48 protein-coding genes and 1 pseudogene (1 of these 49 running past the window's edge) are annotated in these 57671 nt (G+C 61.8%); 23 read left to right on the top strand and 26 right to left on the bottom strand.

Annotated elements, in window-relative coordinates:
• Positions 1-94: 94 nt before the first annotated feature.
• Positions 95-1873, bottom strand: a complete 1779-nt coding sequence (locus UF78_RS09950) for a PQQ-dependent methanol/ethanol family dehydrogenase (RefSeq protein ID WP_045162010.1) — start codon at positions 1871-1873, stop codon at positions 95-97.
• Between the two features lie 283 nt (positions 1874-2156).
• On the opposite strand from UF78_RS09950, the gene UF78_RS09945 reads away from it, so the two are divergent.
• Entirely contained in the window at positions 2157-3392 is a 1236-nt protein-coding gene (locus UF78_RS09945) for an ABC transporter substrate-binding protein (protein WP_045162008.1), read from the top strand.
• Between the two features lie 222 nt (positions 3393-3614).
• Positions 3615-4811, top strand: a complete 1197-nt coding sequence (locus tag UF78_RS09940) for an MFS transporter (RefSeq protein ID WP_045162006.1) — start codon at positions 3615-3617, stop codon at positions 4809-4811.
• 51 nt (positions 4812-4862) lie between these two features.
• Here the strand turns inward: UF78_RS09940 and UF78_RS09935 are convergent, their stop codons facing one another.
• From UF78_RS09935 to pedF, 8 genes are all read right to left on the bottom strand, one after another.
• The gene (locus tag UF78_RS09935) at positions 4863-5555 is read right to left on the bottom strand and encodes a response regulator (protein ID WP_045162005.1); all 693 of its coding nucleotides are present in this window, start codon (positions 5553-5555) and stop codon (positions 4863-4865) included.
• A complete protein-coding gene (locus UF78_RS09930) occupies positions 5552-8203 on the bottom strand; it encodes a sensor histidine kinase (protein ID WP_045162004.1) in 2652 nt (883 codons plus the stop codon). Before UF78_RS09930 ends, UF78_RS09935 begins: the two co-directional genes overlap by 4 nt.
• A 5-nt stretch (positions 8204-8208) precedes the next feature.
• Positions 8209-8775 carry a potassium-transporting ATPase subunit KdpC gene (kdpC, locus tag UF78_RS09925; RefSeq protein ID WP_045162003.1) on the bottom strand — a complete coding sequence of 189 codons (567 nt, stop codon included), beginning with the start codon at positions 8773-8775 and terminating at the stop codon, positions 8209-8211.
• A 41-nt stretch (positions 8776-8816) separates the two neighbouring features.
• Entirely contained in the window at positions 8817-10868 is a 2052-nt protein-coding gene (kdpB, locus tag UF78_RS09920; RefSeq protein WP_045162002.1) for a potassium-transporting ATPase subunit KdpB, read from the bottom strand.
• A gap of 11 nt (positions 10869-10879) precedes the next feature.
• Complete coding sequence (gene kdpA, locus UF78_RS09915; protein ID WP_045162001.1) at positions 10880-12580, bottom strand: potassium-transporting ATPase subunit KdpA; 1701 nt, start codon at positions 12578-12580, stop codon at positions 10880-10882.
• 8 nt (positions 12581-12588) lie between these two features.
• Complete coding sequence (locus tag UF78_RS22585) at positions 12589-12678, bottom strand: potassium-transporting ATPase subunit F (RefSeq protein WP_080890582.1); 90 nt, start codon at positions 12676-12678, stop codon at positions 12589-12591.
• A 186-nt stretch (positions 12679-12864) separates the two neighbouring features.
• The gene (locus UF78_RS09910; protein WP_155397620.1) at positions 12865-13752 is read right to left on the bottom strand and encodes a substrate-binding periplasmic protein; all 888 of its coding nucleotides are present in this window, start codon (positions 13750-13752) and stop codon (positions 12865-12867) included.
• Between the two features lie 5 nt (positions 13753-13757).
• The gene (pedF, locus tag UF78_RS09905) at positions 13758-14195 is read right to left on the bottom strand and encodes a cytochrome c-550 PedF (protein WP_045162000.1); all 438 of its coding nucleotides are present in this window, start codon (positions 14193-14195) and stop codon (positions 13758-13760) included.
• Positions 14196-14535: 340 nt separating this feature from the next.
• On the opposite strand from pedF, the gene exaA reads away from it, so the two are divergent.
• From exaA to UF78_RS09870, 7 genes are all read left to right on the top strand, one after another.
• Positions 14536-16395 (top strand): quinoprotein ethanol dehydrogenase, encoded by a 1860-nt coding sequence (gene exaA / locus UF78_RS09900; RefSeq protein WP_045161999.1) that lies wholly within the window; start codon positions 14536-14538, stop codon positions 16393-16395.
• A gap of 123 nt (positions 16396-16518) precedes the next feature.
• Positions 16519-17169, top strand: coding sequence for a pentapeptide repeat-containing protein (locus UF78_RS09895; protein ID WP_045161998.1), 651 nt, complete (start codon positions 16519-16521; stop codon positions 17167-17169).
• 161 nt (positions 17170-17330) lie between these two features.
• Positions 17331-17906: a 3'-5' exonuclease gene (locus tag UF78_RS09890; protein WP_336434155.1), complete on the top strand. Its 576-nt coding sequence runs from the start codon at positions 17331-17333 to the stop codon at positions 17904-17906.
• An 81-nt stretch (positions 17907-17987) separates the two neighbouring features.
• The gene (locus UF78_RS09885) at positions 17988-18536 is read left to right on the top strand and encodes a DUF421 domain-containing protein (protein ID WP_045161995.1); all 549 of its coding nucleotides are present in this window, start codon (positions 17988-17990) and stop codon (positions 18534-18536) included.
• Positions 18537-18563: 27 nt separating this feature from the next.
• Positions 18564-18959 carry a VOC family protein gene (locus UF78_RS09880; RefSeq protein ID WP_045161994.1) on the top strand — a complete coding sequence of 132 codons (396 nt, stop codon included), beginning with the start codon at positions 18564-18566 and terminating at the stop codon, positions 18957-18959.
• A gap of 68 nt (positions 18960-19027) precedes the next feature.
• Positions 19028-19423 carry a GFA family protein gene (locus tag UF78_RS09875; protein ID WP_045161993.1) on the top strand — a complete coding sequence of 132 codons (396 nt, stop codon included), beginning with the start codon at positions 19028-19030 and terminating at the stop codon, positions 19421-19423.
• Positions 19424-19571: 148 nt separating this feature from the next.
• Positions 19572-21236 (top strand): histidine kinase N-terminal 7TM domain-containing diguanylate cyclase, encoded by a 1665-nt coding sequence (locus UF78_RS09870; RefSeq protein WP_045162076.1) that lies wholly within the window; start codon positions 19572-19574, stop codon positions 21234-21236.
• Here UF78_RS09870 and UF78_RS09865 read toward each other — a convergent pair.
• The 4 genes from UF78_RS09865 to UF78_RS09850 form a co-directional block, all read right to left on the bottom strand.
• A complete protein-coding gene (locus UF78_RS09865) occupies positions 21230-21547 on the bottom strand; it encodes an EthD family reductase (RefSeq protein ID WP_045161992.1) in 318 nt (105 codons plus the stop codon). The two genes, UF78_RS09870 and UF78_RS09865, sit on opposite strands and share 7 nt — an antisense overlap.
• 102 nt (positions 21548-21649) lie before the next feature.
• A complete protein-coding gene (locus UF78_RS09860) occupies positions 21650-22303 on the bottom strand; it encodes a response regulator transcription factor (RefSeq protein ID WP_045161991.1) in 654 nt (217 codons plus the stop codon).
• Positions 22303-23568, bottom strand: a complete 1266-nt coding sequence (locus UF78_RS09855) for a sensor histidine kinase (RefSeq protein ID WP_045161989.1) — start codon at positions 23566-23568, stop codon at positions 22303-22305. Before UF78_RS09855 ends, UF78_RS09860 begins: the two co-directional genes overlap by 1 nt.
• Positions 23569-23607: 39 nt before the next feature.
• The gene (locus tag UF78_RS09850) at positions 23608-24045 is read right to left on the bottom strand and encodes a copper-binding protein (RefSeq protein ID WP_045161988.1); all 438 of its coding nucleotides are present in this window, start codon (positions 24043-24045) and stop codon (positions 23608-23610) included.
• 154 nt (positions 24046-24199) lie between these two features.
• Here UF78_RS09850 and UF78_RS09845 point away from each other — a divergent pair, with 154 nt between their 5' ends.
• From UF78_RS09845 to UF78_RS09820, 6 genes are all read left to right on the top strand, one after another.
• A complete protein-coding gene (locus UF78_RS09845; RefSeq protein ID WP_045161987.1) occupies positions 24200-25393 on the top strand; it encodes an ABC transporter substrate-binding protein in 1194 nt (397 codons plus the stop codon).
• 3 nt (positions 25394-25396) lie between these two features.
• Positions 25397-25882, top strand: coding sequence for a tetratricopeptide repeat protein (locus UF78_RS09840; RefSeq protein ID WP_080890581.1), 486 nt, complete (start codon positions 25397-25399; stop codon positions 25880-25882).
• A 31-nt stretch (positions 25883-25913) separates the two neighbouring features.
• The gene (locus tag UF78_RS09835; protein WP_045161986.1) at positions 25914-26885 is read left to right on the top strand and encodes a YVTN family beta-propeller repeat protein; all 972 of its coding nucleotides are present in this window, start codon (positions 25914-25916) and stop codon (positions 26883-26885) included.
• Positions 26882-27610 carry an ABC transporter ATP-binding protein gene (locus UF78_RS09830; protein WP_045161985.1) on the top strand — a complete coding sequence of 243 codons (729 nt, stop codon included), beginning with the start codon at positions 26882-26884 and terminating at the stop codon, positions 27608-27610. Before UF78_RS09835 ends, UF78_RS09830 begins: the two co-directional genes overlap by 4 nt.
• Before the next feature lie 55 nt (positions 27611-27665).
• The gene (locus tag UF78_RS09825; RefSeq protein ID WP_045161984.1) at positions 27666-28457 is read left to right on the top strand and encodes an ABC transporter permease; all 792 of its coding nucleotides are present in this window, start codon (positions 27666-27668) and stop codon (positions 28455-28457) included.
• 395 nt (positions 28458-28852) lie between these two features.
• The gene (locus UF78_RS09820) at positions 28853-29518 is read left to right on the top strand and encodes a response regulator transcription factor (protein ID WP_045161983.1); all 666 of its coding nucleotides are present in this window, start codon (positions 28853-28855) and stop codon (positions 29516-29518) included.
• A 30-nt stretch (positions 29519-29548) separates the two neighbouring features.
• On the opposite strand, the gene nahK is transcribed toward UF78_RS09820, so the two are convergent.
• The 5 genes from nahK to UF78_RS09795 form a co-directional block, all read right to left on the bottom strand.
• The gene (nahK, locus tag UF78_RS09815; protein ID WP_155397619.1) at positions 29549-32209 is read right to left on the bottom strand and encodes a hybrid sensor histidine kinase/response regulator NahK/ErcS'; all 2661 of its coding nucleotides are present in this window, start codon (positions 32207-32209) and stop codon (positions 29549-29551) included.
• Positions 32127-33266, bottom strand: coding sequence for a nitric oxide-sensing protein NosP (gene nosP / locus UF78_RS09810; protein ID WP_423831469.1), 1140 nt, complete (start codon positions 33264-33266; stop codon positions 32127-32129). Before nosP ends, nahK begins: the two co-directional genes overlap by 83 nt.
• A gap of 359 nt (positions 33267-33625) precedes the next feature.
• Complete coding sequence (locus UF78_RS09805) at positions 33626-34816, bottom strand: porin (RefSeq protein WP_045161981.1); 1191 nt, start codon at positions 34814-34816, stop codon at positions 33626-33628.
• 309 nt (positions 34817-35125) lie between these two features.
• Complete coding sequence (gene pqqF / locus UF78_RS09800; RefSeq protein ID WP_045161980.1) at positions 35126-37660, bottom strand: pyrroloquinoline quinone biosynthesis protein PqqF; 2535 nt, start codon at positions 37658-37660, stop codon at positions 35126-35128.
• Between the two features lie 125 nt (positions 37661-37785).
• The gene (locus UF78_RS09795) at positions 37786-38739 is read right to left on the bottom strand and encodes a MerR family transcriptional regulator (protein WP_045161979.1); all 954 of its coding nucleotides are present in this window, start codon (positions 38737-38739) and stop codon (positions 37786-37788) included.
• Between the two features lie 181 nt (positions 38740-38920).
• On the opposite strand from UF78_RS09795, the gene UF78_RS09790 reads away from it, so the two are divergent.
• Both UF78_RS09790 and UF78_RS09785 read left to right on the top strand, forming a co-directional pair.
• Positions 38921-39367: a PAS sensor domain-containing protein gene (locus UF78_RS09790; RefSeq protein WP_045161978.1), complete on the top strand. Its 447-nt coding sequence runs from the start codon at positions 38921-38923 to the stop codon at positions 39365-39367.
• Positions 39368-39526: 159 nt separating this feature from the next.
• Positions 39527-42163, top strand: a complete 2637-nt coding sequence (locus UF78_RS09785; RefSeq protein ID WP_045161977.1) for an EAL domain-containing protein — start codon at positions 39527-39529, stop codon at positions 42161-42163.
• A gap of 68 nt (positions 42164-42231) precedes the next feature.
• Here the strand turns inward: UF78_RS09785 and hemH are convergent, their stop codons facing one another.
• Both hemH and UF78_RS09775 read right to left on the bottom strand, forming a co-directional pair.
• Positions 42232-43257, bottom strand: a complete 1026-nt coding sequence (gene hemH, locus UF78_RS09780) for a ferrochelatase (RefSeq protein ID WP_045161976.1) — start codon at positions 43255-43257, stop codon at positions 42232-42234.
• Positions 43258-43317: 60 nt separating this feature from the next.
• Positions 43318-44229: a TIGR01777 family oxidoreductase gene (locus UF78_RS09775; protein WP_045161975.1), complete on the bottom strand. Its 912-nt coding sequence runs from the start codon at positions 44227-44229 to the stop codon at positions 43318-43320.
• Positions 44230-44553: 324 nt separating this feature from the next.
• Between UF78_RS09775 and UF78_RS09770 the strand changes: the two genes are divergently transcribed.
• The 3 genes from UF78_RS09770 to UF78_RS09760 all read left to right on the top strand — a co-directional run bounded on the left by UF78_RS09770 (position 44554) and on the right by UF78_RS09760 (position 47860).
• Positions 44554-45516, top strand: coding sequence for a YbgA family protein (locus tag UF78_RS09770; RefSeq protein ID WP_045161974.1), 963 nt, complete (start codon positions 44554-44556; stop codon positions 45514-45516).
• 23 nt (positions 45517-45539) lie between these two features.
• Positions 45540-46967 carry a deoxyribodipyrimidine photo-lyase gene (gene phrB, locus UF78_RS09765; RefSeq protein WP_045161973.1) on the top strand — a complete coding sequence of 476 codons (1428 nt, stop codon included), beginning with the start codon at positions 45540-45542 and terminating at the stop codon, positions 46965-46967.
• Positions 46968-47098: 131 nt separating this feature from the next.
• Positions 47099-47860: an SIR2 family NAD-dependent protein deacylase gene (locus tag UF78_RS09760; RefSeq protein ID WP_045161972.1), complete on the top strand. Its 762-nt coding sequence runs from the start codon at positions 47099-47101 to the stop codon at positions 47858-47860.
• Between the two features lie 6 nt (positions 47861-47866).
• On the opposite strand, the pseudogene UF78_RS22580 reads toward UF78_RS09760, so the two are convergent.
• From UF78_RS22580 to UF78_RS09750, 3 genes and pseudogenes are all read right to left on the bottom strand, one after another.
• Positions 47867-48028: pseudogene (locus UF78_RS22580) on the bottom strand (amino acid ABC transporter ATP-binding protein); the annotation flags it as partial.
• On the bottom strand, positions 48025-48336 hold the full coding sequence (locus UF78_RS09755) for a DMT family transporter (RefSeq protein ID WP_045161970.1): 312 nt from the start codon (positions 48334-48336) through the stop codon (positions 48025-48027). The pseudogene UF78_RS22580 and the gene UF78_RS09755, both read right to left, overlap by 4 nt.
• Entirely contained in the window at positions 48336-48971 is a 636-nt protein-coding gene (locus UF78_RS09750) for an FMN-dependent NADH-azoreductase (RefSeq protein WP_045161969.1), read from the bottom strand. The genes UF78_RS09755 and UF78_RS09750 overlap by 1 nt, the downstream gene beginning before the upstream one ends.
• A gap of 117 nt (positions 48972-49088) precedes the next feature.
• Here UF78_RS09750 and UF78_RS09745 point away from each other — a divergent pair, with 117 nt between their 5' ends.
• The gene (locus UF78_RS09745; RefSeq protein WP_045162073.1) at positions 49089-49973 is read left to right on the top strand and encodes a LysR substrate-binding domain-containing protein; all 885 of its coding nucleotides are present in this window, start codon (positions 49089-49091) and stop codon (positions 49971-49973) included.
• Between the two features lie 6 nt (positions 49974-49979).
• Here the strand turns inward: UF78_RS09745 and UF78_RS09740 are convergent, their stop codons facing one another.
• Complete coding sequence (locus UF78_RS09740) at positions 49980-50600, bottom strand: glutathione S-transferase (RefSeq protein ID WP_045161968.1); 621 nt, start codon at positions 50598-50600, stop codon at positions 49980-49982.
• A 104-nt stretch (positions 50601-50704) separates the two neighbouring features.
• A complete protein-coding gene (locus UF78_RS09735; RefSeq protein WP_045161967.1) occupies positions 50705-52681 on the bottom strand; it encodes an ATP-dependent helicase in 1977 nt (658 codons plus the stop codon).
• A gap of 188 nt (positions 52682-52869) precedes the next feature.
• Between UF78_RS09735 and UF78_RS09730 the strand changes: the two genes are divergently transcribed.
• Complete coding sequence (locus UF78_RS09730; RefSeq protein WP_045161965.1) at positions 52870-53946, top strand: UV damage endonuclease UvsE; 1077 nt, start codon at positions 52870-52872, stop codon at positions 53944-53946.
• A gap of 561 nt (positions 53947-54507) precedes the next feature.
• Here UF78_RS09730 and UF78_RS09720 read toward each other — a convergent pair.
• Positions 54508-55641 (bottom strand): aminotransferase class V-fold PLP-dependent enzyme, encoded by a 1134-nt coding sequence (locus UF78_RS09720; protein ID WP_045161964.1) that lies wholly within the window; start codon positions 55639-55641, stop codon positions 54508-54510.
• 584 nt (positions 55642-56225) lie between these two features.
• Between UF78_RS09720 and UF78_RS09715 the strand changes: the two genes are divergently transcribed.
• On the top strand, positions 56226-57671 hold the 5' portion of the coding sequence (locus tag UF78_RS09715) for a glycoside hydrolase family 5 protein (protein ID WP_230623595.1). Its footprint extends 297 nt past the window's final position; only the first 1446 of its 1743 coding nucleotides appear in the window; its start codon is at positions 56226-56228; the stop codon falls past the right edge of the window.

Below are 57671 nucleotides of genomic sequence, written 5' to 3'. Positions count from 1 at the left end.
TCAGGCCACTGGATTGCGCGGCGCTGTAGTTAACCGATCCGTAAAAACAAAAAGGCCGGCTGTTAGCAGCCGGCCATTCGTTTGGAGCCGAAGATCAACGCTTGGCTACGACCTGGTCCTTCGGCAATTTGAACGTCCAGACCATGCCGCCCTGGTTGAAGTCCTTGATGCGCTTGGCGACTTCACCGCCCCACAGCGGGACAGCACCACCCCAACCGGAAAGCACGGAGACGTACTGCTCGCCGTCCATTTCCCAGGTGATCGGCGAACCGATCACGCCAGAGCCGGTGTTGAACTCGTAGAGTTTCTTGCCGGTCTTGGCATCGAATGCCATCAGGTAGCCTTCCGGATTGCCGGTGAACACCAGGTTACCCTTGGTTGCCAGCACACCCCCCCAGAGCGGCGCGTAGTTCTTGTAGCGCCAGACTTCCTTGCCGGTCTTCGGGTCGATGGCGCGCAGCACACCGATGTATTCCTCGTTCAGCGGATGGATGGTGAACCCAGCGCCCAGATAGGCTGCGCCCTTCTTGTAGGCGACGCCTTCGTTCCAGATGTCCATGCCCCACTCGTTGGATGGTACGTAGAACAGCCCGGTGTCCTGGCTGTAAGCCATCGGCATCCAGTTCTTGCCGCCAAGGAATGACGGCGCGACGAACACCGACTTGCCCTTGTCCGCATCGCCTGGCGCGCCCGGACGGTTGGCATCGTCGTAAACCGGGCGACCGTCCTTATCCAGGCCCTTGGCCCAGGTGATCTTGTCGACGAACGGGAAACCACGGATGAACTTGCCGTTGGTGCGGTCGAGCACGTAGAAGAAGCCGTTACGGTCGGCGGTGCCGGCGGCCTTGATGGTCTTGCCGCCGTCCTGATAGTCGAACGAAACCAGCTCGTTCACGCCGTCGAAGTCCCAGCCGTCATGCGGCGTGGACTGAAAGTGCCACTTGATCGAGCCGTCGTTCGGGTCGAGCGCCAGACGCGAAGACGAGAAGAGATTGTCGCCCGGGCGCAGGTGCGAGTTCCACGGTGACGGGTTGCCGGTGCCGAACAGCAGCGAATCGGTATCCGGATCGTAGTAGCCGCCCAGCCAGGGCGCGGCGCCGCCGGTTTTCCACAGGTCGCCCGGCCAGGTCTTGCCGGCTTCACCGCCGGAGATGCCATTCTCGACCTTCTTGCCGTCCTTCATCACGTAGCCCATGTGCCCTTCCACGGTCGGACGGGTCCACACCAGCTCACCATTCTTGGCGTCGAACGCCTGGATCATGCCGACAACACCGAATTCGCCGCCCGCCAGGCCGGTGATGACCTTGCCCTTGACGATCATGGGCGCGGCGGAAATCGAGTAGCCCGCCTTGTAATCAGCGACGGTTTTTTTCCAGACGACCTTGCCAGTGTCCTTGTTCAACGCCACCAACTTGGCATCCAGGGTGCCGAAGATCACCAGGTCGCCATACAGCGCGACACCGCGGTTGATCACGTCACAGCAAGGCATGATGCCGTCGGGCAGGCGCGCATCGTATTGCCAGAGTTCCTTGCCGGTACGGGCATCCACGGCAAAAACACGTGAATAGGAGCCGGTCAGATACATCACACCGTCTTTGACCAGCGGCTGCGCTTCCTGCCCACGCTGCTTCTCACCGCCGAGGGAAAAGCCCCAGACCGGGCGAAGTTGGCTGACGTTTTCGGTGTTCAGTTTGTCCAGTTGACTGTAGCGCTGCCCCTGCGGGCCCAGGCCGTTGGTTACGATCTGATCGGTGGACTTGGCGTCATTGAGAATATCCTGATCAGTGACTGCCCAAGCCGACACGCTGGACATCGCCATGGCGGCGCATAGCGCGGTCAGGGCGAAGGGCTTGCGAAGACCGGTGTGCTTCATTGCGGCTACCTCTACGGGTTCATTGTTATCGTCGCCGGGAAGTTTTCCCGGTCTGCTGCCGATTCTTCGTTGCAGGCCCTTTGCCAACAATTGCACGCAGTACCCATTTTCCTCCTCCCTTGGTAGCAATACCGCCACGTAGGCCGCGCCAACTCGGCGTTGGAAGGCCCTGGCCGGGCGGGACCCGACACCGAAGTCGCAACCCAGGGGCCCAAAAAGACAATTCCTCGCGACGATCACAGTCCGTAAAAAAGTGGTTCCTCAGCTCACAAGGACATGAGCCATGTGTCGTTCCCTGTTCCTTATCTTTCTCCTGATGCTGGCCGCTGAAAGCCAGGCGGCGCCAGCGATTCGTATCGGCTTGAACTACCCGAGTACCGGCAACTACAAAAGCGAAGGTCTCGAGTTGCGTCGCGGCGCCCTGCTCGCTGTCGACGACATCAATCGCGAGGGTGGCGTGCTCGGCAGGCCGCTGGAGCTGCTCAGCCACAATTCGGCGGCACGCGATGAAAAGGCCAGTGCCAACATCGATCGCTTCGCCGCTCAGGGTGTTTCCATGGCCTTCGGAGGTGCCACCAGCGAGGAAGCCATCGCCGCAGGGCAACGGGCGCGCGAGCTGGGCCTGTTGTTCTTTCCGACGCTGGCCTACGCCAACGCCATCACCGGCCGCGATGGGCAACGCTACCTGTTCCGCGAAACCAACAGCGCCTGGATGAGCGCGCGCGTGCTAGGCGAGTACCTCAGCTGGCACCTGCCCAACCGCCGTTATCACTACATCTGCCTCGATGACAGCTGGGGCCACAGCATGGAGCAGGCGCTACGCGAAGCCACTCGCAGCCGCGATCGTGCGCGCCACGGTTTCAGCCGCATCAGCGTCAGGGGCGCGCGGCATGACGAATATCTCGCGGCCTTGAACAAGGCGGCCGCCAGCAACGCCGACGTGCTGGTCGTCGTGCTGCTCGGGCAGGACCTGGTGCAGATGATGCGTCTCGCGCACGACATGCGCCTCGATCGGCGAATGCAGATCATCGTGCCCAACCTGACTAGCAGCATCGTCGAGCAAGCCGGCCCGCAGGTCATGGAGCATGTCATCGGTACCACCGCCTGGACCTGGCAGGTGCCTGCGTTGGTCAAGAGCGCTGATGGCCAGGCCTTCGTTGACGCCTACATTGCCCAGCATCAACGCTACCCGGACAGCACCACCGCCTCGGCCTACAGCGTCGTTCGAGAGTGGGCCGCGGCCGTTCAGCGAGCCGGGAGCCTGGACAGCGAAAAGATCATCTCCGCGCTGGAGGAACACCATTACAGCCTGCTCAAGGATGACCAGTACTGGCGCGGCTTCGACCATCAGAACGTCCAGAGCATCTATGCCGTGCGGGTTCGCTCGCGCAGCGACATCATGCAGGACCGGTTCAAGCAGGACTATTTCAGTATCATCCACCGCATGGGCGGCGAGGAAGCGGCGCCCAGCCGTGACGATTGGCTGGAGGAGCGCGGCGACGATCCAATCCTGCGATAATCGTCGGCCTGTCGTGCCGGATACCCCTCAGGCTCCGCCTCTTTTCAACGTCAGCAGGCCCAGCGGGCGCTGACGCTTTTCGTTTTCGCCAGGTGATCGCTGCCGCACCGAACCGCGGTCGGGGCGGTGCCTGAGCGCAGCACCGCGCAGCGCTGTGGGTGCCATGACGAGGCGCGGGGGAGCGGTATCGGCAGGTCCCGATCATTTGCCGCAGGATGAGCAATGAAGCAACGATGGCCAGCGTTTCCCTGGGTCTGTTTCGCCATGTGTGTCGGCGTCATGGGCACCGCGCTCATTTCACCGCTGTACCCGCTCTATCAGCAGGCCTGGCAGCTGCGCACCAGCGACGTCTCGCTGATTTACGTGATCTACATGCTCGGTGCACTCGCCGGGCTGCTGTTCATGGGGCGGCTGTCCGACACGCTGGGGTTTCGCCGCGTGATGCTGGCGGGCCTGCTGCTCGGCTGGGGTGGCACCTTGCTGACGATGCTGGCGTGGAATCTGCCGAGTCTGAATATCGGTCGCTTCGCGGTAGGCCTGTCCTCGAGTTTGATCGTCACCAGCGCCTCGGTGGGCCTGGTGCAGATCTCCCGTGACGGCGCCTCGCAGCGTATTTCCACCCTCACCAGCTTCCTGCTCGCCTTCGGTTTCGGGCTCGGGCCCTTGACCGGCGGCGTTATCGGCCAGTGGATGCCGCACCCGCTGACGGTCACATACCTGCCTTCGTTAGCGCTCGGGGTGCTGGCCGTCTATGCCTTGATGCGCGTGCATTTGAAGCACCACGAGGCTAACGCGGACGCAGTGCTCGATTGGCGAGCCTTCATCCCGCGCTTGGCCTGGGCGAAGCGCAGCGATTCGCTGGCCTTCCTGCTGACCTGTGCCTGCCCGTTCTTCGCGTTCGGCGTGTTCGGGCTTTATGCATCCATGGCCCCATTGTTTCTGGAAAAGATGATTCCCTGGCACGGTCCGGTGGTGAGCGGGACGTCCATCGGGGTCATTCTGCTGGCTTCGGCCATTACGCAGCTGGCATGCGCACGGATTAGCCTGCGTTGGTGCGGCCTGCTCGGTCTGCTAGCAGTGGCACTCAGCAACGCCATGCTCGTACTCAACTTCAAGCTCGGCTCGCCAACCGTATTCATCATCGGGGTCTGCGCAACGGCAACCGGGCATGGCCTGTGCCTGCTAGCGGGCATTAGCATGGTCAACCGCATCGCCAGCTCGGCCGAGCGCTCCGGACTGATCTCGACCTATTTGGTGTGCGGCTACGTCGGCAGCATTGTGCCCCTGCTCGGCGCGGGCTGGATTGCTGATCATTACGGCCTGCCGGTGGCGGTGACAGCGCTGGGATTGGGTGTGATGGTGATCGCCACGCCGCTGGCGGTGTGGTTTTTCGTCCATCCACGAGTGCGCGATGCCTGACTGTGCAGGCCGCTGGATTCCCCGGCGCATCGGCCGCTGCCGAGGCAGCGGTCAGACCTCGGCCGTCAGCCGATAACCGACACCGGCCTCCGTGACGATGAATCGCGGCGCCGCGGGATCATCCCCAAGCTTGCGCCGCAGGTGCCCAACCACCACGCGCAAATAATGGGTATCGCCGCTGTGACTCGGCCCCCAGATATCCTTCAATAGCTGCTGTTGCGTGACCACACGGCCGAGATATCGGCCCAGCTCCGCCAGCACGGCGTACTCCTTGCGGGTCAGGCTGACCTCCTGGCCGTCGAGGCTCACCCGCCTGAAGGCAAAGTCGATGCACAAGGGGCCGGACACCACCTGGCTCAGCACCGATTCCTGGCCCGACGCCTGGCGCAACAGTGCGCGGACGCGGGCGAGAAATTCCTGAATACCGAAGGGTTTGGTGACGTAATCGTTGGCGCCACCATCGAGCGCGGTGACCTTTTCCGCTTCGCTGGCACGTACCGACAACACCAGCACCGGCACCTGGCTCCATTCACGCAGCTCGCGCAATACCTTCTGGCCATCCATGTCTGGCAGGCCCAGATCGAGCACCACCAGGTCGGGCTTCTCAAGCGCCGCACGCGCCAGGCCTTCGACACCGGTCGCGCTTTCCAGCACGCGATAGCCCTGAGAACCGAGGCTGATGCGCAGGAATTTTCTGATCTGCGGCTCGTCGTCAATGACCAACAGACTGGCTTGCTGGCTCAAGAGCGGTCCTTTTCGAATTCCGGTTGAGGTTGCAACGGCAGCTCCAGAACGACACTGGCGCCGTGACCGTCGAGGCCATCGCCGACCGAGACGCGGCCTCCATGGGCGCCGATCATGCCCTGGCAGATAGCCAGGCCAAGGCCGGTTCCCGGACCGCCCCGGTCGCCGCGCGCGGCGGTGTAGAACATGTCGAAGATTCGCACGCGCTCGGCCTCGGGCACGCCCGGCCCTTCGTCGCTGACGATGAAACGCAGGTGATCGGCATCCACCTCAACCTCCACCCGCAAGCGTCCCTGTGGCGGCGAAAAGCGCGCGGCGTTCTCCAGCACGTTGACCAGCGCCTGCTCGATCAGCGCTGGATGGACATAGAGCAACGGCAGCGAATCGGGGATCGACACCTCCAGCTTCAGCTCAGCGAGCACACGCTGAAGACGCTGCAGTGCGCTGGCGACGATATCATCCGGTGTGGTCCAGTCGCGGATCAGTTTCAGGCCGCCGTGCCCCAGGCGGGTCATATCGAGCAGATTCTGGATATAGCGATCCAGCCGCTCGGCCTCGTCCCGGGTCGCGTCCAGCAGTTCCTGCCGATCGGCTTCGCTCATGCTTCCACCCAGCGTCGCCAGGCTGTCGATGGAGCCGCGCATGGCGGTCAGCGGCGTGCGCAGATCGTGGGAGACGGAGGCCAGCAAGGCGCTGCGCAACTCCTCGGTTTGTCCATGCAAACGAGCGGCTTCCAGCTCTTCGGCCAGCATCGCGCGTTGCAATGCCTGCGCCAGCGGATGGGCGAGCGCGGCGATCAGCCGACGCGTTTGCGGTCGCCCCGCATGGGTCTGCCGGATGCCAAGCAGGCCGAGGGCGCGCGTCTCGCCATTCAGCGGCAGCCACCACCAGTGGCCGCTCGGCAACGTATCGGTGCCCTGCCCGGCGGGCTGGCCACGCCGCCAGGCCCAGTCGGCCGCCGCCTGCTCCTGCTCGGCGAGCACCTGCATGTCGCCGTTGAACAACCATTGCGCATCCTTGCCGCGCGTGACGACCACCGCCTGCACCCCGCGCAGCTGCTGCAACTGACGCACCGCCGCGACACCGACCGCCTGCACATCGGTGGCGGCACTGAGCTGGCGCGAGAGATTGAGCAAGGCTGCGGTTTCCGTCTGGGTCTGGCGCAACGCCTGATACTGCCGGCGCTGACGGCTGGCTAGGTTACCGGTCAGCACCGCCATCAGCAGGAAGAATAGCAGCGTGAGCACGTCTTCCTGCCGCGCCACGATAAAGGTGAAGGTGGGCGGGATGAACAGAAAGTCGTACAGCAGAAAGGAGGCGCCAGCACAGGCCAACGCCGGGCCAAGGCTGCTGCGCACGGCGACCACCAGTACGGCGGAGAGAAACACCAGGGACACATTCGGCAACTCGAGGTAGCGCGACAGCAGCAATGCCACAGCGGTGGCGACGCCCGTCGCCATGGCAGCGAGCAGGTAGTTGCGCCAGTCGAAGGGTACCTTGGTCGCTGCGGTGCTCATCGCATGGACCGGTTGCTGGGAAAGGACGCTGACTTCCAGCCCCTGTCCTGCCCTGATGAGCTGTTCGGCAAGGGTGCGCCTAGACCACAGGCTCCATGCCTTGCGCATACCCTGGCTGCTGCCGACCAGCATCACCGTGGCCAGCCGCTCGGTCGCATGCTCCAGCAGTGTTCGCGCGATGTGCTCGCCCCGCAACTCGACTACCTCGCCACCGAGACGTTCGGCAAGTTGCTGGGCGGACTGAAGAAAGCCCAACTGCATCTCGCCGCGACTGGTGCCATTGCTGACGTGGACTACCGACCAGGGCAGATGCCGCCGCTCCGCCACGCGGGCGGCGTGGCGCACCAGGCCTTCGGCGGATGCGTCGCCGTCGATCCCCACCAGCAAGCGGCCGCGCACGACCGGCGCCGTTTCGCCCAGGCTTCGCGAGCGCCGCAGCAGATCTGCATCCACGCGTGCCGCCGCGGTCTGCATGGCCAGCTCGCGCAGCGCGGTCAGGTTGGTCTGGGTAAAAAAGGCATCGATTGCCGCCCGCGCCTGCTCCGGCACGTAGACCTTGCCTTCGCGCAAGCGCTCAAGCAATTCACGCGGAGGCAGGTCGATCAGCAGGATTTCGTCGGCGTTGTGCAGGACCCAGTCCGGAACCGTTTCCCGCACCTGCACGCCGGTGATCGTACGGACTTGATCGTTGAGGCTTTCCAGATGCTGCACGTTGACCGTGGTGTAAACGTCGATGCCCGCCTCGAGCAACTCCAGCACGTCCTGCCAGCGCTTGCTGTGACGGCTGCCAGGGACGTTGCTGTGGGCGAGCTCATCGACCAGAACCAGACCCGGACGTATCTGTAACAACCCTTCCAGGTCCATCTCTTCCAGCGTCACTCCGCGATAGTCGCTGCGGGTCAGCGGTTGTTCCGGCACCCCCACCCGCAGCGCTTCGGTGTCAGCTCGGCCGTGCGACTCGACCACGCCGGCCAGCACCTGTCTGCCGAGGCGCAATTGTCTCTGCGCCGCCTGCAGCATGGCGTAGGTCTTGCCCACGCCGGGCGCCGCGCCGAGAAACACCTTGAGTCGGCCTTGCCCCTGGTGGGGCTGGTCATCCAGCAAGGCATCGGCGTGCGGGGCATCGCTCATTCGGCTCACTCGTCTCGTTCGGGCCAGCGATTTTCCGCCATCGCGAGGTTCAGAGCCAGCACGTTGACCACTGCCGGCCCTACCAACGGCGCTTCGAGGTTGGCCTGGATCAGCTGCTCCAGCTGTGCTGATGCCAGTCTACGGGCCGCAGCGACACGTGGCAGCTGGTAACGCGCCGCGGCCAAGGTCAAGTTCGGATCCAGACCGCTACCGGAGGTGGTGACCAGCTCCATTGGCACCGGCTGGTCGGGGGTGGCGTTCCAGCGGCTGGCGTTTGCGCGCACTTGTTCGAGCAGTTGCGGGTTACTCGGGGCCAGGTTGCTTGCGCCGCTGGCTACCGTCGCGTAGTCGGCGGCCGATGGCCGTGGCTGGAACCATTGCGGCCCATCGAATGGCTGCGCCAGTAGCGTGCTGCCTCGAATCTGGCCGGATGCGTCACGCACCAGGCTGCCGTTAGCCTGGTCGGCAAAGACCAGCTGCGCTACTGCAGTAACCGTCAAGGGATACAGGATCCCGGTAATCAGACTCATCAGTAGCAGCGCGGCGATCGCCGGACGAATGTGCTTGAGCATGTGTTATCTCCTGAGGTCGCGCCGATCCCGACGCAGCAAAGTCAGACCAGGCCGACCGAGGTGAGAAAAAGATCGATCAGCTTGATGCCCAGGAACGGGGCCACGAGGCCTCCGACACCGTAGACCAGCAGGTTGCGGCGCAGCAGGCTGGCCGAATCCGCAGCCTTGACGTTCACCCCACGCAGGGCGAGCGGAATCAGCCCGACGATGATCAGCCCGTTGAAGACGATGGCCGACAGGATCGCGCTGGCCGAGCTGTGGAGGTGCATCACGTTCAGCGCGGAGAGCTGCGGATAAACGCCGATAAACAGCGCCGGAAGGATCGCAAAGTACTTCGCCACGTCGTTGGCGATGGAAAAGGTGGTCAACGCGCCGCGGGTCACCAGCAACTGTTTACCAACCTGTACCACATCCAGCAGCTTGGTCGGGTCAGAATCCAGGTCCACCAGGTTCGCGGCCTCGCGTGCTGCCTGGGTACCATCGTTCATCGCCATGCCGACATCGGCCTGGGCCAGTGCCGGTGCGTCATTGGCGCCATCGCCGCACATGGCGACCATCTTACCTTCGGCCTGTTCCTGACGAATCCGCTGCAGCTTCTTTTCCGGCGTCGCTTCAGCGATCACGTCGTCGACCCCCGCCTCGGCCGCAATGGCGGCGGCTGTCAGCGGATTGTCGCCGGTGACCATCACGGTGCGTATGCCCAACTGGCGGAGCTCTGCGAACCGCTCGCGGATACCCGGCTTGACCACATCCTTGAGATGAATCGCGCCGAGTAAACGATCATCGGCACACACCAGCAACGGTGTGCCGCCGCTCTGGGCAATGGATTGGATTTCCCTCACCAACACCGGCGGCACCTGCTCGCGGTCGATGCCCAGATGGGCCAGCACCGCATCCACCGCGCCCTTGCGGTAGCGTCGTCCTTCGTGATCGGTGCCGGAGAGCCGGGTTTCAGCAGTGAACGGGATCGGGCTGATCTCCTCGCCTTTGGGTTCTTCCGCCGGCGACAGGGTCCGCAAGTACTCGACGATGGATTTGCCTTCGGCCGTGTCGTCAGCCAGGGATGACAATAGCGCCGCCCAGGACAGTTCGGTGGCGGTAACCCCCGGCGCCTTGACCATGGCGGTACAACGGCGGTTGCCAAAGGTGATAGTCCCGGTCTTGTCCAGCAGCAGGACCTGCACGTCGCCGGCAGCCTCGACGGCACGCCCCGACTTGGCAATGACGTTGAGCCGCACCAGGCGATCCATGCCGGCGATACCGATGGCCGAGAGCAAGCCGCCGATGGTGGTCGGAATCAGCGTGACCAGCAGCGCCACCAGATAGACCAGTGGCAGGTCGCCACCGGCAAACCGGGCGAACGGCTGCAGCGTGGCAACCACCAGCAGGAAGATCAGTGTCAACCCGACCAGCAGCACGTCCAGGGCCACCTCGTTGGGCGTCTTCTGGCGCTTCGCCCCTTCGACCAGAGCAATCATCCGATCCAGCGTGGACTCACCCGGATTGTTGGTTATCCTCACCAGTAACCAGTCCGAAACCACCCGCGTATTGCCGGTCACGGCCGAGCGATCACCGCCGGATTCGCGGATCACCGGCGCCGACTCGCCGGTGATAGCCGCTTCGTTCACCGCGGCGATGCCCTCGATGACTTCACCGTCGCCCGGGATCAGCTCACCGGCCTCGACACGTACCACGTCACCGCGGCGCAAGTGGCTGGCCGGCACGCTCTGGTAGTCTCCCGACTCGGTCCGCAACCGGGCGGCGAGACCATCGGAACCGGCCTTGAGGCTGTCGGCACGGGCCTTGCCCCGGCCTTCGGCCAGTGCTTCGGCAAAATTGGCGAACAGCACGGTGAACCACAGCCAGAGCGCGATCTGTACCGCGACACTGGTGCTCACCGCGCTGTCCGGCACCAGACACAGCGCCGTGGTCAGGATAGCGGTGAGCTCGACCACCAGCATCACCGGCGAACGTGCCAGACTGCGCGGGTTGAGCTTGACGAATGCCTGGCGCAACGCCGGTGTGCACAGCGCGGCGAACGACGTGGAGGTTGGCTGCTGGGCACTGTCGAGTGCCGTTTGATGGGTAGTCATCGTGACGATCCTCAGAGGCCTTGCAGAAGGGAGAAGTGTTCGGCGATCGGTCCCAGCGCCAGCGCGGGCAGGAAGGTCAACCCGCCGACCACCAGGATCACCAAAGTCAGCAGCACCACGAACAGCGGCCCGTGGGTGGGAAAGCTGTTGGCATCCACCGGCGCGCGGTTCTTCGCCGCTATGCTGCCGGCAATCGCCAGCACCGGCAGGATGTAGCCGAAGCGGCCAAGCAGCATGGCGAACGCGATCATCAGGTCGTGATAGGTCGTGTCGGCGCCGAACCCGGCGAAGGCCGAGCCGTTGTTGCCGGTGCCGGAGGTGTAGGCATAGAGGATCTGACTGAGGCCGTGTGGCCCCGGGTTGCCGATCGACGCTGCCGGGCCGGACAGGCTGACCCCCAGGGCGACCAGGACCAGCACGCCGACCGGCATCACCAGCAGTGTCGCCACCAGCAGCCGGACTTCCCGCACTTCGAGCTTCTTGCCCAGATATTCAGGCGTGCGGCCGATCATCAGGCCCGCCAGGAAAACTGTGATCAGGACGAACAGCAGCATGCCGTAGAGTCCCGCGCCGACGCCGCCAAAGATGATCTCGCCGAGCATCATGTTGACCAGCGGCACCATGCCGCCCAGCGGGCTGAAGCTGTCGTGCATGGCATTGACCGAGCCGTTCGAGGCCGCACTGGTGGCGGTAGCCCAGAGCGCCGACGCGGCGATACCCAGGCGGCTCTCCTTGCCCTCCAGCGAGCCACCCTGCTCGATTGCCAGGCCTGCCAGCGCCGGGTTGGGCTGATGCTCGGCCACCAGCGTGATGCCGAGCCCGAGGACGAACACCAGCAGCATGCAGCCGAGGATCGCACGGCTCTGGCGCAGATCACGCACGTAATGCCCGAACATGAACACCAGGGCCGCGGGAATCAGGATGATCGAAACCACCTCGAACAGGTTGCTCCAGGCCGTCGGGTTCTCGAAGGGATGCGCCGAGTTCACGCCGAAGAAGCCGCCGCCATTGGTGCCCATCTGCTTGATCGCGATCTGGCTCGCGGCCGGCCCCAGGGGTATGGTCCGGTCGGCGCCCTGCAGGGTCGTCACGTGGACGTAGCTAGCAAAGCTCTGTGGAACGCCCTGCCAGACCAACAACAGCGCCAGCATTAGGCTCAGCGGAAGCAAGCCGTACAGCACGGCGCGGGTCAGGTCGACCCAGAAATTGCCAACTTCCTTCGAGGAACGGCGCGTGAGCGACCGGCAGAACACCACCAGCACCGCCAGGCCGACCGCCGGGCTGATGAAATTCTGCACGCCGAGGCCGAGCATCTGGCTGAAGTAGCTCAGCTGAGCCTCGCCGCTATAGGCCTGCCAGTTGGTGTTAGTGACGAAGCTGACCGCCGTGTTCAAGGCCAGCGGCCAGTCCATGCCGGCCACACCTTGCGGATTGAGCGGCAGGTTGCCCTGCCCCATCAGGATCGCGAACAGCGCCATCAGGCTCGCGGCGGTCAACGCCAGCAAGGCCAGGCTGTAGTGTTTCCAGTCCTGTTCTCGCTCGGGATCGATGCCGGCGGCGCGATAGCAGAGCCGCTCGACCGGCTCGAGCACCGGCGTCAGCCAGGTACGCTCACCCTCCATGGCTCGGAACAGATAGCTCCCCAGCCAGGGCGCAGGTACCAGCACAAGAGTAAAAAAGGTCGCGATCAGCCAGTAGTCGTTGGCGTGCATGAGCCCTCCTAGCTGCGGTCGGCGCGAAGCAGCGCCGACGACAGGTAGAGGAACAGCATGATGGCCAAGCTCAGCGAGAGGCCGTCAAGGAAGGACATGGGAAAACTCCGTTTTACGCGTCTATGCGGTACGGAGATTGTCTGAGCGGGGGATGTAAAGATTCGATTGCAGAGGCACGCAAGTGGCGTAAAGAAATCGTATTTTTCGCCGGCTTGGCGGAGGTGGTTCGGTTGAACGAATCAGCATTCGACGCGGCCCTCAACACCGCGTCGAGCCCAGTTCGGTTACTCGGCCTTATATAGCTCGGGCAGCTCGTAACGCAGACCGTAGCGGTTGAACACTTGTTCGACGCTGCCATCCTCGATCAGCCCTTCCAGTTCACCTTCCAGCGCATAGGCCAGCTGACGGTTGGACTCGTGCACCGCCATGCCGAGATCCCAGGCCTGACGGCCCATGTTCGGGTAGGCATTGTCGGCCGCTTTCAGATGTTGGTCGCCAGCCTGCTTGAGCATCCAGTCGATCTCGCCGCGCATGGCCATGGTCGCGTCCACCTCACCGGCCTGCATCGCCGAGAATGCGGCCTGCGCCGTCGGGTAATGATGGAGCATTTTAGCGATGCTGCCGTTGAAAACCGAGGATAGGTAGAACGAGGGCACGCTCTCGATTTCGACGCCAACCGGGTGGAAACGCAGCACACCGACGCTCGACAGTTCGTCCAGCCGTCGATCGTCGTACGCTGACTGCCAACGCTCGCGCTGATAGGGACCGAACATCACCACCTGTTCGTTGACCAGCTCGCCCACGTCATTGCGCTTGACGGCGTATTCACGGTCATAGGGCACACGAATCATCACGTCGGCCAGAATGTCCGGCCGCAGGTAGTGGCCTTTCCAGATGAAGTTGCGCAGGTCGTCATCCAAGGTTTCGCCGGGTGTGACCCAGAGCACCTCGACCTTCAGCCCGAGTGCCTTGGCCAGGGTATTAGCGAGATCCACATCGACCCCGCTCGGCTTGCCATTGTCCATGAAGCTGTAGGGCGGGAAGTTCTCGTACATCGCCACCTTGAGCACGCCCGAGGCGATGATGTCGTCGTAGGCGCGCACCTTCGTCACCCCGGCCTGCGCCAGCGCGCACCACAGCGACAGGCACAGGACAGCTAGCAACTGGCGCATGGCGATCACCGCTTGGCAGCTTCGCTTTCAATGTAGGTCCGGATCGCCCAGAGCGCTTCCTGGCTGAGGTAGTCGGCCATGCGCGGCATATAGACGGCGCCGTCACGAACCGCACCGTTGATCACGCGCTCCTTGAACCATTCATCTCCGTCGTAGCTGGCCTCCAGATCACGCAAGTCGGGTGCGATACCCCCGGAAATCGCCTCGAGACCATGACACCGAGCGCAGTTCTGGTTGTAGGCGGATGCACCGATCTCGACGGCCTTGTCGTGATCTTCGCTGGGCGCGCGGTAAGGATTCTCGTCGACCCACTCTTCGCCCAGGGTGGTCAATCCCTTGGTTTCGACTTTCTGTGGTGTTACGTCGCCGTGGGCCAGAGCCATGCCTGTAAAGCCCAGCAGACCAGCAGCGAAGAGAGCGCGCAGTGCGATTTTATTGTTCATGACTACCACCGTTAATTTCGAATACCTGAGCAAGGCAACCCCAGTCGGAGCGCATGGTGGTCATCTTGGAGTTTGAGCCTCAACGGCAGAATGGTGCTTTGGTTGCCTGCGCCTACTCCCTTGGTAGTAGGGCCTCTTGACGCCTTCGCGCAACACCGATGTAGCGGCTCGAAAACACAGGCTGATTGGGAAATTTTCCCTGAATCAGCGGGAGCTTTTCCGTATCAGCCGCCGAGGCCGCCTTCCAATAATCGATTCGCCTGGCCGGTCGCTCACCGCACACAACCGCATCGTGAGCGCAGCGCCCGGCCTCGTTCGAATCGACCAAGGGAAACCAACCATGACAACAAGAGCAACCCTGGGCAGCAGACGCCCTCTCGCCATTGCCGTGCTGGCTGCCAGCCTCACATCCACGGGTATGTCATATGCCAAGAACGTGACGTGGGAAGACATCGCCAACGACCACCTTTCGACCGGCAACGTACTGCAGTACGGCATGGGCACCAATGCCCAGCGCTGGAGCCCGCTGGCCCAGGTGAACGACGAAAACGTCTTCAAGCTGACACCCGCTTGGTCGTTTTCCTTCGGTGACGAGAAGCAGCGGGGCCAAGAATCCCAGGCCATCGTGCATGACGGTGTCATCTACGTGACCGGCTCCTACTCGCGGGTCTTTGCGCTCGACGCACGCACCGGCAAGCGCCTCTGGAGCTACGCGCATCGGCTGCCGGCCGATATCCGCCCGTGCTGCGACGTGGTCAATCGCGGAGCGGCCATCTTCGGCGACAAGATCTACTTCGGCACACTCGATGCGCAGGTGGTCGCGTTGAACAAGGACACCGGCAAGGTCGTCTGGAAGAAGAAGTTCGGCGATCACGGGGCGGGCTACACCATGACCGGCGCGCCGACGCTGATCAAGGACCAGAAAAGCGGCAAGGTCCTGCTGATTCATGGCAGCTCCGGTGATGAGTTCGGCGTCGTCGGCAAACTGTTCGCGCGCGACCCGGACACCGGCGAGGAAGTCTGGATGCGCCCCTTCGTCGAAGGCCACGTGGGCCGTCTCAACGGCAAAGACAGCACCCCGACCGGGGACATCAAGGCACCCTCCTGGCCCGATGACCCCAACTCGCCCACCGGCAAGAAAGAAGCCTGGAGCCAGGGTGGCGGCGCGCCTTGGCAGAGCGCGAGCTTCGATGCCGAAACCAACACCATCATCGTCGGTGCGGGCAACCCGGCACCCTGGAACGGATGGGCGCGCACTGCCGATGGCGGCGAACCGAAGGACTATGACAGCCTTTATACCTCCGGGCAGGTCGGTGTCGATGCCAGCACCGGTGAAGTGAAGTGGTTCTACCAGCACACGCCGAACGATGCCTGGGACTTCTCCGGCAACAATGAACTCGTCTTGTTCGACTACAAGAACAAGGAGGGAAAAACCATCAAGGCGACCGCTCACGCCGACCGCAATGGCTTTTTCTACGTAGTCAATCGCCAGGACGGTAAGCTGCAGAATGCCTTCCCCTTCGTGGACAACATCACCTGGGCCAGCCACATCGACCTCAAGACCGGCCGGCCGGTGGAGAACGAAGGTCAGCGCCCACCAAAGCCGGAACCCGGCGAGGCGCACGGCAAATCGGTAGAGGTTTCACCGCCCTTCCTTGGTGGCAAGAACTGGAATCCCATGGCCTACAGCCAGGACACCGGCCTGTTCTACGTTCCCGCCAATCACTGGAAAGAGGACTACTGGACCGAGGAAGTCAGCTACAAGAAGGGCAACGCCTATCTCGGCCAGGGTTTCCGGATCAAGCGCATGTACGACGATCACGTCGGCATTCTGCGGGCCATGGACCCCGCCACCGGCAAGGTCGCCTGGGAGCACAAAGAACCACTGCCGCTCTGGGCCGGCGTGCTCGCCACCAAGGGCAACCTGGTGTTCACCGGCACGGGTGACGGCTACCTGAAGGCCTTCAACGCGAAGACCGGGGAGGAGCTCTGGAAATTCCAGACCGGCAGCGGAATCATCGCGCCGCCGATCACTTGGGAGCAGGACGGCGAGCAGTTCATCGGCGTGACAGTCGGCTACGGCGGTGCGGTGCCGTTATGGGGCGGTGACATGGCTGTGCTGACCAAGCCGGTCGCCCAGGGTGGCTCGTTCTGGGTCTTCCGTATGCCTAAGTGGGAAAACCAGACCGCTCGGCGCTGACCCAGCCATCCGCTATAGCGATGACGGTGCGTCAGCAGGGTTGGCGCTCTCACGGCGCCCCGCCATCGCCCTGGCCATCGCGATAGATGGCTGCGCGTTTCCCTCGATGATTTCGGAGCCACCATGGACCTGTCCCGCTTTTTACTACTCACCGCGCTGCTCGCCAGCGCACCGCTGCAGGCTGACGACGAGCAGCCGCCGCTCATCAACGGTTGTGTCATCCAGCCAGAGAGCAAATGTCCCCGTGTCGATCTGCGCGGTGCCGATCTGAGCAATCAGGACATGCGCAAGATGGATCTGGCGGGGGCCGATCTCACCGGTGCCAACTTGCGCCATGCCAACCTCGATCTGGCCAACCTGGAAAAAGCCAACCTGACCGGCGCCACCCTCACCCGCGCCAGCCTGCAACAAGCCAACCTGCGCCTGTCGATCCTGACCGATGCCCAGTTGGTCGCCGTTCAGGGCTGGGGGCTGTTCGCCCAGGCCGCGCGCTTCGACGGCGCTAACCTGACCGCGGCGAACCTGGAATTTGCGCGCTTGAGCGGAGCGAAAATGCATGGCGCGAACCTTACCGCAGCCAACCTGGAGATGGCCTGGCTGAGCAAAGCCGATCTCGATCACGCTGATCTGACCGATGCCAACCTGCAGGAGGGCAAGCTTAACGACGCCAATCTCGCGAATGCGACCCTGACCGGAGCACGTCGCCACTACGCCACTTTCCAAGGCACCCATATGGCGGGCTGTCTCGATTGTCCGACCAACTGGGAGAAGTGATTGGATCGCGGTAATGATGACCGCTGCTTGAGCTTTAATGAATGCAACGCACGCCGCTTTCGCTGTGCGGATTAGCAGCTTTTTGAAGTGGAGTTCCCGTCATCATCCGCATCCCCCAAATCACCCAGCTCGACAGCCTGCCCCGCTTCGAGGGCCTTGCCTTGGATCGTATCGTCACCCCGGCAACACCCGAGGCGTTTCGCCAGGCAGTCGAGGAGATCCTCTGCCATTCGAAAATCGGTTTCGATACGGAGTCAAAGCCCACGTTCAAGGTGGGTGAGATTTCCAGCGGGCCGCACCTCATTCAGTTCGCCACGCCGCAAAAAGCTTATCTGTTCCAAGTGGGCACGCCAGGTGCGCTCGAAGCCGCCAGGCAGGTCTTGGAAGCGGAGCAGGTATTGAAGATCGGCTTCGGCCTCGCGTCCGACCGCAGTCGTTTGCGCACCCGGCTTGGGATCGAACTGCGGCACAGCCTGGATCTCGGCTCGACATTGCGCTATCAGGGCAAGAAAGGCCAGGTCGGGCTTCGCGGCGCCGTAGCGGCAGTGCTGGGCGTCGGCATCAGCAAGTCACGAAGCGTATCTACCTCCAACTGGGCGAACAACAATTTGTCCTGCGCGCAGCAGCGCTACGCCGCCAACGATGCTTATGCGGCGCTGATGGTGTTTCTCGCGCTGGAGATGCAATCGAACACATCGTGCTTGGTTCCCGTGACTCGGCCGCTGGAGACCAGTTGAGCAAGCACTCTGCCTGAAGTGGGCGTGCAACCCGCTGCTGCTCCTGACGTCTACTTGTGACAGTTCTTAACGGAGGTAGATGTGGAAGGTATGTTTTTCAGCGGTTGGTCGACCCTGTTTCGAACCCTGGTAATCGGGGTATTGGCCTATATCAACCTGATCGTCCTGCTACGTATTTCCGGCAGGCGCACGCTATCGAAGATGAACGCCTTCGACCTGGTGGTCACGGTGGCGCTGGGCTCCACCTTCGCCACCATTCTGCTGAACCGCAACGTATCTCTGGCGCAAGGCACGTTGGCTCTGGCCTTGCTGATCGGTCTCCAGTACCTGGTGACCTGGTCGAGCGTCCGTGCCGGCTGGGTCCGCAAACTGGTGACCGGCGAGCCGGCGTTGCTGTTTTACCAGGGGCAGATGCTGAGTGGTGCGATGCGCGCCGCACGCGTGACGGAGGATGAGATCCGCTCGGCCATCCGTTCCAGCGGTTTCGCCGCAATAGGTGAGGTTGAAGCTGTGGTGTTGGAAACCGACGGCAGCTTCAGCGTGATGATGGCTGGCTCCGGCGACAATCGTTCCAGCCTGTCCGACGTCATGGCGCCCGGCCCGCGCGAGGTCGAGATCGGACCGGCCTAGATCCAAGTGCAAGCACGAGGAGGAAATATGCAGGTTCTGGTAAACATAGACGTCGCCGACCTGGATCGCGCCGTCAGTTTCTATCATGACGCGCTCGGCCTACAGCACGCGCGCACGCTGTTCGAGGGAACGGTGGCCGAGATGCTCGGTACCTGCTGCCGGCTTTACCTGATCGAACATGCCGAAGGCGAGGCCGCTACCGCCAGCCAGCAGGCCATACGCGACTATGGACGGCACTGGACGCCAGTCCATCTGGATTTTGTCGTGGACGGCATCGCCACGGCATGTGAGCAAGCGGTCGCCGCGGGAGCGCACCAGGAAACGCCCATCCGTGACTTCCCTTGGGGCAAGCTGGTGACGCTGAGCGACCCCTTCGGCAATGGTTTGTGCCTGATCCAGTTTCCCGGCGAGCCGTATGAATGACAGCGTGGCTCACCGACCATATCCCCAGCTACACTCGCCCGCTCCATCATCGTTCAAGGACAACGACCATGACCCAGCGGGGCAGCTGTTTGTGCAAGCGCGTGACATACGAAATCAACGGACCGCTGACCGACGTCCTTAACTGCCATTGCAGCATGTGCCGCAAGTTGCATGCCGCGGCGTTCCGTACCCGCGCGCGCGTGGCCAGCCGTGACTGGAAGACGCTGAGTGGCGCCGAGTCGATCAAGTTCTACGAGTCGTCGCCGGGTGAGCACAAGGCCTTCTGTTCGGAGTGCGGCTCGAGCCTGTTCACTCGTTTCGATGAGTATCCCGAAGTGCTTGGCTTTCCACTGGGAACGCTGGATACCGACCCGGGTGTGAAACCCACCCGGAACGTATACGTCGCGAACAAGGCACCCTGGTTCGATATCACCGACGACCTGCCCTGCCACGACCAGATGTAGCCACTGCGGCGCCTGCACCCATGGCGGCGAACGACAAGAAAGCGAAACGCCACCATTTCGCTACTGCTCGCTGCAGCGCATCAGGTATCGTCCTCGCTTGAATTTCGCGAACCCTATGCCGGGTATCGATTTGCCAGAGGACGGCCCGATGTTCGCCTGCTTGAATTCAGGTTGGAGTGTTTCAGCCCCCGTACTGATGACCGTGCTGGTAGGCTTGGGCGTCACGCTGTTGGCGCGCTGGGTCGTGCATCAGCGTAGATTCGCCGGTAGCGCAGCCTTTGCCTGGCTGCACATGGCGATCCTCTGGTGGCTAGGCGCTGCAGCGCTCGAGATGAGCGCCCAGCAGCCGGACTGCAAAATGTTCTGGGCGAGCATGGCCTGGCCCGCGATTCTCGGTGTGCCCACCTTCTGGGCATTGTTTCTCTGGCAGTACGCCAACAACATCCATACCCGCCTCCGACCCATGTCGATTGTCGCCTGGTCGGTGATGCCGGTGGTGTTCTGGTTGATGTCGCTGAGCAACCCCTGGCACGGGCAGTTCTATGGCGTCGACAGTGCACCTATCTCTTCCGACCCCGGTGCGCCGATCGTCTACCGGCACGGCCCGCTGTTCTATCTGGCCGCCGCCTATGGTTATCCGTTCATGCTCTTCTGCATCGCTATCACGCTGCGCGCGGCCGCGCAGAGCAAGGGCTTGCACCGATGGCACTATGTGGTTTTCCTGGTTCTGACGACTACGCCCTGGTTAGCCAATATCGGCTACGTCGCCTTCGGCTGGGCGCTGTTCGGCTTCGACCCGACGCCGTTCAGCTTTGCGATCGCCCTCATCGGCTTCGGCTGGCTGATCAGCGGCTTGCGGCTGTTCGATCTGCTGCCGGTGGCACGCCACCTGCTGCTCGACGCCTTGATCGACCCGGTATTGGTGATCGATCCGCAGCGCCGGGTGATCGAGGTGAATCCTGCCGGACTCAGGCTGGTTAACCTGGAGCGCGATTGGCAAGGTAGCGCGCTGGTCGATTGGCCGCTGATCGGCGCAGAGCTGGACGGCATGCTACACCAGGCAGAGGCTGGCCACGCGCCGCAGCTGCTGAGCATCGCTGCTCGCCAGTACTTCGAGGTACGTGTGCGTGAGATTTCCCGGGTTTCGAGTGAAGGAACAGTCGTGCTCGGGCAGATGCTCTACCTGCGCGATGTCACCGAATTCCAACGCAGCCAGTCGCAACTGGCCGAGGCCCTGGCGCTTAGCGAACAGCAGCTGGAAACCATCTCCGGCCTGCACGAGACGCTACGCAACCAGGCGCTGCGCGACCCGCTAACCGGATTGTTCAACAGGCGCCATCTGCAGGATTTCTTCGCCCAGGAGCTTGCGCGTGCTCAGCGTGACGCTACCCCGATCGCCTTGGCGATGGTCGACCTCGATCACTTCAAGCGTTTGAACGACACCCACGGTCATGCCGCCGGTGACGATACGCTCAAGGGCGTTGCTAGCTTTCTGCTTGGTGCTTTGCGAGCGACCGACGCGGTCTTTCGCGTCGGTGGGGAGGAGTTTCTTCTGGTGCTGCCCCGCAGCCAGCCTGACGAAGCACTGGAGAAGCTGAACCTGCTCTGCCAGCAATTCGCCGCGCTGTCATTGCAGACACGCGCAGGCACTCTGCAACTGACCATGTCGGTCGGCCTGGCGCATTATCCATCACAGGCCAGCGACCTGGACAGCCTGATGCAGCTCGCTGACATCCAGCTTTATCGTGCCAAGGAGCGCGGGCGCAATCGCGTTGCGACCGCTTGCCTGGAGGCCCGGCACGGGGCTCAGTGACCGACCACCACTTCACTGATCTGCCTGACCGGTGTCAGATCGGTGTAGTTGGCGATATCGGCGACGATCTCCTCGGCATGCGGGCCGATTCCAGCCTGAAAGGCTTCCAATGATTCGCAGAATATGTGGCACATCGCGATATAGGGCGCCGGTATGGCGGACGCACCTGCAGATAGCGCCTTGTCGATCGTGTAGTACAGGCACGCATCGCCCATGCGGGCCTTGAGCAACGGTAGATGGGTGTCGCGGTAGTAGTCGTGATCGAATCGCGCACCGGGGGTGTTGGGGTACATCACGCTGACTTTAATCATTGCAACAACTCCTCGATTGCGGGCCTTCCCGCGATGACTGAGATTGCGACTATGGCACGAGCGCCCTTCTGACAACCATGCCGGTGTTCTGCGGGTTGTCGCCTAGCCGGCGGCTCGGTCGCCAACCCGCAGAACACCGGTATCGATAGCCAGGTGAACCAGCTCGGCGTGGGAGCTAACCTGCAGCTTGCTTTTGAGCAAGGTCAAGTAGTTGGAAACAGTCTTACCGCTGATGCACAGTCGCTCGGCGATCAACCGGGACGGAGTGCCCTTGGCAAGCATCACGAAGATTTCGAACTCTCGCTGAGTCATCGCTTGCAGGCGTGGGTCCTGAGCGTTTGCGGCGGCTGGATTGCGCGCCAACTGGGTTGCCAGGGGTTGCTCGATATAGGCATAGCCGGCCAAGGTACGCCGTACCGCGTCCACCAGCACCTCAGGCGACGAGTTTTTGGTGATGTAGCCAACAGCACCTGCGTCCAGCGCTTGGCGCACCAATGGCAGCTCATCGTGCATGCTGAAAAACAGCACCCGCAGTTGCGGCAAGCGCTGCAGCAATCGTCGGGTGGTCTCTACGCCACTGATGCCCGGCAACCCGACATCCATAATCACCAGGCTGGGTGGGGAGTCATATGCCTTGAGCAGCGCTTGCTCACCGTCGCAGGCTTCGATCACCTGCGCCTCGGGCAACAGCACACGCAGCAGTGCGGCGTAACCTTGTCGCACCACTGCGTGATCATCGACGAGCAGTATCTTCATCAGACCGAGGGCTCCTTGTATGGAACGTCGAGATAGACGATCCAGCCGTTACCTCTGCAATGGGCGGCAATCAGGAATCCACCCAGTGCGCGAGCCCGCTCTTGCATCGAGCGCAGGCCTATGCCCGGCTGCCGCCCTTCGTGGTTGCCGACGCCGTTGTCACGGACCAGCAGCCTTAACCTCTGTCCGCTCAGGCGCAGCCGCACACACACAAAGCTGGCGCTGGCATGCTTGGCTACGTTGGTCAGTGACTCCTGAAGCAGGCGATACAGATGTTCCTTGACCGTCAGCGGCAGGCTAGGAAGGCGCCTGTCCACTCGCAGATGCAGCTCGACACCTTGCGCGCTCTGCCACTGTTCGGTCAGTAGGCATATGGCCTCGGGCAACTCCAGATGATCGAGCATCACTGGGTAGAGTTCACGGGTCAGCCGCCGGAATCCGTTCTGCAGTTGCTCGCAATGTTCATCGAGGCAGCGTGCGGTGCTGCTGACCAGCTGTGGTTGGTCATTGATCGCTTGCAGCAGGCACGCCTGGGCACGGATGCCGGCCAGGTACTGGCCCAGATCATCATGCAGTGCCTGAGCGAGCTGGGTCCGTTCACGTTCCTGCAGTGCTAGCAATGAGCGGGTCAGCTCGTCGTTGTCCCGCCGGGCGTGTTCCAGCGAGCTGACCATATGGTTGAAATGCCCGGCCAATTGCCGGGCTTCGAGCATCGAGTGAAGCTGCAGACGCGTATCCAGCTGACCGTGCGAGACACGACCGAAGGCGGCCAACAACTGGCGCAACACCTCCGAAGCCGGTCGAACGGCCCAGCGGATCGCCAGAAGGCTCAACCCAAGCGCGATGCCGAACAGCACCAGCAGCTGGCGCAAGGAATCGCGTACTTCCTCGATTTCATCCCGCGGGTCGACACTCAGTCGCAGTACCCGGCCATCGGGCAAACGCACGATCAGCGGCTCCGGGAGCGCGTTCGGATACAGCGCCGCTTCGAGCCAGCTACGCCGCTCTGCCAGCCGCGGCGCATGGATAACATCACTGTCCAGCCAGTGCACCTGTACGTGGCGCAAGTGACGGGTCAGATCGGGTTGCAGGTCGGACGGGTCGCGCTCCGCAACCTCCTTGAGATAACGAAGAATCGCGGCCGCAGCATTCAACTCTCGTTCGACATCATGACTGGCCTGACGCAACAGAACGGCCATGCAGACAGCCGCCACAAGGCCGAAAAATAGCGAGACCAAGAGGCTGATTCGCCAAAGCGCCGACATCTGCATCGTCTCGGGCCGGAGGCTCAGAAGGCCTACGCCTTACTTGACCACGAACGCACCTTCCATGCCTTTGTTCTGCAACCCCTCGCAATAGAACGGAAAGCTACCGGGCTTGACTGGCACGAAGAAAAGCTCGGCTTCTCCGGCTTCTTCAAACTCCAGTTCGACCAGGGTGATTGCCTTGATCTCGACGCCGCCGGCCTCGACCTTGCGTAGGAAAATCGAACGAGCGAATTCCGGTGCCTGGAACGCACAGGCCTTCTGGCCATCGGCGATTACCTTGAGCTGGTAGGCGACTCCGGTTTCCAGCTGATACGTCTTTTGCGAGACGGCGTAATCGCTTTCGTCGGAACCGAAACTCAGATCAGGCAACGCCTGTGGGCGCAGGGTCAGGTCGCCGGCGGCATGAACCTGATCGAAACCGATAAGGCTGCCGATTAACAACATATTGAGGATCAGTGCTCTGCAAGGCGTCATGGAAGGCTTCTCTTTTTATTGTCGACGAGCGTCATGCTAGAACGCATCGCCAGCGGCCAGGCTACTACCTTGGTACACAACGACTGGTACTTTCTGCATATTCCCCCGCCTGTCCCAGGTTCCTATGCTGGTCGCAACGCCATAGGAGTCGCCCATGCCCCATCCTTTGCTACGCGCCGGTTGCCTGTTGGCACTGAGTTGCTGCGCCGCGCTGGCGAGTTCCGCTGCGATCGCTGCCGACGCGCTCGATGTGCGGATCGCCTATCTGGGTTACCGCCCGGACCCGGGTCCGCTGCTTTCGAATGTCATTCCTGAACCGGCGGATGCCGGGCAGCGCGGCGCGGAACTGGCGATCATCGACAGCAACACCACCGGGCGCTTTCTCGGCCATCGCTATCAACTGACCGCGCGCAACAGTGATTCGCCTGAGCACTTGCTCGACGAGGCGCGCAAGTTGCGTGATGACGGGCTAAGGCTGTTCGTCGTCAACGCACCGGATGCAAGCCTGCAGCAGCTCGCCGAAGCCTTGCCGGACAGTCTGCTGATCAACGCCGGCAGCGCCAGTGACGATCTGCGCACAACGATCTGTCTGGCCAACGTGCTACACACCCTGCCTAGCCGTAGCATGCTCGCCGACGCGCTCGGTCAGTTTCTTGCCGTACGCCGCTGGAACCGCTGGCTGCTGATCGTCGGCCCGACCGCCGAGGACCAGGCGTTTGCCACCGCCATGCGCCGCGCGGCCAAGCGTTTCGGCCACAAGATCATTCTCGAGAAGCCCTGGACCTTCGACAACGACCAGCGCCGCAGCGCCCAGGCTGAAATGCCGCTGTTCACTCAGGCCGACGACTACGACGTGGTGGTGGTGGCCGACGAGCGAGGCGACTTTGGAGAATACGTACCCTACCAGACCTGGTTGCCGCGGCCGGTGGTCGGCACGCAGGGGCTGATTGCAACCGGCTGGCACAAGACGGTGGAGACGTACGGCGCCGCTCAGTTGCAGAAGCGCTTCGAGGCACTCGCCAGCCGCTGGATGAACGACCGCGACTTTGCTGCCTGGATCGGTGTGCGCAGCCTCGCCACCGCGATCACCCGGCTGGGTAACACTGACCCAGCCGCCATTCACCAACTCTCCCTTGGCGAAACGGTGCCGGTGGATGGGTTCAAAGGTCGCAAGCTGACCTTCCGGCCCTGGAGCGGTCAACTGCGCCAGCCAATTGCGCTTATCCATCCGCGCGGTTTGGTCTCCAACTCACCTCAGGAAGGCTTCCTGCACCCCACCAGCGAGCTCGACACGCTGGGCTTCGATCGGCCCGAAAGCCAGTGCCGATTGAGCGACAAGGAGCGGTGACCAGTGCTAGCCAACCTAACCCGCGTGGCGCTGGCCCTGATAGCCCCTGCCGCCTTTGGCCAGACCAGCGACCTGAGCTACGAGTCTTACGTCGATAGCGACAAGCGAATCAAGTGCCTCTACGGCTACGCGGCGCAGAAAACCGGCGATCACGCCTCGGCGCTGAAGATCTTCGAGGACTGCATACATCGCTGGAACGACGTCTACTCATTGATCTGGTTGGCGCAGATGTACGAGTCCGGCGTCGGTGTGCCATTGAACCTGGAAAAAGCCGCCGCCCTCATCAAACGCGGCGCAGAGCAACCGGACTCCGCGGCCTACGTCAGTTTGGCGCGCTACCACTGGGGCGTTGCGCTCGCTGAAGGCCGCGGCGTCGCAATTGACAAGGCGGCCGCACGGCGCTGGCTACTGCGCGCCTCGAACGACGGACAGACCGAAGCCGACGAATACCTGTTGCGACTGGATAACCCCGCTGCCCCTAGACGCTAACGCGCCCTACAACAAGAACGAGATCCTACAAATGAATCGAACGCTCCTAGCCACTGCCATTGCTTGCGGGCTCGCCTGGACCAACGCTTCCGCGCTGGCGGCCACCGCCTATGTTTCCAACGAGAAGGACGACACCATCAGCGTGATCGACCTGGACACGCTCGAAACAGTGGAGACGCTGGAGGTGGGCCAGCGCCCACGAGGCCTCACGCTGTCGCACGACAACAAGCTGCTCTACATCTGCGCCAGCGACTCGGACACGGTCCAGGTCATGGATCTGGCGACGCGCGGGATCATCAAACAGCTGCCCTCCGGCGCGGACCCGGAACAGTTCGCGCTGCACCCCAACAACAAATGGTTGTACATCTCCAATGAGGACGATGCGCTGGTGACCGTGGTGGACGTGGACAACGAACAGGTGCTGGCCCAGATCGACGTGGGGGTGGAGCCCGAAGGCATGGCGGTGTCGCCCGATGGCAAGTGGGCGATCAACACCAGCGAAACCACCAACATGCTGCATTGGATCGACACCACCAACAACACATTGATAGACAACACTCTGGTCGACCAGCGCCCGCGCCATGTTGAGTTCAGCCGTGACAGCAAGACGCTCTGGGCATCGTCGGAGATAGGCGGAACGGTCTCCATCGTGGACGTCGATCAGCGAAAGATCATCAAGACGATCGACTTCAAGATCAAGGGCGTGCATCGCGACAAGGTCCAGCCCGTCGGCATCCGACTCACCGCCGACGGCAAGTACGCCTTCGTCGCCCTCGGTCCGGCCAATCACATCGCGGTGGTTGACGCGAAAACGTTCGAAGTACTCGACTACCTGCTGGTCGGTCGGCGTGTCTGGCACATGGCGTTCACTCCCGACGAGAGTCGACTGCTGGCCACCAATGGTGTCAGCGGCGACGTTTCGGTCATCGATGTGAACGCGCTCAAAGTGGTCAAGTCGATCAAGGTTGGCCGTTACCCCTGGGGCGTGGTGGTCGCGCCATGACCGCGCTTCAGGTGGAGAATGTCGGCTTCGCCTACGGTGCTCGGGAAGCCTTGAAGCATATCGACTTCAGTGCTGCAGCGGGCCGCTTCACCGCACTGCTCGGCCCCAATGGCGCCGGCAAGTCCACGCTTATCGCATTGCTCACGCGACTTTACGACCTGCAGCAGGGCGAAATCCGCGTGGCCGGCTACAGTCTGCGTAACCAGCCCCGCGAAGCGTTGCGACGCCTGGGCGTGGTGTTTCAGCAGACCACTCTGGACCTTGATCTCAGCGTCGAACAGAACCTGCGTTATCACGCCGCGTTGCACGGCCTGCCGCGCAGTTTGGCGAACGACCGCATCGAGTTGGAGCTGAACCGTCAGCAGCTCGGCGAACGGCGCAAGAGCAAGGTACGCGAGCTCAATGGCGGTCACCGCCGGCGCGTCGAAATCGCCCGGGCGCTGCTGCACAAACCCAGTCTGCTGCTACTCGACGAAGCCAGCGCCGGGCTCGATCCCATCAGCCGCAGGGCTCTCAACGACCACGTACGTACCCTTTGCCACGAGGATGGCATGAGCGTGCTCTGGACAACCCATCTGCTCGACGAGGTACAGGCCGACGATGCGCTGATCGTCCTCAACCGCGGCCAGCTCGTGGCGCAAGGCCCCGCCGATTCGCTGTCTGCCATGGATGGCAGCCTGGAGCAGGCCTTCGACCGCCTCACTCGTAGCCCGGAGGTGGTCTGATGCGTGTAATAAAAACCCTGCGTCCTGCCACGCACGGCAAGCTGGAGGCAGGGTCGTGATCGCCTATTGGGAATGCCTGCGTGCCATCGTCTGGCGCGAGTGGCTGCGCTTCGTACAGCAGCGCTCGCGATTCTTCAGTGCCCTGGTGCGCCCCCTGCTGTGGCTGGTGGTGTTCGCAGCCGGATTCCGCGCGGCGCTGGGCATCGCCATCATCGAGCCGTACGAAACCTACATCACCTACGAGACCTACATCGTGCCTGGCCTGGCCTGCATGATCCTGCTGTTCAACGGCATGCAGGGCTCGCTGTCGATGGTCTACGACCGCGAGATGGGCAGCATGCGAGTGCTGCTCACCAGCCCCCTGCCACGCGGTTTCCTGCTGGCGAGCAAGCTGGTGGCGACGGCATTGATATCACTGCTGCAGGTGTACGCCTTTCTCGGCATTGCCTGGCTCTACGGGGTGCAGCCGCCGGCTGTCGGTCTGCTGACGGCGCTGCCGGCGCTGCTGTTAGTGGCGCTGTTGCTCAGTGCGCTGGGGCTGTTGCTATCCAATGGCATTCGCCAACTGGAAAACTTCGCCGGCGTGATGAATTTCGTCATCTTCCCGATGTTTTTCCTATCCTCGGCGCTTTATCCGTTGTGGAAAATGCGTGAGGCCAATGAATGGCTGTACTGGATCTGTTCGTCCAACCCGTTCACCTATGCCGTGGAACTGGTGCGCTATGCGCTGTACGAGCGACTCAACGCGGTGGCGCTGGCGGTCTGCCTGGGCCTGACGCTGCTGTTCAGCCTGCTCGCCGTGCTCAGCTTCAATCCCCAACACGCGGCGTTACGCCGCGCGGCCTGAGGAAGCTCTACTACTTTGGTGCCGATTTGCCTGTCGATTGTAGGATTTCAAAACAACGCTTATTGCTCTGTAATGTGGTCGACAGACGGACTGGGAAATAGAAGAAAATGCCGAGCCTGCCGGGTTTGAGGCTGATCGCCGTTCACAGGGGGCGGCCGAGGATGTCTTCCGTTGTACAAGCGTCGTCATTCGTCGATGCAGCTTCCGCCACGGTCCCGACACCTGCCCCAGTTCGCGCGCTTTGTTGGCGTCCTTCCTCCGGTCTGGGAATATGCGCAACCCAATTGCCCCTCCCTGATCGAAACCGCCTCGGTGCGCCGCCTGGCGCTGAGCGATCTAGGCTGCAAAGAACGAAAATCCACCCCAGCATAATCACAACAATAAGGTGACCGGCCATGTACAAGATACTGATAGCTGATGACCACCCGCTGTTTCGCGAGGCCATTCAGAACGTCATCCGGGACGGTTTTCCAGGCAGCGAGATTCTGGAAACCGCCGATCTCGATAGCGCGCTGGCGCTGACCTTGGAGAACGACGATCTGGATCTGGTCCTGCTGGACCTCAACATGCCCGGCATGCATGGCCTCAACGGCTTGATCAACCTGCGCAACGAAGCGCCGACCATTCCGGTGGTCATCGTTTCCGCCGAGCAGGACAAACAGGTCGTGCTGCAGGCCATCACCTATGGCGCCTGCGGCTTCATCACCAAATCCTCCCCGCGCGCACAGATGACCGAAGCCATCGAGCAGATCCTCAACGGTAACGTCTATCTGCCGTCGGACATCATCCGTAGTCAGAAGGCCACCACCCGTCGCGCGCAACACAATGAACAGAGCATCCCACCCGAGCTTCTGCAGGCGCTGACACGCAAGCAACTGCTGGTGCTGGAGCGCATGACCAAGGGCGAGTCGAACAAACAGATCGCCTACAACCTCGACATCGCCGAAACGACCGTCAAGGCCCACGTTTCGGCGATTCTGCGCAAGCTAAACGTGCACAACCGCGTACAGGCCATTCTGTCGGCGGGTGATATCGATTTCACCGCCTATCTGCGTCGCTGACCGGCAACAGCACGTCAGTATTCCTTCCGGTCAGCGGAGCCATTGCGAATGGCCGTGTTCCAGCATGTGGCACATGGCGGTCTTGAGCTTCATCGGCCGCACCGGCTTATGCATCAGCATGTGGCCCAGCTCACGCACTTGCTGCTTGAGTTCATTGCTGTAATTGGCGGTGATCATCAGCACCGGTAGCGGGCTGGCGCGGCGCGCGTTGACCGTGGCGACCACCTCGACGCCGTTGCAGCCGTTATCGAGATGATAATCGGCGATGATCAGATCGGCGTCGGCATGGAAGTTATCGACCTGCCCGGCCAGATCTTCTTCCGAAAGCGCGGTGATCACCATACAGCCCCAGCCTTCGAGCAAAGTACGCATGCCCGCACAGATCGCGGTGTCATTGTCGACTACCCAAACCCTGGCCCCTTTGAGGCGTTCCAGCAGCAGGTCCGAGGAGCTCGGCTCCTGCCTGGCCTTGGGCGCACGCTTCGACAGCGGTACTTCGACGGCGAATACCGAACCGCGCCCCGGCTGCGAGCGAACCAGGATCCGGTGACCGAGCATGCGCGCGATCTTGTCGACGATTGCGAGCCCCAGGCCAAGCCCGCGGTCCTGGTTGGGACGCACCCCCTCGCCTCGTTTGAATTCGTGGAAGACTTCTTCCAGGCGATCCTCGGCGATACCAACCCCAGTATCCCAAACCTCGATGGACAGGCTTTGCCGCCGACGCCGGCAACCGAGCAGCACGCGACCTTGAGGGGTATAGCGAATCGCATTGGTCAGCAGGTTGCGCAGAATCCGTGCCAGTAGCTGGATATCGCTGCGTACCAGCGCCGAGCATGGGATGAAATCCAGCTGCAGGTGCTCGGCGCCAGCGATCTGGCGGAACTCCACAGCCAGGTTTTCCAACAGCTCGCTGACGGCGAAGGGGGCGATATCCGGCTTGATCACACCCGCGTCGAGCTTGGATATATCCACCAAAGTACCGAGCAGGTTCTCCACATCCTCCAGGGAATTACTGATGTTGCGAATCAGGCCGCCGTTCGGCGCAACGGGTTGCTCGAGCAAAGCGCTGGTGAATAGCCGTGCGGCATTGAGTGGTTGCAACAGGTCGTGGCTGACCGCGGCGAGGAACTTGGTCTTGGATAGATTCGCCAGCTCCGCTTCACGCTTGGCTTCGCGCAGGCGGGCTTCGGCATGGGCGCGCTCATCGATTTCACACAGCAACTGCTCATTCAGGCTGGTCAGCTCCGCGGTACGCTCGCGCACGCGTTGCTCAAGGTTCTGATAGGCCTGATGCAAGGCTTCAGCGGTGCGGCGGCGGTCGGTGATGTCCTGGATCAGCACGAAGATGCCCGCCACCTCGCCATTGGCCTGCCGATTCGGCACATAGGAGCGCAGCATGTACCGCTGCTGGCCCGAATGGTTGGGCTCGGCCATTTCGAAACTGACGTTCTCACCGGACATGGCGCGTTCGATATAAGGTTCGAGCTGCTGCCAATGTTCCCCGCTGTGGATCTCACGCAGGGACTGACCGAGCATGCCGTCGCTTGGCCAGCGATACCACTCTTCGTAGACCTTGTTGGTGAACTCGTAGGTCAGATCCGCCGAGACGTAGGCGATCAGCGCGGGAACATGATCAGTGATCAGGCGGATCCAGCGTTCGCTCTCGCGCAGCGCCTCGGCATGCCGGTAGCGCTCGGTAATGTCGGTGAACGTATTGACGAAGCCGCCAGTGGGTAACGGATGAGTGCGGACTTCCAGGGTACGGCCATCGAACAGGTGTTGCTCTAGCTCGCTCAGAGGATTGCCCCGGGCATCGCGGCTGTTGGGTGTCAGCAGTTTCAGTTCACTGTCGGCCATGACCTCTTCGAACGGCCGGTGCGCCTCGATCGGTGCCAGGCCGCAAAGCTCCAGAAAACGACCGTTCCACAGCTCCAGGCTGCCATCTGCGCTGACCATGGCGACGCCTTGGGACAGGTTGTCCACGGCGCGCTGGAGCAACCGCGACTTTTGCGCCAGGGCCTGCTCACGGCGCATGGTTTCGCTGACCTTGACCTCGGTAATGTCGGTGTAGAGCATTACCAGGCCGCCCTCACGGGTCGGCCGTTCGCTGAGTTGCACCCAGCGCCCGCTCTGCAGACGGTAGACGGTTGGCTCGTTGGCCTTGCCGCGATGCTCTTCGGCGATCATCCCGCTGCTTTCAGCCAGTCGTTTGAGTTCCGAAAGCCGCGTGCCGCTGTTGATGCGCGCCCGAGTACGGCTCCACAACGACTTGAAGCGCTTGTTGAACAGGACGATGCGCTGATCCTTGTCGAACAGCACGAAGGCATCGGAAATGCTCTCGATGGCGTCCACCAGATGCTGATGTGCGGTTTCGGCGCGCATTCTTGCGTCGCTGAGCAGGCGGTTGCTGGCTTTGAGCTCCGCCATCGCCTGGTTGAGCGCATCGGTTCGCTCGCGCACCTGTTCGGCCAGTTCGACCGAGTGCTGGAAGGCCGCGTAGGATGCATCGCGCCCGGAGCCGCTGGACTCGATGCGTTCGATCAGCGCGGCGTTGATGCGCCGCAGCTTGTGGTTCTCGCGTTCGAGTTCGGCCTGTCTGAGGCGTAGCTCAGCGAGCGCTCCTTTCTCCAGCCCGTCCTCCAGGCCGACCGATGGCGACGCCGGTGAAGGTCTGGTTGATGTGCATGCCATTGAACTGCTCTCCGTAGGTGTTGAAGCCGATCACCTGTTGGCGTCGGAGAAACGCGGACATCTGCTGCGTCGAACCGTCGCCTTCGATTTCCAACCGCCGCAAAAAGCAATCGCAGCCGATGGTCAGCAGTGGCGAGCCGAGGCGCTGTTCGAGCCGTTCGAACAACGCCTCGAGATTCGGCATCATCGGCCCGGGTTGCATGGCGGTCAGGACGATGCCGTTCTCCACCGCGCAGTAGAACGTCAGGCTGAGGTCTGCGTTGACCTTCTGTATCGAGCGCACGTAGTAATGCTCGTTGATGCGCACCGCCAGCGGGTGGGCGGCGAACAGCCGGTGGTCGAGGTCATTGACGTTCACGCCGATAAGCCGGGCGTATTCCTCGGCGGCGGGCTCGGCGTTCAATTCATAGACGCGCCGGGCATGACTGTCGGCGTGCGTCACCACGAGCTTCTCGCTGCGCGCCAGCATGTGATGAGTGGTGAAGACCTCAAAGTCCAACCAGGTATTGACCAACACGACGATGGCTGCACCGCTGTGGAACTTGCCGTCGTAGTAGACATGGGTGTCAGCTAGATGATTATCGTCGCCCGCCGAACCGCCGAAGTGAGGAATGCTGCCGAAGGCGGCACTCAGGGCCGATAGCACGATTTCCTCGCGGCTGGACAAACCATCGAGCAGCGTCAGGGCGAAGCTGTGGTTCTTGATCGGCGCCAGCGAGTTGCTCCGACAGTCGCTGCCGAGTCGCTCGACCAACTGCTGAGCGTCGATCAGCCCGAAGCGATCCATTTCGACGATCAGCTCGCTGGCAATGGAAAAACTGCGGTGATCGAAACCAATCGCCGTGACGCAACTGCGCCCGTAACCCTGCGAGGTGATCTCACCGGCCGAGGTGCATCCCACCACCCTTACGCCGCCGAAGTACTGCTTCAATGCATCACCCAGCGCCGGCAGGTCATATTCGGCCGAGCAGAAGAACAGGACAAAACCCAAGTGCGGATGAATCAGCTGACGCGCCAGATCCTGCGCCACCGTCTCGGCGTCATGGGCTTCGGACATCGCTGTGCGTATCGCCTCGCCGTCTTGTTCGATCACGCACCGCACCCCATACACCGATATTGGATGACCTCATTCTTGGTCAGGGCATTCGGCACGAAAATGCTACTTCAGTACCGGTGGTGCCCTGCCAAGGTCGCGATGCGACAAACGCACTCGGTAGTCATCGGCGTCGGAACCCCCGGCCGTCCCGGGACGCTTGAACGCTTCGCCCCGAAGATAGGCCTGCATCAGCCTGGGCCTCTCGCAGCGAGTGCTGTTTCGGGGCCAACGATTCGTGCAGAAAAAAGAAACCCCGCCGTTTCGGCGGGGTTCGTCACCGGCAGGTCGCGCAGGACCTCCGGTGCGTGCAGCAGTGGGATTTACCAGTTCAGCACGGCGCCCACCGCGAAGGTATTGGTGTCTTCATTGAGACTGCTTCCAGCAGCCGCGTCGACTTCATACTGGTTGTACTCGGCCACCAGTTTGAGGTTGTCGTTGATGGTCCGGAAGTAGGCGATCCCACGGGTTTCATAATCGGCCTCGCTACCCAGCGCCACCACGTTGTTGCCGTCGTCCTGGGTCTTGCCGTACGACAGCGCGAGGCGGTTCTTGCCAAAGGTATAAGAACCCTGCAGCAGATAGCCGTCACTGTCGGTTTCGCGTAAAACCGGCTCGAGGAAGTTGTTGGTGAAGAACGGGCTCATGCCCTTGGCCTGGAACCCGGAGGCGGTCAGCGAGACCCCACCCATCTTGGCTTGTACGCCGTAACCGAGGCCTTTGGAGGTTACTTCATCCACGGTGGAGTCGGTATTGTCAGAGGTCTGATAGGCGCCGTTCAGCCAGGAGTATATCTGCGCGCCACCGACATCGAACTGGTAGGTGACTTCCGACTCGAAGCGCGGATTGTCCTGGTACGACTGGCCGCCGTTGGTGGTGTCGTTGTTGGTGTCGACCGGGTCCATGATGCCGGCGGCCACGCGCAGCCCTTCCATGACCGGCGAGCGGTAGGTGATCTGCGAGGTCGGGAATGGATAGGGGTACCCGGTGCCGATGTTGCCAAACGAAACGCCGGCACCATCCACCAGACCGAGAGCGTCGGCCGAGTTGCCAAAGCTGGCCAGCATCTCGTCCATGAAAATGTTGGAGCGAGCAAACAGACCGAAATCCTTACCGATCAGGACCTCGCCCCACTCGCTACCAACGGTACCGTAGAACTGGCGTACGTCGATGGCGGTGGCCGTGCCGTTGGTATCGCTGTCGTTGATGGTGACCCAGAAAGATGAACGCGCACCAAGCTTCAGGTCACCGACCTGCTTGCCGAAGTTGAAGCCGATCCAGTTGGGCAGGAATCCCATCTTCACCCGCGACTGGCGGCGGTCGTTCAGCTCGCCTTCGCGGTCGACGTCGCTGTTGACGAAGAAGGCGTTCACATAGCCGTCGGTGGAAAAGGTAGTGTCGTCCTGGTCATACAGGACAATTTCAGCCATGGCCGACTGGCTCAGGCTCATGGCAATCGCGCTGGCCAGAGCCAGGGGCAAAAAGGTGGTAACCGCTTTCTTCTTGTTGTGCATGGCGCTCTCCGCTGATGTGACGACAGGCAGTCGTGTCGAGGCGGATTATCGAAAGCGCAACCGCGAGGCCATACGCTGCTATGGCGGCAATTGGCTACTTCTTTGGCCGCTAGCGTTGTCTTGCGCTTTAAGCACATGCCCGTCATGCCGGAGGAACTAGCGCCTAGGTAGTACGCCGTCACGCTTAGGTATGCCCAGGCAACACCATACGGGCCTGTCCGTACGGCCAAATCATGGCGTTTGGATCGATTAAAGATGGCGAGGATCCGCGCGGCAATGGCGCGAGAACGGCGCAGCAGCGGAGCGGAATCAGGACCAGTCAGGGGCCGGCGCGGGTGCGTTGGCAACCACGACCCAGCCCCCGGTCGCAGCACGCAGGGCATCCAGGGCTGCGGTTAGATCGTCGCGTCGCAGGCTGCACATGGCGGCGGCAACCTGCGCGGGATGCGCAACGTCATGCCCTGCCAGGACGCTCTGCCAGGCCTGCTCTGCCCGGGCGTGCAGCTCTGTCGGACTGACAACATGCCTGTCGCTCGCTTCGCGGGCGGCACGCTCGACGATCTCGGTGGACTGCTCCGCCAGCGTCGTGGCGAAGTCCAATAGGAAGGTCTGAATATGGTCAAGAATCGCTTCGGCGGACGCCACTGGCGACTGCACCGCGAAGAGCATGCCGGCGTGGCCACCCAACTGACAGAAGCGACTGAAAACCGCATACCCCAGCTGCAGCTCGCTGCGCAGGCGGCGGAAGAAGGCCCCTTCAAGCAGACGCGCTAAGACACGCCAGGCCGCTTCGCATGCGACCGTGCGGTCCGGCAGCGGACAAAACAGCAGAAAGGCCGTTTCGGCCATGGGCGCCCCGCCGCCGATATCGTGCCAACGCCGGCCTGCGAAATGGCGGGCCATTGCGACGGGTGCGCTCGAGGGCGTTCCCGGCAGCCTGCTGATCGCATCCGCGAGCGAGTCACTGAAGGCCGGTGCAAAGCCTATTGCCAGACCGTGCCATTGCGCCGATTGCCAGTACCGAGACAAGGCTAACGGCTCCGTCAATACGGCATCCCGACCGGCGTTCCGGGACACGCTCGCGAGCAGCCGAGGCAAGCGTTTGAGCAGTTGACGGATCAGCATCTCACCGTCACTGAGGGCCACCTCACGCTCGGCAAGCCGGTCGCCCAAGGGGAAAGATTCCGCGGGCGGCTCGAGCAGCAGCCGCGATATGTCGCCAAGAATCATCGGTATGGCCTCGGCGAAGCCCTCGAGTGACAGGCACCAGCCCTCCACCAGATCCTCGAAACGCAGCGTTACGCCGGCCTGCTGCGCCGCCCAGATTCCCGAGCGCAAGGCATGCGACAGCGCGTGCCATAACCCCGACGGTGGCTGCCCGGCAGCGAATCGCCAATGCACGAACAGCGCCCCACGACCGCTGGCATCATCTGGCCCGAGCCGCCGTAGCGCCGGCGTTACCGAACGGGCCCCGTGCGTCGCGGCACAGGGCTGCAGCCACGGATTGGGTGCCGGCTGTTGCCAGCCCCAGGAGTGCGGTTCTGTTGGCGACGGCGTTTCCAGTCCCAGGCGCAGCGGAAAACCGCCGGTTTCGATGGCTTCGCAGGCGGCGGTGTCAGCGGTCAACACCAGCGGGCCGGCCCCGATCATCTGCCTCAAGAGCGTACCCAGCGCCTCGCGGATCACCACTTCGTCGCTGTCGTTGGCCCAGGCCAGCGGGTCCGCCCAATGGCGTAGCTTGGCCAGCGGCTCGGCACCCTGCAGGCTTCGCTGACGGATGCTTCGATACTCTTCGCGACAGGGTTGCCAGCGTGCCTCGTCCGAGAAGAAGCGCAGCCAGTCGAGCACCGCGTCGACAATCCTCGCTCGCTCGGCTAAGCCTCGCGCGGTCAGCATCAGCTCGATGACCACCACGCCCTGCCCCGCATGCCAATAAGGCACGCGCAACTTCAACGATTGGCACAGGTCTGCCGCGCGTAGCCGCTGGACAACACTTTCAGGCGCCTCGGACGCTATCCAACTGGCAAAGTGATCCAGTGCTGGCGCGCCGTGCTCAGGCATCGCGTCAAGGGCGAACAGGAGATTCAGCCGCGGCTGAGCGCTTGCGATCTGTAACCGAAGCCAGCTATCACGATTGCAACGCAAAGGCTGCACGGCGCGGGTGACGGCGCCGCCCGCTGTGAGCGTGTCGTCCGCCAGGGCCGCGAGCCGCTGCAGTTCGGCAACGCTCTGCGGTCCGGCCAACAACAGCTCCATCTGTCCACACTGGTAGAAGCGCTGATGAAAATCGAGCAGCGTCTGCTGAAACTGCGCATCCTCCACCGGTAGCGTGTCCCGGTTGCCGGCATGAAAACCGCTGAACGGGTGAGCAGGATCGAAGGCTGTGCTCAATGCGGCATCGCAGAGCGTTTCGATGTCCTGGGCGCGGGCGCGGTATTCGGCATGCAACACCTCGCGTTCGCGCAGCTGTGCAGAGGGATCGAGCAGCGGATGCGCCAGCATATCCAACAGACGCCGCAAAGCTGCTTCGAGCTTGCTGGCCGGGAGCTGGAAGAAGAAGTCGGTATGACGTTCGCGAGTCGAGGCATTCAACTGCCCGCCGCACCCCTGAACGAAAGGCATCAGGCTTTGTGCCGCGCCATAGTCGCGACTGCCGAGAAACAGCAGGTGCTCGAGGAAATGGGCCAGCCCTGGGTAACTCTCGGGAGCGTCATGGGAACCGGCATGAACCCGCACCAGGGCGGCGGCCTGCGCGCCGTGCGACAACGGTAGCAGGCGCACCCGCAATCCTTTGGTCAGAGCCACTTGTGGAGGACGCTGCGTCGGATCGGAAGTCTGGAGCATGGCGTCATCGTGTTCCGGCTGAGGTCGCTAAGCATCGCGCCGAGTCGCGGCCGACACAATGATGCTTAAGCATCGGACCCTGCGCGCCGTTCAGCAAGGCCGGCTGACGGCCGTGTCGGTGGTCGTTAGGTATCCAGATGCCCGTCGAGAAGCTGCAACAGGCGGCGCTGCATCAACTTGCCCGAAGTGCCGAGGCAGGCAATCGAGGCCCCTCTAAAAACTTCTTCCGAAAATTCTGTCCCCTCGCCTACCAACGCCAGCGGGCAGTCGATGCCCAGCGAGAGCTTGGTCATTTGGCGCATTAGTACCGCGCTCGGCGGGGCGTTGACATAAAGCACCAGCGCGCGCGGACGAGCCTTTTCGCAAACCAGCGGAAGCTCATCGAGAGGCTGTCCGAGCCCCAGCACATTGACGGCTACGGTGTCGCTGGACAGCAGCAGACCGGTGATCAACAGCTCGAGCTCTCGACACGGTCCTGGCAAGGCCGCTAGCAAGACGCGCTTTTCTGCCTGGCTGCTGGCAATCTGTAACCGCTGCAGCACGCGGGCGCGGAGGAACGCATCGAGAAATAGCCATTCGCTGGTCTGGCCATATTCGCCCTGACGCAGCAGCAGCTGTTGCCACACTGGAAGCAACACATCCTGAAAGACCGCCGCCTGCGGATAGAGGGAGAAAATCTGCCCGTAAAGCTGATCCAGCCGGGCCCCATCGAAACTGCTCACGGCGTGCTGCACCTGCACCATCCATTCGCTCCATTCACCTATCGCTTCCTGCTGCTCCACCGGTAAGGCGGCTCTGGTTGCAGCATGGCGGGAAAGAATGCTGCCCACCTTGCTGACGGCGACGCCACGGTCGGTCCAGGACCGGATGCTGCGAATGGATTCAATATCGGTCAGGGAATAAAGGCGATGGCCACTTTCGGTGCGGGTGGGCTGGATCAGACCATAGCGCCGCTCCCAAGCGCGCAGCGTGACCGGGTTGACGCCCGTCAGACGCGAGACTTCCCGAATCGGGAACAGCTCTTCCTGCCGGAGCGTGTCGGAAGAAAGCCGTGTGGATACCTGGGCAGGTTCGGTCATGACGCGGGCAGCTCATGCAGATGATCGGCGCATTGTAGCCCAGGCCCGAGCCGTTCAGACCGTGCTGAAATACGCAGTTCGGCTCGCTCCAGTATCGACCGGCCGCTCTGCCCCACGCCAGACCGTGCCGTCCCGTCCGAAGTTGATCTAGAATGCCGCGACCACGAATGAGGGGCCTCAGATGATCAATGCCAAGCTGCTGCAAAGGATAATCGACGCCTCGAACGATGGGATCGTGATTGCCGAGCAAGAGGGTGAGGACACCATCTTGATCTATGCAAACCCAGCCTTCGAACGCCTGACCGGTTACGCCGTGGAGGATATCCTCTATCAGGATTGCCGCTTCCTGCAGGCAGACGACCGCGCCCAGCCCGGTGTCGCGGCGATTCGCGAGGCGATAAGGAGCAGCCAGCCCTGCCGCCAGATCATCCGCAATTACCGAAAGGATGGCAGCGCGTTCTGGAACGAGCTTTCGATCACACCGGTATTCAACGAAGCTGACCAACTCACCTATTTCATCGGTATTCAAAAGGACGTCAGCCTCGAGGTCGAGACTGGACAGCGGGTCGTCGAACTGGAAGCCGAAGTGCAGCAACTCAAAAGTCAGCTCGCCGCACTTAAACGCTAACCGCCTCTGGTCGTCCTTTATCCATTTGCCCTTCAGCCGGTCAAACTGTCGCCGATACGCTTGAAGCATGGCCGATGTGTCAGATCGCCCTGCTGCGAACAGATAGTCAACCATTAACCACCGCCTAGCTGAACGGCGGATGCATTCGGACCCGTATCCTTGACCGCCTACGCTTTCGCCGAAAACGCAACGGTAATGCTCGCTCTCTGCTGGCTGCTGTCCTATACCGCGCGCCAGTGGGGACAGCGCCATCACCGCCGGGCAAAGTGCATGGCGGGCCTGTGGTTCGGCGGCGCCTGCATCGTCGGCATGCTGATGCCGCTCTCCATGCAGTCGGGAATCATATTCGACGCGCGCACCGTGGTGCTGAGCATGGGGGCGCTGTTCGGCGGCCCGATCGTCGCCGGTATCGCCGGCGTGTTGGCAGGCAGCTACCGGTTGTGGCTCGGCGGCTCGGGCGTCTGGGTCGGGTTGCTCAACGTAATGCTGCCAATCGGTCTGGGGCTCGGCTATCGATATTTTCATCAGCGCGGACAACTGGCGATCGGCTTCCGGCCGCTGCTGCTGTTTGGCCTGCTGCTGCATGCTTGCGTTGTCGCCACCCTGCTGCTTTTGCCAGCGCCCTTCGTGGCACCCACCATCGATCAGGTCGCGGTTCCGATGTTGCTGGTCATGCCGACCGCGGTGGTGTTACTCGGCCTGATGCTGGCCGACATGCTCAATCGCGCGCAGATCGAACGCGCGATGCACCTCAGCGAAGCTCGCTTGAGGGCTATTACCCAAGCGATTCCCGACGTGCTGATGGTGCTCGATGAGGATGGTCGCTACCTTGAAGTGATCGCCAACGATGCCGCCGTTTCCCATGGCACTGACCCAACGTTGGTGGGCAAAACCCTGGATGACGTGCTTCCAGCATCGCAGGCATCGCGTTTTCGTGAATTCATCCGCAGTACTCTCGCCAGCGATTCGCCCGGCCTTTTCGAATATTCCATCCAAAGCGCTGGCGGGCTGAAGGTCTTCGAAGTACGGGCACAATGCCTGACATTGGCGCAACCGTATAAGCCGGCAGTGGTCTGTCTGAGCCGCGATATCAGCGAGCGCGCCAATGCCGAGCAGGAGCGGCGCATCGCCTCGATCGCATTCGAAAGCCAGCAAGGCATGATCATCGCCGACGCGGAGAATCGTATTCTGCGGGTGAACCAGGCATTCAGCGATATCAGCGGCTACAGCGCAGCGGAAGCCATTGGTCAGGACACTCGTCTGCTCGCCTCCGGACGGCACACTCCCGACTTCTACCAGGCCATGTGGCGCAGTATCGAGCAGACCGGCGCCTGGCAGGGGGAAATCTGGAACCGGCGCAAAAGCGGTGAGATATACCCCGAGTGGCTGTCGATCACTACGGTTCTTGACGCGCACGGCAAGGTGTCGCATTACGTAGCGGCTTTCACCGACATCACCGAGCGCAAGGAAGCGGAAGAGCGCATTCATCACCTCGCCTTCTACGATCCACTGAGCGGCCTGCCTAACCGCCGTTTGCTGCTTGATCGTCTCAAACAGGCGTTAGCAGCATCCAATCGCAGCCAGCGTTACGGTGCATTGATGTTCATCGACCTGGACAATTTCAAGAACATCAACGATTTGCATGGCCATCAGGCGGGCGACCAGCTGCTTTGCCAGGTCGCCGAACGACTAAGCAACGAGGTCCGCACGATCGACACTATCGCCCGGCTCGGCGGCGACGAGTTCGTGGTCATGCTCGAAGACCTGGACTTACGGGCGGAATATGCGGCAGCCCGGGCCGAGCAGATCGGAGAAAAACTGCTCGCGGCGCTCAGCGCGCCTTACCGGCTGGAGTCGCTACTGTTACACAGCAGCGCCAGTATCGGCGTAGTACTCCTTAATGCCTGCGACGGCGACGCCGAGGAGCTGATGAAGCGCGCCGACATGTCCCTGTACGAAGCCAAGCAAGCTGGTAGGAACGCGCTGCGCTTCTTCGACCCGCGCATGCAGCAAGCGGTGCAGGAACGTTTGCGTCTGGAAGAGGAGATTCGCCGCGGGCTCGACGCCGGCGAGTTCGTGATTCAGTTCCAGGCACAGATCGAACGACATCGGGGGCTCGTCGGGGCGGAAGTGCTGGCGCGATGGCAGCATCCGCAACGCGGCCTGCTGTTCCCTATCCACTTCATCGGACCGGCCGAGCGCGCTGGACTGATCGAAGCGCTGGATTTCGTCGTACTGACCCAGGCCTGCGAGCAGCTTGCCGCTTGGGCCCACCAGCCGGGCCGAGACGAACTGACGCTGGCGGTCAACCTCAGCGCGAGCCTGCTGTATCAGTCCGACTTCGCCCACCGCCTGCTCGAGCTGCTGGAGCGCACTGGCGCCGACCCACGACTACTCAAGCTCGAGATCACCGAATCATTGCTGCTGGATGACATGGAAGAAGCTGTCGTGCGGATGAACATCCTGAAACAGCACGGCATCCGCTTTGCGATCGACGATTTCGGCACCGGTTATTCGTCCATGGCCTACCTGCAGCGGTTACCGCTCGATCAGTTGAAGATCGATCAGTCGTTTGTCCGCCAGTTGGCCGAGGACCCCAGTAGCCAGATGATCGTCCGGGCCACCTGCGCGCTCGCCGCGGGGCTCAATCTGGAAGTCATCGCTGAAGGGGTCGAAACAGAAGCGCAACGCTCGTTGCTGATTGCCAACGGCTGCGAGATGTTCCAGGGCTACTTGTTCAGTCGCCCCGTCCCACTGAACGAGTTCGAAGCGCTGCAGCTTGTAGTCGTGGCGTGATCGCAGGCTTCCGTAGCGGGAGCCGCGCTCGCACCTGACCCACTGAGCTGCAAGCTGTGGCTGGCCTCCTACAAGGCCTGCGGCGCCCTCCGGCAGAGCGCGACCAGCGCCTGCACCCAGCTTTCGTGCGTATTCAGGCAGGGAACCAGCTGCAGGTTTTCACCTCCCGCGCCAATGAATTGCTCACGGCCGCGATCACCGATTTCCTCCAGGGTTTCGATGCAGTCCGCAACGAATGCCGGGCACATCACCAAGAGCTTTTTCACGCCCATAGCCGCGAGCTCTTCCAGGTGCGCTTCGGTATAGGGCTCGATCCACTTGGCGCGGCCTAACCGTGACTGGAACGAAACCGACCACTGTTCCGGGCGAAGCCCGGCGCGCGTGGCGAATGCCGCGCCACTCTGCATGCATTGGGCGCGGTAGCAATTGGCGAGCACCTCGCCTTCGGCTCGCTGGCAGCAGTCCGCGCTTTTCAGGCAATGCGAGCCCGTCGGGTCGGTCTTGTGCAGGTGGCGTTCGGGCAAACCGTGGAAGCTCAACAGTAGATGATCGAAATCCTGCGCCAGGTACGGCCGAGCACTATCGACCAGCGCGTCGAGGTATTCCGGCTGGTCATAGAACGGCTGCAGGATCGAAAGCTTGATCTCGAGGCGCTTCTCTCGGATCACACGCTGCGCCTCGTCAATGGCGGTAGTCGTGGTGCTGTCGGCGAACTGCGGATACAGCGGCGCAAAGGTCACCTGCTTGATGCCCTGCTTCGCGAGCTTGACCAGCTTACTCTCGATCGATGGCTCGCCGTAGCGCATTGCCAGTTCAACGGGACCTTCAGTCCAGTAAGGACGCACTGCATCGGTCAGGCGCTGGCTGAGCACGACCAGTGGCGACCCCTCCGGCCACCAGATCGATGCGTAGGCATGAGCGGATTGCGCCGGGCGTTTGACCAGAATCAGCGATACCAGCAAGCGGCGGATGGGCCATGGCAGATCGACGACATAGGGATCCATCAGAAATTGATTGAGATAGCGGCGCACATCCGCGACCTCGGTAGAAGCCGGTGAACCCAGGTTGACCAATAACAACGCCTGCTCAGTCATGCATATTCCTGACTACTGATTAAAGAATTACGCCGCCAACCCGCCGCGGGCGGCGCATTTTCACACAGCTGACTGCGGCTTGCGCAGGTCCGCCAATGCCGCATCCAGCTCGACGAAGCGAAAGTGAAACCCTGCTGCCCTCAACCGCGCCGGGATTGCCTTCTGACCACCGAGAATCAGCCCGGACAACTCACCCAGCGTGCCTCTCAAGGCGAGCGCCGGAACCGGTAATATCGCCGGACGCCCCAGACTGCGCCCCAGGGCCTTGGCGAATTCGGCGTTGCGCACCGGTTGCGGCGAGCAGGCATTGTAGGGGCCGTGCGCAGCCGGCTGCCGCAACAGAAAATCTATCAAGGCGATTTCGTCGTCTATGTGAATCCATGGCATCCATTGCCGGCCGCTACCCTGACGACCGCCCAGCCCCAGCCGGAACAGTGGCATCAGACGCTGCAAGAATCCTCCGTCTCGGGCCAACACCAAACCGGTGCGCACCAGGACAACGCGGATTCCGAGGCGCTTCGCGCGCATGGCGCTTTCTTCCCAGGCTCCGCAGAGCTGGCTGGCGAAATCGTTGCCGGCAGGGCCATCGTCTTCGCTCAGCTCGCGCTCGCCCCCATCGCCGTACCAACCCACTGCCGAGCCGGATATCAGCACCTGCGGTTGCTTCAATTGCCCGGACAGCCATTCGATCAGCTGCTCGGTAAGATTGATCCGGCTGTTCCAGAGCAGCAGGCGGCGCGAGCGGGTCCAGGGGCGATCTGCGATCGGTGCACCCGCCAGGTTGATAACCGCATCCAGCGGAACTTGATCCATCTCCTGCAGCTGACCGACGCCCGTCACCCCCTCGCCACAGCGCTCGGCCACTCGCTCCGGCGTACGGCTCCAAACCCAGAGCTTATGCCCCTCTGCCAGCCAGTACTGGCAGAGCTTTCGCCCGATCAGGCCAGTCCCACCGGTCAGCAATATGTTCATGATGGCGACCTCCTTGGTTCAGCGAAGGACCGCTCCTGCCCCGGAGGCTGGACGGCCATGTACTTGATAATAGCCTTGTACAGGCAGGGTTAATATGCACAGCTTTTAGCCGCACTGTGGGGCGCGCCGTCCCACTCCGCCGCGCAAAATCGTCGCCTCGGCGTTGCCGCCGGCTTCTTTGCGGAAAATCCAAAAACCTGTGATACCACGCATGATCATTCGGGCGAGGTCATTGAGACGATTGACTTGTACAAAGGCGAACCTAGAATGGACAAAATTGTACATATAAGTATGTCTGTACAATAAATAGTTGAGGCCAGCCCAATGCTTACTCCGTCACGTCCTGTCATCAAGATTGGTATCAGCGCCTGTTTGCTGGGCAGTCCTGTACGTTTCAATGGTGGTCACAAGGAATCACGGTTATGCAGCGAAACGCTGGCTCGTCATTTCGAATTCGTGCCGATCTGTCCGGAAGTGGCCATCGGCCTGGGTACACCACGCGAGCCGATTCGGCTGGTCGGCGAGCCCACCAATCCTCGTGCCGTCGGTACCGTGCATCCGGAGCTGGACGTCAGCGACGCGCTAACCGCCTACGGCGAGCGGATCGCCGCTGAACTGGATGACCTCAGCGGCTACATCCTGATGCAGAAGTCCCCCTCCTGCGGTATGGAGCGGGTGAAGGTTTATCAGGCCAATGGTCATCCGGTTGATGGCGGCGGATCCGGTCTGTTCGCGCGCGCCCTCATGCAGGCACGGCCGGATTTGCCGGTGGAAGAAGACGGCAGGCTCAACGATCCGGTGCTGCGAGAAAACTTCCTGACGCGGGTCTTCGCCCACGCCGAATGGCAGCGCCTGCGGGATACTGGACTGACGCGCAAGGCACTGGTGGATTTCCACTCACGTTACAAGTATCAGCTGATGGCGACCGATCCATTGCAGTACAAGGCACTCGGTCGGATGGTCGCGACGATCGGCAAGATGCCGTTGGACGAATTCGCTCCCACCTACTTCCGCCAATTGATGCAAGCCTTGAAGAAGACCGCGTCGCGCGGCAACCACAGCAACGTGTTGCAGCACCTGAGCGGCTACTTGAAACGTGACATCGGCAGCGAAGATAAGCAGGAGCTGCAGCACCTGATCACTCAATACCGCGAAGGCGTCGTGCCGCTGGTGGTGCCGCTGACGCTGCTCAAGCATCACTTTCGCCGGCATCCGGATCGCTATGTTGCCAATCAGGCCTATCTGCAGCCGCACCCCGAGAATCTCAGCCTGCGCAACGCAATCTGACGCGACTGGAAACCAAATCTGAAATGACTCAACTGCTCTGGCTGCGCAGCGACCTGCGCGTTGCCGACAATACCGCCCTGGCCGCGGCTATGAACGCCGGCCCCACCGTCGCCCTGTATCTGATTACCCCCGCGCAATGGCTCGCCCATGACGACGCCGCGTGCAAGATCGACTTCCAGCTGCGCAACCTGGGCGTGCTCTCCACGCGTCTCGCCGAGCTGAACGTGCCGTTACTGATTCGCCGTGTGGAACACTGGCAGGCGGTACCGACGCAGATCGTCGATCTGTGCCGTCAGTATCAGATCGACACCCTGCATATCAACGATGAGTACGGAGTGAACGAGCAACGCCGCGACGAGGCGACCGCCGAAGCACTTCGCAATACCCCTACGAGACTTCAGCGGCACCTGGATCAGTTGCTCTTTGCGCCGGGCAGTGTGAAAACCCTCGCGGGCGATTGCTTCAAGGTCTTCAGTCAGTTCCGCAAGGTTTGCTATTTGCGCCTGAGCCATTCGCTGCCGCGCTGCCTGCCAGTGCCCGCCCCGCAAGCCTGGATGCCCGTTCCTAGCGATCCGGTACCAACGGCCGTTGCAGATTTCGCCTCGCCCAGCGACGTATTACGTGGGCGCTGGCCCGCAGGTGAAGAGGCGGCACACAAGCGCTTGGCATCGTTTGCCGAGCATGGCCTGGCCGAGTACCAACAGCGTCGCGATTTTCCCGCTCAATCCGGTACCAGTCAGCTGTCGCCATACCTGGTTGCGGGCGTCATTTCGCCGCGACAATGCCTACACGCCGCGTTGGCAATGAACCAGGGCGAGTTAGACAGCGGTAATCCGGGCGTTGTCACCTGGATCAACGAATTGCTCTGGCGGGAGTTCTACAAACACATCCTCCATGGCTATCCGAGGGTTTCGATGGGTCGGGCCTTCCGTAGCCAAACCGAGGCCCTGCCCTGGCGCCACGCACCCGACGAGTTGGCGGCCTGGCAACAGGGTCGCACCGGCTTTCCGATCATCGATGCCGCCATGCGTCAGCTGTTGGCGACCGGCTGGATGCACAATCGACTGCGCATGATCGTCGCCATGTTTCTGAGCAAGAACCTGCTGATCGACTGGCGCGAAGGTGAGCGCTGGTTCATGCGACACCTGATCGATGGCGACCTCGCCGCGAACAATGGCGGCTGGCAATGGAGCGCCTCGACCGGCACCGACTCGGTGCCCTACTTCCGCCTGTTCAATCCACTCAGCCAATCGGCCAAATTCGATCCGCACGGTGACTTTCTGCGGCAATGGTTGCCGGAGCTGGCTCACTTGAGCAACCGAGACATCCACGACCCGCGCGCTTCCAGCGGGCTCTTCGGCACCCCCGGATATCCGCTGCCGATCGTGGATCTGACGACGAGCCGCGAGCGCGCCCTGTCCGCCTTCAGGAATCTGGGCGAGCGACTGTGATTCATCCGTTCTCGCCGCGCTGAAGCCAATGCCGGTTTGTAGCACCGATTGGAATCGACATGACGCGGTGTTTTGATTGCGCCTTGAGAAGCGAAGAGCTTCACCATGAACAATCGACAGGAGCCGAGCCCATGATCCCTGCCCCGCTGATCGAGGCACTGCGCCAAGCCCGCCATGTGGTGGTATTTACCGGTGCTGGCGTCTCGGCAGAGAGTGGCATTCCGACATTTCGCGACTCGCTGACCGGTCTTTGGGCGCGTTTCGATGCCACCTCGCTGGCTACACCCGAAGCTTTCCAAGCGGACCCCGCGCTGGTCTGGGGCCGGTACGAATGGCGCCGCATGAAGGTCCTGCAGGCTCAGCCAAATGCGGCCCACCTGGCCATCACCGAATTGGCCCGACAGGTGCCCCGTCTCACGCTCGTTTCACAGAACGTCGACGATCTGCATGAGCGCGCCGGTAGCACCGAGGTCGTTCATCTTCACGGCAGTTTGCATCAGCCGCGCTGTTGCAAATGTGGCGAATCCCCAAAGCAGCCGCTGGACATGCCCAACGAGCCGGAAGGCGGCCGTCGGCTGCAACCGCCAAGCTGCACCATTTGCAGCGGCCTGTTGCGTCCCGGTGTCGTCTGGTTTGGCGAAAACCTTCCTGCCGCTGCCTTGAGCGCCGCCTTCCAAGCCGCAGAAACGTGCGACCTGCTGATTTCGGTCGGCACCTCCGGCATGGTTTATCCCGCCGCAGAAATTCCTGGGCTTGCCTGGCGTGCCGGGGCGGTCATCGTCCACGTCAATCCCCTGCCCCATAGGCAGCACCGCGAACGGGAATACACCTTGGCTGGCCCAGCGGGCGAACAGCTGCCGGCACTGGTCGCGCAGGCGTTCGGGGATCGCTGAGCGCCGTTAAAGGCTGACCGAGCCGATAGATTGTTGCAGCTCGATGGTCTGCGGATTGGCGAACAGCTCGCGGGAATCGCCAACCTCATACACCTTACCGTGGTGCATGAACACCAGCTTGCTGCCCACTTCACGGGCGAAGCGCATCTCATGGGTGATGACCATCACTTGAGACCGGCAATGCCCGCCACGATCAGTGCGATCGACAAGAGCTTGAGCGGCGTCAGCGCCTCGCCCAGCAGCAAGGCACCCAGCAACACCGTGCCCAGCGTGCCGATACCGGTCCATATGGGATAAGCGATGCTCACCGGCAGATCGCGCAGCGCCAACGTCAGGAAATAAATCCCCGCGCTCGCGCCGACGACCACCAAACCACTGGGAAGCAACCGAGTGAAACCCTCGGCATACTTCATCGACATCGCGAACAGCACTTCGAAGCCAGCTGCCAGCAGGAGGAATGCCCAGCCGCTGGCCATCAGAAGTCCATCGCCAATTGCGCCAGACGCCGCTGCGCAGCCTGGTAGGAATCTTCGAATGCCATTCCACCGAACTCGTCGTTTTCCACAGCAATCACCTCGACGTCGGTAATGCCGATCAGTCCCAGTACATCGCGCAAGTGGGTATCGGCATGATTGAGGTGGGCGTTCACACCGTCCGGACCGTAGCCGCGATCACCTCGGGTGGTAATGATCAACCCGCGCTTACCCAGGACCCGTGGTTTGTACTGGCTCGTCGGGTCCTCGGGGGTGAAGTCGAAGGTCCGGCCGATGCGCACGATCTGGTCGATCCAGGCCTTCACCCCACTGGGAACACCGAAGTTGTACATGGGCGCGGCGATGACGAGACGATCCGTGGCGAGCAACTCATCAACCAGCTCATCGCTGAGAGCAAGGTCCGCCTGCATCGTCGAGGAACGGGTAAGGGGGTCGTGAAAGGCGGCTGCAACCCAACCTTCGGTTACTGCGGGTAATGAAACGCGCCCTACCTCCCGATGCGTGATCTCAGCGCCATGCTGCTCGGCTGTCAGCGCCTCGAGGAAGTGATCGAGCAAACGCCGAGAGTGTGAACGCTCGCCTCGTGGGCTACCTTGCACAGCTAGAATTTTTTTCATCAGTGACCTCCGTAAGCCGCGCCAGTGCGGCTGTAGGAGCCAAGTTATTTGCTGCCAGCCCGGACGACAAATGAGCAATACTCGTCCAGAATGAATTCAATTCACCTGAGCATCGATATGTTCGCGAATCTGCCTCTCACTGCATTACGCACCTTTGAATCGGCGGCGCGGCTGAAAAGTTTCAAGTCAGCAGCCGAGGAGCTCGCGGTAACGCCCACTGCCGTTTCCCATCAGATCAAGCTGCTCGAAGGCTGGTTGGGGGTACCGTTGTTTCAGCGGATGGCCCGCGGCGTACGGTTGACTGACTGCGGCGAGCGGCTGTTTCGCAGTCTGCATGGGGCGCTGCTGGACGTCGTGCAAACGGTCGACCATTTGCGCCCCCAACCCAGTACCGGCAGCCTGACGTTGTCCACGACGCCGGCCTTCGCCGCACTCTGGTTGATCCCGCGGCTCGGGTACTTCTATCAGGCTCACCCAGGCATAAAGGTGCGTGTCGAGACCAGCACCGAACTGCTCGATCTGCATCAGGATGCCAGCATCGATCTGGTGATCCGCTATGGCTATAACGATCACCCCAGCTTGCACAGTCAATGCCTGCTCGACGAGTGTTTCGGCGTTTATGGCGCACCGGGCCTGCTGGCGTCGCTCGACCCAACGCGCCTGACCCTGATTACCGTGCGCTGGCGCAATTCGCAGCTCTATGATCGCAGCTGGAAAGCCTGGTGCGAGGCTGCGGGCGAGACATGGATGGACACCGCCGAGCTGCGTGAATATGACGAGGAGCATTACGCCTTGCAGGCCGCCATTGCAGGACAGGGTCTGGTGCTGGCGAGCAATGTGCTGGTGTCGCAGAGCCTGGCAATGGGGCTGTTACAGCCCTACCGCAGCGAAATTACCGTATCCGGCGCCTCCTATACGGCGCTCTGCGTCCCCGGCCGCGAGCGCCACCCACCCGTGAAGGCCTTCCTCGACTGGCTGACCAACGAATCCTGCAGCCGCTGAGCCCGATCAGGTTAGCGGCGTAACCACCGCGGTCTGATACGCCGTACGCTGCTGCAATCGCTCATACCAGTCGCGCAGGTGCGGCTGATCCGGCCGCTCGATCGGCATCTCGAACCAGGCATAGGCGAAACATCCCAGAGGAATGTCGCCCATGCCGAATGAAGTGCCGGACAGATAGGGCTGCTCCGAGAGCGTCCGATCGGCGATCGCCAGCAACTTGCCGCATTCCGCCAGCGCCGCCTGCACCACCGCCATGTCGCGTTGTTCCGGTGCGGTACGCACGATGTTCCAGAACAGCGGACGGAAGGGTGCGGCCAAGGATGACGTTACCCAGTCCATCCATTTGTCCGCCTCGGCACGCCGGCGCGGATCGGCATTCCATAGCGGTTCTGCGCCATATTGCGCGGCGAGGTAGCGGACGATGGAGTTGGACTCCCAGAGCACCAGCTCGCCGTCTTGCAGGCAGGGCACCAGGCGATTCGGATTCATCGCAGCATATTCGGCCTCACCGACTACGCCGAAGGTGCCACCGGCGTCGATGCGTGTGTAGGGCACACCGAGTTCTTCCAGACACCACAGCGCCTTTTTCACGTTCGTTGAATTGATCCGACCCCAGAGCTTCACCATGCATCTACCCTCTCATCCGCCAGCGCTGCGCGCCAAAACCTGCACCCTAGCGGTAAACCGGTGACATCAGCTAGCACTGCGATGCGCCATCGGACGGTATATCGCTACCGACTCCTCCCCCGGCCAGCCAGCAGCCGAGTTGCACCCTGGGGCTTGTGCGTATACCAGAACACCCGACTGACGCCACGGGTGATCGCCACATAGGCCAGGCGCAAAGCCTCGTCGGCCATGGCCTGATCGTAGCTGTTGCGAAAGAACCCGCAGTAGGCATACAGCGCGTTGCGCAGAGGGTGACGCTCAGCTGGCAGGCAGTCATCGACGATAATCGCAACCTCCGCCTGCAGGCCCTTGGCGCGGTGAATGGTGTAGGTCTTGACCGGCAACTTGCGGTCCAGCTGCGCCTCGATGGCCCGCAAGGGTTCGTTACGCCGGCTGAGTACCAATACCGCATTGCGGTCCGCGTTCGGTCGCTTGCCGACATGTTCGCACTGGGCCTGAATCTCGCGGACCAGATCAGGCAGTTGCGTCTTCACGTCGAAACGGGTGATCAGCTTCACCCCATGGTCTCCCGGCTGCGTCGCTTTGGCCGCCTGGCTGGTCTTTGCCTGCTTGAACGCCACGTCGCCCAGCACTGCCTCGCCATCGCGGATGATGGGTTCGATCGAGCGGTAGTTGGTTTCCAGCATCAGCACCCTGCTCTTCTTCGACGCGCCGCGCCCGGGGAAGTACTTATCGAAATCCATGAACAGTTCCGGCGAGCTGCCACGCCAACCATAGATCGACTGCCAGTCATCGCCAATGGCCATCAGACTCACCGTTTCGCCCTGGCGGGTCAGCGCACGATGCAGCGCCTGCAGCCACTGCACGATCTGCGGCGAGATGTCCTGGAATTCATCGATCAGTAGATGGCTGAACGGTGCCAGGGCGGCGGGCGGCAGGCCGCGATCGGCCAAGCGTTTAGTCAACCCTTGGAAGGCACCGTTGAAAGTGGTCAGCCCTTCACGCTCAAGAAGAGCCTGGAAATGCTGCCAGAACAGGCCTAGCGCTTCGATGAACGCACGTTCAGCTGCGGAGCAGTCCATCCGGTCCGGTTGCATCTGTTCGATCCGGATGCCGATGCTCTCGATAAAACCGGCTTGCACGTAGAAGGCCTCGAACAACGGTACCGCGCTGAACTCGCCGACCAGTTTGAACTTGTCGAGCGGCGCTTTGGGTACGCGCTTGCGCTTCGACTCGTCCGGCAACGGCAGCTGCAGCAGCTCGTGCACCCGCGAACGGAAATCTTGATCTTCGGCGTAGCAGTTCTGGTAGGCCTGTTTCAGCAGACGCTGCTGTGCCGGCCGCAGACGCGCGGTGGTCAGTGGATTGTCCAGGTCGGTGGGTGATGCGCCCTTCTCGTCCAATTGCTCGAACCAGACCGGCTTGCCCAGCACGTCCTTGGCCAACACCGCCATCGCCGAGTGGAAGGTTCGCACGCATTGGCGCGCACTGGCCGGATCGAAATCGAAGTTCCAGAAACCCAGCACCCGAATCAATTGCTCGCGCAGTTGCGCGCAGGAAGCATTGGTAAAGGAAATCACCGTCAGCCGCTCTGGCGCGATGCCCATGTGACAGAGCATGAAGACCACCCGCAACACGAGCGTGGTGGATTTGCCCGAGCCGGCCCCAGCAAAGATCCGCGTCACCGGGCTATCGCTGAGGATCATTGCCCATTGTTCGTCCGAAGGCGCACAGATCACGCCCGCTTCGACTGCACGACCGACTCGCAAGCGCATTGCCTGGACCTGCGGGTCGTCGACTACGAGCTTTGCCGGCCCGTAAATGCCTTCGCTAGCAGCCTTGCGCGATGCAACCCGAGGCTTGACGGTCTTCTCCCCGGCCGATTGCTTGGGCGCGCGACCGACCTTGGCCGGCGGGGTGCCGGGCTTCTTGGTGGCGCGCTTGGCTGTACTGGTGGTGGCACTGGGCCAGCGCCGCAGCACCAACTCTTCCTCCGACTGCAAATAAGCCGATGTACGAGGGAAACAACGTGTCAGGGCCCCTGACAGCAGAAGCTTGTAGCGCTTGACGGCAGACAACATGAAAAACCAACCGGTGCATCAACAGGTGATTGTTATGGTAAGGGTTTTTCGCCGCCGGCTGGCGTCCACGCAAGGGATCGATCAACTAACGTTCGTCAGATTAACGGCACGCCATGCGGGGTCTGGGCACTAATGAGGACAGCCATCTGTAGCACCCGGCTCAGGAGTGCTGCTCACCACAGGTCGTTATGTTCAGAATCGGTTTCGCCTGCATGTACCGCCATCCCGGCCACAGCGAGTCGCTGAAGGAGCTGGAAACCATCGAACGCGCCTTCAATCCGCGTTCGACCACGCTGCGCTGGCTCAACAGCGTGTCGCAAGACGTGGCACGGGAAAAGCTCAGCGACATCATCGAGCACAACCTGACGGCACAATCGCGGCTGCTCGACTACGTCGGCACGCTGCCAAAACAGTTGCGCATGCTGCGCCTGAGCAGCGATCTACTGCCCTTCTACAGCCACCCCGAAGCCGCAGACTTCTACCGCCAGCCCGACGTGCGCAAAATGATCGAGAATGGTTTTTCCAGAATCGGCGCCGCTGCCAGGTCACTGGGCATCCGCCTTTCGCTGCACCCCGGCCAATACTGCGTACTCGGCTCGGACAAACCGCAGGTGGTAGAAAACAGCCTGGCGGAGTTCGAGTACCACGCCGACATGATCCGCATGATGGGCTTCGGCCGGCAGTTCCAGGACTTCAAATGCAACGTTCACATCGCCGGTCGCCTGGGTGTAGAAGGCATACGGGCGGTATGGTCGCGCCTGTCGCAGGAGGCCCGCTACAGCATCACCTTCGAAAACGAGGAGAAAACCTACGGTGTCGATGACTGTCTGGCGCTGGCCGATCTGGCGCCAGTTGTGCTGGACATCCACCACTGCTGGATCAACGAGGATGACTACATCGACCCGCACGACCCACGGGTGGAGCGGATCATCGACAGCTGGCACGGCGTGCGTCCGACCATGCATTACTCGCAACCACCGGAAAGCCTGATGGAGCTGGGCTTCTGCGCAGAGGAGAAACTCGAGATGCCGGCCCTGCTGGAGAAAGTCAGCAAGCGCGACTTGTACAGCCATAGCAAGCGCATGTGGAACGACTGGACCAATCAGTATGTTCGAGAATTTCTAGACCGCTTCGACATGATGTTCGAGGCCAAGGACAAGAACCTTGCGGCCCTGGATTACTACGCCGGCTACCTGGCAGACGGGGCAGCGGTAAAAGCCTTTAACGCCGCCACAAATACAGGAACCGGAGGGAGTCATTGCTAGTGTGGAAGTTGCGGTTGCAGAGCGCACGACTAGCGCTGGCCTGCCTGGACGGCTCAGCCCGCCTGGCGAGTCCCTGCGCAAACCCCGTGACGGTTTGCGCAGGGAATGGAAGTTAAGAATTCCTGACTTGAATGTCTTGCTCCCTGCGCTTGGCCAATATGTCAGCCGCCACAAGTGCCAGTAGCGGTAGCACACCGACCTTCAGCGCGAGCTCCCATGATCCAAGGAAACCAATCAGTACCGCTCCTACAACCACGATTACGGCTATGCAGTGCGCACAGAAGCGCCACAATTCGAGTGCAACGACCTGAGCATTCTGGTTGTTGATCATACTGAGCCCCTCTTTGTTGTTGTAGTAAGCCTTGTATAAGGTTCAGCGTAGCTACCCTGAGCACATGCGCAAACACAATTTTGTTTCAAAAATGTGTCTAGGACGCAGGTTCCAGCGATCTTCCCCAACAGCTCGAACGAAGCCAAACGGCTCGATAAGGGTTGCCAACTCCATCGTCGCCCAGCTTCGGTGGCATACGACGACGTATCGATGATCGAACGAGTCGTCTGTTACTCGCCGAGAATCTTCCCCAACGCGCGCTGCAGAATCTCGACGGTACGGTCCAGGTTTCTCAGCTTTTCCAGTCCGAACAGGCCGATGCGGAAGGTCTGGAAATCAGCCGGTTCGTCGCACTGTAGCGGTACGCCCGCGGCGATCTGCAGCCCTTGCTCCGCGAACTTGCTGCCATTCTTGATTCCGCTGTCGGTGGTGTAACACACCACCACACCAGGCGCCTCGAAGCCAGTCGCCGCAACGCTGTTGAAACCTTTCTCGGCAAGAAGCGCCCGCACCCTGCGACCCAACTCCTGCTGCTGCGAACGAAGCTGCTCGAAACCATAGCCTCTGGTTTCGAGCATGACGTCACGAAACCGCGCCAAGGCGTCGCTCGGCATAGTCGCGTGGTAGGCATGCCCGCCCTGCTCATAGGCCTGCATGATCTGCAGCCACTTCTTCAGATCGCATGCGAAGCTGCTGCTCTGGGTTGCCTCGACACGCAACCGGGCCGCCTCGCTGAGCATCACCAATGCGCAGCAAGGTGATGCGCTCCAGCCCTTCTGCGGCGCGCTGATCAGCACATCGACACCGCTGGCCTGCATGTCCACCCAGAGCGCGCCGGAGGCGATGCAATCCAGCACGAACAAACCGCCAACCGCATGCACCGCCTCGCCCACCGCCTGCAGATAGTCGTCCGTGAGGACTATCCCAGACGAGGTTTCCACGTGCGGCGCAAACACTAGATCCGGTTTCTGTGCAGCAATGATGGCAACCACCTCGTCAATAGGCGGGGGCGTGAATCCAGCCTGGGGGCTCTGGCTTTGCGGTCGCGCCTTGAGCACGGTGGCGTGCGAGGGAATACCTCCCATCTCGAAGATTTGGGTCCAGCGATAACTGAACCAGCCATTGCGAATCACCAGACAGCTGCGCTCATGTGCCAGTTGGCGTGCCACCGCTTCCATGCCGAACGTGCCGCTGCCGGGCACCACCGCCACCGCGTGGGCGTTGTAAACGGATTTGAGGGTGGCGGAAATATCGGTCATCACGGTCTGGAACGACCGGGACATGTGATTCAGCGAGCGGTCCGTGAAGACGACCGAATATTCGATCAGCCCATCAGGGTCGACGAGCGGGTAAAGGTCCGACATGGAGATGACTCCGCAACAAGAGAGCTGACTTCGACCCTGCCCGAAGCCCGACCGCTTTACAAGCACTACCAATCCTTGGTTCTTCGCTCACCGCCGCAACGAAAAGACAAAGTCGTTATGAAGCCATCTCGCCGATCATGCGAACGAGGCGAGCACGGAATCAATCGAGCCGATTCGGATAAGTTCAAACATCAACTTACCGTTTGTCGGATTTGCATCAATTAACGGTTGATCAACACGTTATCAATGTTCAAAAAAATGGCGCCATTAATTAACCAGGCGCCAGATTTAGCTGGCTCAGAGCGCACCTAATAGTAGCCTTTCAATATCAAAGCGATCACACCCAGACAACCGGACGTATTATTGACGTCGGTATCCGGTCGAACGTAGTTCCATCTATTTATAAAACAAATTATAAAGCTACCCAACGAAGCGGGACTGCACCCATCCGCTCTTCTGTTTCGCCAAAGGGTTCGTTCTGCCTGTGGGATTTCACCTGCTTTCACAGCGCTGTTCTCGATATCCCGTCTTCATTTAAACGCCGCGCTTTTTGCGTTTGAAAGTTCATTGTCATGGTGAGTCAAATGCCCATCACAGCTTTTCCGAGCGTCCGCAAAGGCCTCATGTCCGCCATCGCCCTAGCCGCACTGTTGGGCTTCTGCCCTGGCGCCAACGATGTTCAAGCAGCCACGGTCAACGGCACCAGCACATCGGCAATTTCCTACTCGGCGCTGATCAACAAGTTCACCAATACCTACTGGCTGAATGGCTCCTGGCGTGCCTCGGCGGGTGTTTCGGTCGCCGCTACCGCGCAGAACATTGCGGCATTTCGTGTCGGCACCGCCGTACGGACAGCCGACGGCCAGATACGTACCGTCACGTCGGTGAAGCCCGCCAGCGGTGCGCTGACGATATTCATGAACGGCCCAGCACTGAATGGTGCGGTGGTCGGCTATCCCAACCGACTCAGTGTTAGCAACGTACCCGCCCCAACGCCGGTTACAACCGCGCCGAGCAACACCGCAGTCGCTGCGCCAAGCTACGCCGCGCTGATCAACAAATTCACCAACACGTATTGGCTGAACGGTTCCTGGCGCGCCTCTGCTGGCGTATCGGTCGCGGCCACCGCGCAAAACAGGGCCGCTTTCGTAGCGGGCGCGTCGGTGCGCACGGCGGACGGCCAGGTCCGCACGATTACCTCGGTCAAGCCCGCCAGCGGCGCTCTGAGCGTGTTCATGAGCGGTCCCGCGCTCGACGGCAACGTGGTGGGCTATCCGAACAAGCTCAGCCTGGTGGCTGCGCCAACGATTCAGCCCGCTGCCCCTTCCGCTCCGGTCGCAGAAGCAGTGCTGCCTGCGTCCGGTCCGGTGCAGCTGGTAGGCGTTGCGCTGTCCGGGGCCGCTTTCGGGCCTTCTGTGCTGCCCGGCAAGCACGGCACCAATTACATCTATCCGGCCGAGTCGTATTACAAGAAGTACGCCGAGCAAGGCCTGAAGCTGGTTCGCCTGCCGTTTCTCTGGGAACGCATACAACCGCGGCTGAATACGGAGCTCGACGCCGCGCAAGTGGCATTGTTGACCCAGTCGCTCGATTTCGCGCAGAAGTACGGGGTCAAGGTCGTGCTCGACATGCATAACTACTACCGCTACTACAAGCAGCCGATTGGCTCCGAGACGGTGCCCATCCCGTCGTTCGCCAACACCTGGAAACGCATCGCGCAGAAGGTCGGTAGCCACCCAGCGCTCAGCGGTTACGGCCTGATGAACGAGCCGAACACCAAGGGGCTTTGGCCTGAAGCGGCACTGGCCGCAGCCAAGGAAATTCGCAAGGTCGACAAGACCCACTGGATCTACGTTGCCGGCGACCGTTTCTCCAGCGCATGGCATTGGCCTCAGTCCAATACTCAACTGATTGCCGATCCCTGGATGCGCGACCCTGCGAACAAGCTGATCTTCGAAGCCCATATGTATCTGGACCGCGACACCTCGGGCCTGTACATCGACAAGACCGAAACCTTTGCGCCGGACCTG

Source organism: Stutzerimonas stutzeri, from assembly GCF_000952685.1.
Classification (GTDB): domain Bacteria; phylum Pseudomonadota; class Gammaproteobacteria; order Pseudomonadales; family Pseudomonadaceae; genus Stutzerimonas; species Stutzerimonas stutzeri_E.
Note: the sequence above shows the minus strand (reverse complement) of the source record. Positions and strands in the feature narration are given on the sequence as shown.

Bases quoted from the DNA above. Each gene is read 5' to 3' on its own strand.
- UF78_RS09790 (WP_045161978.1), top strand. From the start codon at position 38,921: ATGATCAATGCCAAGCTGCTGCAAAGGATAATCGACGCCTCGAACGAT.
- UF78_RS22585 (WP_080890582.1), bottom strand. From the start codon at position 12,678: ATGTCCTTCCTTGACGGCCTCTCGCTGAGCTTGGCCATCATGCTGTTC.
- UF78_RS09775 (WP_045161975.1), bottom strand. From the start codon at position 44,229: ATGAACATATTGCTGACCGGTGGGACTGGCCTGATCGGGCGAAAGCTC.
- pqqF (WP_045161980.1), bottom strand. From the start codon at position 37,660: ATGCTCCAGACTTCCGATCCGACGCAGCGTCCTCCACAAGTGGCTCTG.
- UF78_RS09855 (WP_045161989.1), bottom strand. From the start codon at position 23,568: ATGTCGGCGCTTTGGCGAATCAGCCTCTTGGTCTCGCTATTTTTCGGC.
- UF78_RS09940 (WP_045162006.1), top strand. From the start codon at position 3,615: ATGAAGCAACGATGGCCAGCGTTTCCCTGGGTCTGTTTCGCCATGTGT.
- nosP (WP_423831469.1), bottom strand. From the start codon at position 33,266: ATGTCCGAAGCCCATGACGCCGAGACGGTGGCGCAGGATCTGGCGCGT.
- UF78_RS09750 (WP_045161969.1), bottom strand. From the start codon at position 48,971: ATGAAAAAAATTCTAGCTGTGCAAGGTAGCCCACGAGGCGAGCGTTCA.
- UF78_RS09835 (WP_045161986.1), top strand. From the start codon at position 25,914: ATGAATCGAACGCTCCTAGCCACTGCCATTGCTTGCGGGCTCGCCTGG.
- UF78_RS09945 (WP_045162008.1), top strand. From the start codon at position 2,157: ATGTGTCGTTCCCTGTTCCTTATCTTTCTCCTGATGCTGGCCGCTGAA.
- UF78_RS09845 (WP_045161987.1), top strand. From the start codon at position 24,200: ATGCCCCATCCTTTGCTACGCGCCGGTTGCCTGTTGGCACTGAGTTGC.
- nahK (WP_155397619.1), bottom strand. From the start codon at position 32,209: ATGGCATGCACATCAACCAGACCTTCACCGGCGTCGCCATCGGTCGGC.
- UF78_RS09880 (WP_045161994.1), top strand. From the start codon at position 18,564: ATGCAGGTTCTGGTAAACATAGACGTCGCCGACCTGGATCGCGCCGTC.
- UF78_RS09870 (WP_045162076.1), top strand. From the start codon at position 19,572: ATGTTCGCCTGCTTGAATTCAGGTTGGAGTGTTTCAGCCCCCGTACTG.
- UF78_RS09795 (WP_045161979.1), bottom strand. From the start codon at position 38,739: ATGACCGAACCTGCCCAGGTATCCACACGGCTTTCTTCCGACACGCTC.
- UF78_RS09805 (WP_045161981.1), bottom strand. From the start codon at position 34,816: ATGCACAACAAGAAGAAAGCGGTTACCACCTTTTTGCCCCTGGCTCTG.
- UF78_RS09860 (WP_045161991.1), bottom strand. From the start codon at position 22,303: ATGAAGATACTGCTCGTCGATGATCACGCAGTGGTGCGACAAGGTTAC.
- UF78_RS09745 (WP_045162073.1), top strand. From the start codon at position 49,089: ATGTTCGCGAATCTGCCTCTCACTGCATTACGCACCTTTGAATCGGCG.
- UF78_RS09740 (WP_045161968.1), bottom strand. From the start codon at position 50,600: ATGGTGAAGCTCTGGGGTCGGATCAATTCAACGAACGTGAAAAAGGCG.
- UF78_RS09895 (WP_045161998.1), top strand. From the start codon at position 16,519: ATGGACCTGTCCCGCTTTTTACTACTCACCGCGCTGCTCGCCAGCGCA.
- UF78_RS09755 (WP_045161970.1), bottom strand. From the start codon at position 48,336: ATGGCCAGCGGCTGGGCATTCCTCCTGCTGGCAGCTGGCTTCGAAGTG.
- UF78_RS09830 (WP_045161985.1), top strand. From the start codon at position 26,882: ATGACCGCGCTTCAGGTGGAGAATGTCGGCTTCGCCTACGGTGCTCGG.
- hemH (WP_045161976.1), bottom strand. From the start codon at position 43,257: ATGACTGAGCAGGCGTTGTTATTGGTCAACCTGGGTTCACCGGCTTCT.
- kdpA (WP_045162001.1), bottom strand. From the start codon at position 12,580: ATGCACGCCAACGACTACTGGCTGATCGCGACCTTTTTTACTCTTGTG.
- kdpB (WP_045162002.1), bottom strand. From the start codon at position 10,868: ATGACTACCCATCAAACGGCACTCGACAGTGCCCAGCAGCCAACCTCC.
- pedF (WP_045162000.1), bottom strand. From the start codon at position 14,195: ATGAACAATAAAATCGCACTGCGCGCTCTCTTCGCTGCTGGTCTGCTG.
- UF78_RS09730 (WP_045161965.1), top strand. From the start codon at position 52,870: ATGTTCAGAATCGGTTTCGCCTGCATGTACCGCCATCCCGGCCACAGC.
- UF78_RS09720 (WP_045161964.1), bottom strand. From the start codon at position 55,641: ATGTCGGACCTTTACCCGCTCGTCGACCCTGATGGGCTGATCGAATAT.
- UF78_RS09770 (WP_045161974.1), top strand. From the start codon at position 44,554: ATGCTTACTCCGTCACGTCCTGTCATCAAGATTGGTATCAGCGCCTGT.
- UF78_RS09850 (WP_045161988.1), bottom strand. From the start codon at position 24,045: ATGACGCCTTGCAGAGCACTGATCCTCAATATGTTGTTAATCGGCAGC.
- UF78_RS09930 (WP_045162004.1), bottom strand. From the start codon at position 8,203: ATGAGCGATGCCCCGCACGCCGATGCCTTGCTGGATGACCAGCCCCAC.
- kdpC (WP_045162003.1), bottom strand. From the start codon at position 8,775: ATGCTCAAGCACATTCGTCCGGCGATCGCCGCGCTGCTACTGATGAGT.
- UF78_RS09735 (WP_045161967.1), bottom strand. From the start codon at position 52,681: ATGTTGTCTGCCGTCAAGCGCTACAAGCTTCTGCTGTCAGGGGCCCTG.
- phrB (WP_045161973.1), top strand. From the start codon at position 45,540: ATGACTCAACTGCTCTGGCTGCGCAGCGACCTGCGCGTTGCCGACAAT.
- UF78_RS09875 (WP_045161993.1), top strand. From the start codon at position 19,028: ATGACCCAGCGGGGCAGCTGTTTGTGCAAGCGCGTGACATACGAAATC.
- UF78_RS09865 (WP_045161992.1), bottom strand. From the start codon at position 21,547: ATGATTAAAGTCAGCGTGATGTACCCCAACACCCCCGGTGCGCGATTC.
- UF78_RS09820 (WP_045161983.1), top strand. From the start codon at position 28,853: ATGTACAAGATACTGATAGCTGATGACCACCCGCTGTTTCGCGAGGCC.
- UF78_RS09760 (WP_045161972.1), top strand. From the start codon at position 47,099: ATGATCCCTGCCCCGCTGATCGAGGCACTGCGCCAAGCCCGCCATGTG.
- UF78_RS09950 (WP_045162010.1), bottom strand. From the start codon at position 1,873: ATGAAGCACACCGGTCTTCGCAAGCCCTTCGCCCTGACCGCGCTATGC.
- exaA (WP_045161999.1), top strand. From the start codon at position 14,536: ATGACAACAAGAGCAACCCTGGGCAGCAGACGCCCTCTCGCCATTGCC.
- UF78_RS09910 (WP_155397620.1), bottom strand. From the start codon at position 13,752: ATGCGCCAGTTGCTAGCTGTCCTGTGCCTGTCGCTGTGGTGCGCGCTG.